Here is a 50,121-nt window from a genome sequence, read left to right on the forward strand (position 1 = left end):
GTACCACCTGCGGGTTGACCTGCCGGTCGAAGGCGATGCCGAACTTCCCCTCGCCCACCCAGACGACGCGGCCCGGAACCGGGCCGATGTTGCGCAGTTCGACTTCGATCGCCGCGCCTTCGGCGACGCGCACCGGCCCTTCGGCCAGCATTCCGCCCGGCGACAGGTTGCGCACGCGCACCAGCGCGGGCTGCCCGCCGTTCGTCACATAGAGATTGGCCTGCATGAACAGGCTGTCGCGATCGGCACTGCGTGACAGCGCGGCGACTTCCTCATCCAGCGTTCGCGACCCTTGCGATTCCATGCGACCCGTCCCTCGCTTCTGCCTCGAATATTCCAAGGCGGAGAATCTAGGGATGAGCCCTTGCCGAAATGTAAATGAAAGCCGGGGAATAGCCCGGCCCGCGATCAATCCTCGCGCGAGACGCGTTCGTTGCGCTCGTGACGCTCCTGCGCCTCCAGCGTCATCGTCGCGATCGGACGCGCCTGGAGCCGCGCGAACGAGATCGGCTCGCCGGTGACCGCGCAATAGCCATATTCGCCCTCGTCGATGCGGCGGATCGCCGAATCGATCTTGGCGATCAGCTTGCGCTGGCGGTCGCGGGTCCTCAGCTCGATCGCCCAGTCGGTCTCGCTCGACGCGCGATCGGCAAGGTCGGGTTCGCGCAGCGGCCCGTCCTGCAATTGCGCCAGCGTCGATTCGGCTTCGGAGAGGATCGACTTCTTCCAGGCGATCAGGAGTCCCCGAAAATACTCCTGCTGCCGTTCGTTCATGAACGGCTCGTCTTCGCTGGGACTATAGTCCGAATCGAGGTTCGATTTGGCTTCGCGGAGCGCGTCGGCGCCAACGTCGGCAATCTGGGTTGGCATAAGGGGCTTCTCGCGTCCTTTCCTGTCGCAGGACCGCCGCGGCTGGCGATCCGGGGATTGCGCCGCGCCTATACCGGGCCCTCGGGAGCGATACAAGCGCCGAAGCAACCAATGCGGCCGGGTGAGTGAAGCGGCGCTGAACCGGGGCCGCGGCGCGGGGGATAAATCTCTCTCCGCTGTCTGGTTACAACCCAGCCGCTCGTTAGGAATTCGGATCAAATTTCCATTTTTCTGTTCCGATACGGGACAGAAATGGTCGGAATGCTTGATTTTGCCGCTCTAATCCCGTCTTCGGACACTCTATCGCGGTTAACGCGATGGACGCATTCACAAAGCTTTGGCCTTTTGGGTCTAGCCGAACAGCGAGCGGGGTGCCGGGGGTCGGGGCCTTTTTCGCCAAACAGCCGGAAAAGAAAGAATATCCATGTCTGTCCGAATGGCTCTAGCCAAGCTTGGCGCTTATACATGCGGCGGTGCGCTTCTGGGGGGCGGCGCGATGCAGGTCGCCGAGCCGCCCGCCGCGACCTGTTGCTGCTGCCAGACCTCCTGTTGCGGCAAGCCCGCGCCCAAGAAGGTCGTGCGCCAACGGCACGCGCCAAAGAAGGTGAAGCGCGTCCGCCGTGTCGTCACCACCAAAAAAACGGTGCGCACCGAAACCCCGCAGGTCGTCACCCAGACGATCCCCCTGCCGCCGATCCCCTATGCCCCCTTCCCGCAGCAGAGCGGCTTCGAAGGCGGCGGTGGCGGCAGCGGCGTGACGGTGATCGGCGGCGGCTTTGGCGGCGGCTTCGGCGGCGGTTTCTTCGGGGGCTTCTTCGGCGGATCGAGCGGCGGCAGCAGCGGCAGCATCGTCGTCACCTCGACCACGACCGGCGGATTGAGCTCGACCACAAGCAGCACCTCGGGCGGCGTCTCGACCTCGACCGGCGGTGTGTCGACGTCGACTTCCACCGGGGGCGTATCGACCTCGACCGGCGGCATCAGCTCGACCACCTCGACCGGAGGCGTTTCGACCTCGACCGGCGGTGTCAGCACCTCGACGGGCGGCGTGAGCACGTCGACCGGCGGCGTCTCGACGTCCACCGGCGGCGTCTCTACCTCCTCGGGCAACGTCAGCTCCTCTTCGTCGAGCAGCAGTTCGTCGTCCAGTTCCTCGTCGTCCTCATCCTCCTCGAGTTCCTCCTCGTCGGGCGGCAGCGGGTCGAGCGGCAGCTCGGGCGGCAGTTCGTCGTCGAGCAGCAGCTCCTCTTCCTCTTCGTCGAGCGGTTCCTCCTCGACCTCGTCGGGCGCGACCGGCGGCAGCAGCAGTTTCGGGGCGTCGAGTTCGTCCTCCTCTTCTTCGTCGAGCAGCAGCTCGTCGAGTTCGTCCTCCTCGTCGAGTTCGGGCGGCAGCAGCGGCAACCCGCCGGGCGATCCGACTCCGGTTCCCGCGCCGCCGATGATGCTGCTGTTCGGCGCCGCTGCCGCAGCGCTCGTCGCGCGCCGCCGCGCCGCGAATCAGGCGGACGAGGCCGACGCGGCCTGAAATCCACTGGAGGCCGGCCCGTCCGGCCGCCGATCGAGGGCCGCCCCGGGGCGGCCCTTTTTTCGTGCCGGTGGCACGCCGGTCGCGAAAGCCGGAACGACGGTCGCGCATTGCAACGCGCCTCCGGCCGGGTTAGCCCATGCGCGATCAAGGGAGGCCGCAATGCGCCGAAGCGCGATGCTTTTGTTTTTCCCGCTGCTGCTCGGGGGATGCGCGACGAGTGACCACGGCTGGACCGGCTCGGGCGCCGAGCCCTTCAATCAGGCGATGGCCGACTGCAAGGGCCGCACCGCCGCGCTCGGCGGCAAACCCGAACGCCGGTTCGCGATTGACACCTGCATGGCGGGCAAGGGCTGGACGCCGCCCGATCGCTGAGCGGCGACGCGCGGGGTTGCGCCGCGCGGGCCGCGACGCCATAGCGCGGCCATGCACGACATTCGCCTGATCCGGGACGACCCGCAAGCCTTCGACGCCGGCCTCGCGCGCCGCGGCGTCGCACCGCAATCCGCGGCGATCCTCGCCGCCGATGCCAGCTTGCGCGCCTTGCAGACCGAAATGCAGGCCGCGCAGGCGCGCCGCAACGAAGCATCGAAGGCGATTGGCCAGGCGATGGCGAAAGGCGACAAGGAGACCGCCGAGGCGCTGAAGGCTGAGGTCGCGGCGTTCAAGGACAAGCTGCCCGAACAGGAAGCCGCCGAGCGCGAGCAGCTCGCGGCGCTGCACGACATCCTCGCCGCCCTCCCCAACCTTCCCGCCGCCGATGTCCCCGAGGGCGAGGATGAGGAAGGCAATGTCGAAATCGCGCGCTGGGGCACCCCGCGCAGCTTCGACTTCAAGCCGCGGGAACATGCCGATTTCGCCCCCGCGCTCGGGCTCGATTTCGAGACCGCGGCGAAGATGTCGGGCGCGCGCTTCGCCTTCCTCAAGGGCCCGATGGCGCGCCTCGAACGCGCGCTCGGCCAGTTCATGCTCGACAAGCAGACGACCGAAGCGGGCTATACCGAATGCGCGACGCCGCTGCTCGTCCGCGACGAAGCGGCGTTCGGCACGACCCAGCTGCCCAAATTCCGCGAGGATCTGTTCCAGACCACCGACGGCATGTGGCTGATCTCGACCTCCGAAATGAGCCTGACCAATGCGGTGCGCGAGGAAATCCTGACCGAAGCCGAGCTGCCGCTACGCATGACCGCGCTCACCCCCTGCTTCCGGTCCGAGGCGGGGTCGGCGGGGCGCGACACGCGCGGCTATATCCGCCAGCACCAGTTCTGGAAGGTCGAGCTGGTCTCGATCGTCCGCCCCGAGGATTCGGACGCCGAACTCGAGCGCAAGACGCGCGCCGCGGAGGGCATCCTCGAAGCGCTCGGCCTCCCCTACCGCAAAATGCTGCTCTGCGCCGGCGACATGGGCTTTGCCGCACGCAAGACCTATGATCTCGAAGTCTGGCTGCCCGGACAGGGCGCATATCGCGAGATTTCGAGCTGCTCGAACTGCGGCGATTTCCAGGCACGGCGCATGAACACGCGCTTCCGCCGCGAGGGCGCGAAGGGCAACGAGTTCGTCCACACGCTCAACGGCTCGGGCCTCGCGGTCGGGCGCACGCTCGTCGCAATCCTCGAAAATTATCAGCAGGCCGACGGCAGCGTCGACATCCCCGAAGCGCTCCATTCCTATATGGGCGGGATCACGCGGCTGGAGCCGAACCTGACTTAACACCCCGTTCGTGCTGAGGAGGGACTGAGCCCCGGCGAAGGCCCGTCTCGAAGCATGGGTCCTTCGAGACGCCATTTCGACGGGGCTCAATGGCTCCTCAGGACGAACGGATAAAAGAAGGATTGAAAGCGTGCGCATCCTCCTCACCAACGACGACGGCTATCACGCCCCCGGCTTCGCGGTGCTCGAGGCGATCGCGCGGCAGCTTTCGGACGACATCTGGGTCTGCGCGCCGTCGGAGGAACAGTCGGGCGCCGGCCATTCGCTCACCCTCTCGCGCCCGGTGCGCGTGCGCCAGCATGGCGAGCGGCGCTGGTCCTGCACCGGCACCCCGACCGATTCGGTGATGATCGCGATCGGCAAGCTGATGCCCGAAAAGCCCGATCTGATCCTCTCGGGCGTCAACCGCGGCGCCAATCTCGGCGACGACATCACCTATTCGGGCACCGTCTCGGCGGCGATCGAAGGGGCGCTCGCCGGCATCCCCGCTATCGCGCTCAGCCAGGTCTATGCGCGCGAGGGCATGGGCGACACCGTGCCCTTCGAGGCGGCCGAGGCGTGGGGCGCGAAGGCGCTCGCGCCGCTGCTGAAAACCCCGATGCCGCCGCGCACGCTGGTCAATATCAACTTCCCCGCGCTGCCCGCCGCCGCGGTCAAGGGCATCCGCGTCGTCCGCCAGGGCTTTCACGATTACAGCCGCGGCTCGATCGTCGAGGGCACCGACCCGCGCGGCTATACCTATTATTGGTTCGGACTGCACGGCATCGAACATTCGCTCGCGCACGACAGCGACCTCGAAGCGATCGACGACGGCTATATTTCGGTCACCCCGCTCCAGCTCGACCTGACCCACGACGCCTCGCTCGCCGCGCTGCGGAGCGCCTATGAGGGGGATCGGTAGCGGGCGGAGGCGGTCATTCCAGTTCCTCCCCGGAACGGGGAGGTGGCAGCCCCCCCCTCGACTGCCTTGCAGGCGCTCAGGATAAACTGCGCCGTAGGCGCAGGGCTGACGGAGGGGTCGGAGCCTCTCGTCATGGCGCAGCGTTTCGGCCCCTCCACCACCGTTTCGCGGCGGTCCCCCTCCCCGTTCCGGCGAGGAAATTGAAACTCCACGCCCCACGCCGGAACCGCCACGCGCTCGCAAAGGCAACGCCTAGAGCATCGTGCCGGAAATCTGCACCGTTTCCCCGAGCGAAGACGAGGGGCATTGCCGAGCGAAGTCGAGGCGGCGACGCTGCGGTTCTCGCTCCGCTCGAACGAGCCCCTCGTCTTCGCTCGGGGATGCGGATGATTCAGATTTCGCGCAATTTGCTCTAGAAGGAGGACGCCATGGCAGGGCAGCCCAGGGCCGGCGGGCCTATGTTCCTCGCCTGCGACGACAGCAGCTATATGTCGGGCCAGGTGTTGCATCCCAACGGCGGGATGATCGTTAACGGATAGAGGGGGCAGACAGGAGATATGTCATGCCAGCCAAATCCAAAGCCCAGCAAAAGGCCGCGGGCGCGGCGCTGAGCGCCAAGCGCGGCGATACGCCGAAATCCGAACTCAAAGGCGCCTCGCGCGAAATGTACGACAGCATGAGCGAAAAGCAGCTCGAGGATTTCGCCGAAGGCTCGCGCAAGGGCAAACCCGAACACGTCGACTGACCCCGCTGGCCAGTTGCGCCGCGATCCGGCATAATCCCCCCGCCAGGGGAGGATCGCGATGCGTATGTGGCGGCGGATTTTCGCGGGCGGAGCGCTGCTGGGTGTCGCGCTTGCGGGCTGCAGCTTTCAGGCGGCGCTCGACCGGATGGTGCCGCGCGAACGTCAGGACGAGATCATCGCCCTGGCGCGCGACTTCTGCACCGACCCGGCAGCGGTCCTGCCCGCCCTCCATTCCGAACTTGTCGGCAGCGTCCGCAGCGCCGCGGCGAAATTGCCCGGCGAATGTCCCGGCCGCGGCGCGACATGGCGGATCGCCTCCTATGAATGGGGCGCCGACCTCGCCGATGGCGCCTCGCGGCGGCGCGAGGACGCCGTGGTCGTCGGCACCGGCACGGGCAAATGGACGACGGTTTCGCTCCGCTTCCATGCCGAGAACGGCAAGCCGATGCAGATCGTCGCATGGAACGTGCTCGGCAGCACGACCAAGCCCGAGGCGCTGAGCTTCGCCGAAAGCTATGACGATATGGCGCGGCTGATGGCGATCGCGGTGCCGGTGACGCTGCTGTTGCTGGCGGCGCTCGCGGGCTGGCTGGTCTGGCGGTGGCGCCAGCGGCGCCGCGCGGCTTGAGCCGCCGTCAATGCACCGTATCGAGCGGCGCATCGACCGACAAATAGGTGATCAGCCGTTCGATCTGCCGCCAGCGCGCGAAATGGATATGGTTGCCGAGCACCCGAAACTGCTCGGCGCGCGCCGCCGCCGCAAAGCCCGCTTCCTCGCCATGTTCGCGGATCAACGCTTCGGCGTCGTCGACCGCGGCGCGATCGGACAGATAGGGGGCGGGAAGCTGCATCGGATCTCCGGCGGGCTGCGGGACGCCTTCCCTATCGCGCCAGCCTCACCGCGCCGTTCCCGAGCGTGATGAACATCGGGGTAAGGTTAATCGAACCGCACCCCCGCTTAACCATGGCGCCGCGCCGCGTTTCGCCCCTTTGCCGCCACGGCTCGCCGGTGTAAGCAGAGCGTCATGCGCAAGATCCTGAAATATGTCGCCATCGCCCTGCTGCTGATCCTCGTGATCGGCGGCATCGTCTTCTACGCGATGTCGCGCCCCGACGTTGCGCGCTTCTCGACCGCCGAGACGAGCGGCCGCGTCCCGGTGATGGCCTCGCAGCATCCGCAAACCCTGCCGACGATGAATGTCCCCGAGGCGACGAGCTGGCCCGCCGATGCGGCCCCGGCCCCGGCGCAGGGGCTGTCCGTTGCGCGCTTCGCCGAGGGACTCGACCATCCGCGCTCGATGCTCGTGCTCCCGAACGGCGACGTTCTCGTGGCAGAGGCCGAAAGCCCGCCGCGCCAGGACAGCGGCATCGAAGGCGCGGTGATGAAGCGGATGATGAGCAAGGCCGGCGCGGGCGGTGCCTCGGCGAACCGCATCACCCTGCTCCGCGACGCCGACGGCGACGGCAGGGCCGAGGTGAAGAGCGCCTATATCACGGGGCTCAACTCGCCCTATGGCATGGCGCTCGTCGGCGACACGCTCTACGTCGCGAACACCGACGCGCTGCTCGCCTTCCCCTATGTCGAGGGCGCGACGAAGATGGCGGGCAAGCCGAAGAAGATCGCCGACCTGCCCGCGGCGGGCACCAACCGCCACTGGACCAAGAGCCTCGCCGCCGCGCCCAACGGCTGGCTCTATGTCGGCGTCGGTGCCGACAGCAATATCGGCGAAAAGGGCATGGCGAACGAAGCGCGCCGCGCCCGCGTGCTCGAGGTGCGGCCCGAGAATGGCTATGTGCGCACCTGGGCCGCCGGGCTGCGCAACCCCGTCGGCCTCGCCTTCTATCCGGGCAGCGACGAGCTATGGGGCGTGGTCAACGAGCGCGACATGCTCGGCAGCGACCTCGTCCCCGATTATCTGACCGACATCGACGAAGGCGATACCTTCGGCTGGCCCTGGTATTATTGGGGCGGCTTCGTCGATCCGCGCGTCGACCCGCCCGAAGAGGATAATCGCCAATATGTGAAGCGGCCCGCCTATGCGCTCGGCGCGCACACCGCGCCGCTCGGCATGACCTTCACCCAGGGGCTCGATCTCGGCGACCGCTGGGCGAACGGCGCGCTGATCGCGCGGCACGGATCGTGGAACCGCGAGCCGGTGTCGGGCTATGACGTGGTGTTCGTGAAGTTCGGCGCCAACGGCAAGCCGGTCGACGCGCTCCCCATCCCCTTCCTCACCGGCTTCCTCGCGAAAGACGCCGAAACGACGCGCGGCCGGCCCGCCGACGTCAAGGTCGCGAGGGACGGAACCGCGCTCGTCGCCGACGACACCGGCGGCGTGATCTGGCGGGTGGCGAAGGCGGGATAACGCCAAGCCCCCTCGTCGTCATTGCGGGCGCAGCGAAGCAATCCAGAGCGGTTTACGCTACTCTGGATTGCTTCGCTGCGCTCGCAATGACGAATGCCTGCCGGCGGATAGCTACGCGGGCGCTACACCCGCATCGGCATCAGCACGTAAAGCGCCGGGCTCTTCTCGGTCTCGCGGATCAGGGTCGGCGCGTTCGCGTCGGCGAGGTGCAGCTCGACATTGTCGCCGTCGACCTGCGCCAAAATGTCCGAAAGATAGCGCGCGTTGAAGCCGATCTCGAGCGGCTCGCTGTCGTATCCCGCGGGCAGTTCCTCGGCCGCGGTGCCGTTCTCGGGGCTGGTGACGCTCAAGGTGATGCGGTCCTTGTCGAGCCCGACCTTCACCGCGCGCGTCTTTTCGCTGGCGATCGTCGAGACGCGGTCGACGCCCTGGAACAGGCTCTTCGGATCGACCTTCAACAGCTTGTCGTTCGCGGTCGGGATGACGCGGCTGTAATCGGGGAAGGTGCCGTCGATCAGCTTCGAGGTCAGCACGGCATGGCCGAGCTGAAAGCGGATTTTCGACGCCGACAGGCTGATCTCGACATTGCCCTCGGCCTCGTCGAGCAGCTTGCGAATCTCGCCGACGCATTTGCGCGGCACGATCACGTCGGGCATCCCCGTCGCGCCCTCGGGGCGCGTCACCGTGTAGCGCGCGAGGCGGTGGCCGTCGGTCGCCGCGGCCTTGAGCACCGGCCCCGACGCATCCTCGGCGACGTGGAAGAAGATGCCGTTCAGATAATAGCGCGTTTCCTCGGTCGAGATGGCGAAGCGCGTCTTGTCGATGATCTGGATCAGCTCGGCGACGGGCAGCTCGAAGCTCGTCGGCAGTTCGCCCTCGGCGATCACCGGGAAATCGTCGCGCGGCAGGGTCGGCAGGTTGAAGTTCGAACGGCCGGCCTTGACCTGCATCTTGCCCTCGGCGGCCGACAGGCTGACTTCCGACCCTTCGGGCAGCTTGCGCGCGATCTCGAACAAGGTGTGCGCCGAAACGGTGGTGGTGCCCGGCGTCTCGACCTTTGCCGCGACGGTTTCGACGACCTGCAGGTCGAGGTCGGTCGCCATCAGCTTCAATTGGCCCGAGGCATCGGCCTCGATCAGCACGTTCGACAGGATCGGAATGGTGTTACGCCGCTCGACCACCGACTGGACGTGGCCAAGGCTTTTCAGGAGCACTGCGCGTTCGATCGTCGCTTTCATTCTGATTCTTTATCCCTGTCTTGCGGGCCCGTCCGGTGGAGAGAAGTCCCTGAAAGGCAGGGCGCCGCGGACGATTCGGCGTCCGACTCCCTACCCCCGAAAATGTCCACCTTCCTTAACGAACGCACCGCACGGTGCAAGCCATGCTTGCAATGCACCGCCAATCGCGCGAACGCAGGCGGCGATGCGGCGCGCGCTTTTCCCGGTTTCGATCCTGCTGGCCCTTCCGGCCGCCGCCATCGCCGCGGCGCCCACCGCGCTCGGCGTGTTCGAAGGCTGGGGCGCTTTCCGCGACCCCGCGACCCCGCGCTGCTATGCGATCGCCGCGCCCTCGGCGACGATCGGCCGGCCCGAAGCAAAGGGCTATGCGAGCATCGGCTATTGGCCGAAGTCGGGGATTCGCGGTCAATTTTACGTCCGCCTGTCGCGCCCGCGCCGCGACGGCGCCGAGCTGCGGCTGACGATCGGGTCGCGGCGCTTCATCCTGACCGGAAACGGCGTCCACGGCTGGGCGAGCGACGCGCGCATGGACGCGGGCATCATCGCCGCGATGCGCGCGGCGCCGAGCATGAGCGTCGAAAGCACCTCGACAACCGGCCGCGCGATCGCCGACACCTACAAGCTGCGCGGCGCCGCGACCGCCATCGACGCCGCGGCCCTCGGCTGCGCACGCATCCGCTGAGGCGGGTAACAACCGATTGCGGCCAAAGGATCCTCCCCGGCACGGGGAGGACCGTCCGCCCCCCACCCCTAAACCGCGATCGGGTTCGAGGGCGGCAACGGCATTTCCAGTCGCACGCAAATCGGGTAGCGATGGGGCGATGAAGCAGTTGCCGCCGCGATGAGCGATCGCAGACAGACCAGGGTGAAAAGCCAGCGCCGGTTCCAGCCGCTTCGCCGTGCGAGCCGCTGGCCGGTCTGGGCCGACGTCGCGGCGCGGCTCGGGCTCGCCTTCCTGCTCATCTTCTTCGTGATCATGGTCCACTGGATCGACCGCGAAGGGCTGGTCGACCATCACGACGGTCACGTCAGCTTCCTCGACGTCGTCTATTTCACGATGATTTCGGTCACGACGACCGGTTTCGGCGACATCGCGCCGATCTCCGACCGCTCGCGGCTGATCGAATCGGTGATCGTGACGCCGATCCGCATCGCGGTGCTCTTCATCTTCGTCGGCACCGCCTATAGCTTCGTCATCAAACGCACATGGGAAAAATGGCGCATGGCCCGCATCCAGGCAAAGCTCACCAACCATATCGTCGTCCTCGGCTTTGGCATCAGCGGCTCCGAAGCGGTGAAGGAGCTGATCGCGCGCGGCACCGATCCCGCGGACATCGTCGTCATCGACCCGTCGAACTCGCGGATCGCGGCGGCGGAGGAGATGGGCTGCAACGTGCTGCAGGGCGATGCGTCGAGCGACGAGACGCTGCTCGACGTCCGCATCGCGGCGGCGCAGACCGTCCTCGTTTCGGCGGGGCGCGACGACACCTCGATCCTGATCGTCCTCACCGTCCGCCACCTCGCGCCGCAGGTGCCGATCAGCGTCGTCATCCGCGCGCAGGACAATGAGCTGCTCGCGCGGCAGGCGGGCGCAAACAATGTCATCAACCCGGTCAATTTCACCGGCCTGCTGCTCGCGGGATCGGCGCAAGGGGCGCATGTCGCCGACTATATGGCCGACCTCGCCTCGGTGACGGGCAAGGTGCAGCTCAATGAACGGCCGGTGCATCCCGAAGAGGTCGGCAAGAGCCTCGACGCGCTCGCGAGCGGCGGCCGCGGCCTGCGCATCTATCGCGGCGGCCGGCCTTATGGCTTCTGGGAAGCGGAGGCACAGAATCTCAAGCTCGGCGACCTCGTCGTCGAGGTGATACCGTGCGAGGCGGGATAATCCCTCACCCCCGCCAATAGAGCCACGCCGCCCACAGCCAGCCGATGATCAGCAGGGCGCCGCCGAGCGGCGTCACCGCGCCGAGCCAGCGCGGCGCGCCGAGCGCCATCGCATAGAGGGTGGCCGCAAAGATCGCCGCGCCGACGAGCAGCAGGATCGCAGGGCCCCGCGCAAAGTCCATGATCGCGAGCGCGGCGACCGCATGCACCAGCTGATAGATTCCGCCCGTCCGCAGCCAGTCGGCTTCCTGCACCCCCGCGGCGCCATGCGCCCCGAACGCGCCCGCCGCGACGGCAAGTGCCGCCGAGATTGCCGCCCACACTCCGATCATTGCGTTTCCTTTCGTCCTGCGCAGCTTTTCCATGCCCAAACGCGCCGCGCGTGACAAAGCCGCAAAAATCGCCTATGGGCGCGCCCGATCATGATAACCAGGACCCTCCCCGCCCAGCCGAAAGTCGGCATGGTTTCGCTCGGCTGTCCGAAAGCGCTCGTCGACAGCGAACGGATTCTAACCAGGCTCCGCGCCGACGGCTATGGTTTGTCGCCCGACTATGCGGGCGCCGACGTCGTGCTCGTCAACACCTGCGGCTTCCTCGATTCGGCGAAGGAGGAAAGCCTCGAGGCGATCGGCGAGGCGATGGCCGAGAATGGCCGCGTCATCGTCACCGGCTGCATGGGCAATGAGGCCGAGGCGATCCGCGCGCGCTTCCCCAAGGTGCTCGCGGTCACCGGCGCGCATCAATATGAGCAGGTCGTCGATGCCGTCCACGACGCCGCACCGCCGACGCAGGGGCCGTTCGTCGATCTCGTCCCCGAGGGCGGGCTGAAGCTGACGCCGCGCCACTACAGCTATCTGAAGATCTCCGAGGGCTGCAACCATAGCTGCTCCTTCTGCATCATCCCCGACCTGCGCGGCAAGCTCGTCAGCCGCCGCATCGACGCGGTGCTGCGCGAAGCCGAAAAACTCGTCGCGGCGGGGACGAAGGAGTTGCTGGTCATCAGCCAGGATACCTCGGCCTATGGCGTCGATATCCGCCACAACCCGCGCCAGTGGCACGGTCGCGAGGTGCGCGCGCACATGACCGACCTCGCGCGCGAACTCGGCCAGCTCCGCACCGGCGAGGGCCACGCGCCGTGGGTGCGCCTCCACTATGTCTATCCCTATCCGCACGTCGATGCGGTGATCCCGTTGATGGCCGAGGGGCTGCTCACCCCCTATCTCGACATTCCCTTCCAGCACGCGAGCCCGAGCGTGCTCAAGCGCATGAAGCGCCCCGCGAACGAAGCGAAGGTGCTCGAGCGGCTCAAGGCATGGCGCGCCATCGCCCCCGACATCGCGATCCGGTCGAGCTTCGTCGTCGGCTTCCCCGGCGAGACCGAGGCGGACTTTCAATATCTCCTCGACTGGCTCGACGAAGCGCAGCTCGACCGCGTCGGCGCCTTCCGCTTCGAACCCGTCGCGGGCGCGCAGGCGAATGCGCTCGACAATCCGGTGCCCGAAGAGGTCAAGGAAGAACGCTATCAGCGGATCATGGCCAAGACCGCCGCGATCAGCGCCGCCAAGCTGGAAGCCAAAATCGGCCGCACCCTCCCCGTCATCATCGACGAGGTCGGCGAGGCCGACGAAGAGGGCAGCATCGGCGCGACCGGCCGCAGCCAGGCCGACGCGCCCGAAATCGACGGCCATGTCTATCTGCGCGACGTCGCCGCGAGCCTGAAGGCCGGCGATATCATCGATGTCGTCGTCGAGGACGCCGACGAGCATGATCTTTACGGGGTGGTCGCGGCCTGACTTTGGTTCGGCACGGCATTCCCGCCGTGCGCCGCCAGTTCTTCGCGCCTTGTTCCAAAGGCGGGAGCATATTCGAGCGGAATATCGCGCGCGACCCTTTCGAAAACGGGAGCCACATCGGCGCGCGGTCGAACCCGCAGCGCGAGCGAGGGCGTCACCGACGACGTGCCGTACAGATCGAAACTCTGCTTTTGCAGCGCTCTTATCATGGGCATCGCGCGGTATCGGTCGTTCAGTTCATTGCGGACGATCTCTGCGGCGCGATCCTCGGCGCCGCCACACAGCATGGCGGCCGCCGCCACGGGCGCCGAATCGGCCAGATGTTGCTCGACATCCATCATGACGGCCTTGGCCTCGCCCTCGCGCCCGAGCGCCGTCAACGCGCACAGCTTGGCGCGCCGCACAAGCATGCGAGCATAGCCGTTCCCACCCTCCTCGGCGATGCGTCCCGCCAATTCGGCCGCTTCCAATCCCCGCTCATATTGCCCGAGATCGACCAGCCGCTCGCCGCGATTGATCGCGAAATTGACCATCCACGCGCTTGTGGAGGGGTCGTCTGCCTGAGCGACGATGCGGTCGAAGATGTCGCCGGCCGCGTCGTGACGGCCCAGCGCATCGAGCGCATAGACTTTGGCGTTGAGCGCCCAGCCCATATCCTCCGACAAGCCGGTAAAATCAGAAGGTTGATGTTTGTCGAGAAGCGCAACGACCTCCTCGAAACGTCCGTTGCGCAGATAGGCCAGCGCCAGGCTCCTGATCGCGCCGGGCTTGTCGGGTTGACTCTGGTAATTCGCAACGGCTCGGCGGAGCTCGGCCTCGAGAAACACCTGCAGATGGAGGCCAGCCTTGGCCTCGAGCTGCGGCCAGTATTTTTCGAACCGTCGATCACCAAGCACGTCGATCACCGAATCGGCCAGCACGGTCTGATCCACCAGCTCGATGGCTCGGTCGGGGTGGCCCGCCTCGACCTCCGCGGTAAAATGATCCGACTTGATCGAGATCTGCATGTCCTCGGAAAAGCTGGCCAGATGGCCGGGCGTATCCAAGCCGCGCATCAGTGCGAGCAGTCCTTCGTAATCTTTGGCCTGGCGATGGGAGTGGAACAGGTTGCGCGCGGTTTGCGCCAGCGGCTCAGTCTGCCCTTCGGCTTCCGGAGAGTCGAGAAAGGCAATCAGGTCGGCGGAAGCGGCCGCGCGATCGCCCGCCAGCGCGGCGATGTTGATCGACGCAATCCTGTCCAGCTCGATCTTTCCCGAGCCGCGAACATATTTCAGCTTCTGATAGGCATCGGTCCAGCGCTCTTCCGAAACCGCACAACTCATCTCCGCAGCGGCGCGCATATATTTCACATTCGGATTGAAGCTGCCGCGCATCTCCATCTGCCAATAGAGCGGAACAAGGAAGCCGCAGAAGTCGGTTTCCTTGCGCTGGGCTGCGTCGGCGAAGGCGGACAACAGCTCGGCATCGGTCATGCGCGTGAAGTCGGGGCGCTCCGGCGCGGCGCCCGTCTGCGCCGCCATCGCCACGCCGAGCGAAAGCGACGCCCCCAGCAGCGCCATCAGCCGAACGACTGCGATCATTCCGGATTTCCCCTGCCTCTTACCTGCGGCCTTGCCTAGCGCGGACGCGCAGCGCGGCAAAGACCGAAGAAAAATTGCCGCCAGAATGGCACCGATCGCCGCGGAAGCGGGCTTAGAACAGCCGCGTCAGCGAATAGAAGATCGCGGCGACCACCGCGCTCGCGGGGATGGTGATGAACCAGGCGACGACGACGTTGCTCGCGACGCCCCAGCGCACCGCGCTCGCGCGGCGCGCGACGCCGGCGCCGATGATGCTGCCGGTGATCGTGTGCGTCGTCGACACCGGAATGCCGAGCAGGCTCGCGGCAAAGACCATGATCGAGCCGCCGGTCGAGGCGGCGAAGCCCTGATGGTGCGACAGCTTGGTGATCCGCCCGCCCATCGTCTCGATGATCTTCCACCCGCCCGACAAGGTCCCCAGCGCGATCGCGATATAGCAGGCGAAGGCGACCCAGTGCGGGACGTGGAAATCGCCGGTCATATAGCCGGTCGAATAGAGCAATACCGCGATCACCCCCATCGTCTTCTGCGCGTCGTTGAGCCCGTGGCTCAGCGAATAGGCTGCCGAGGAAAAGAGGTGCAGCGTGCGGAAGGTCCGCTCGGCGAATTTCGCGGTGGCACCGCGCAGCGCCCAGCTGCTCGCGAGCATCACGAGCATCGACAGCAGCATCCCGAGCAGCGGCGAGAGGAAGATCGCGATGACGGTCTTGTTGAGCCCAGACCATTCGATGCCCTCGAACCCCGCATGCGCGACCCCGGCGCCGACGATGCCGCCGACGAGCGCGTGGCTCGACGAGGAGGGAATGCCCTTGAGCCAGGTGACGACGTTCCAGAACATCGCCCCGACGAGCGCGCCGAACACCACCGCCGGCGTCACCAGATCCTTGTCGATCAGCCCCGCGCCGATCGTCTCGGCGACCTTGTGCAGCGCCGGAAAGACGAGGCTGAGGAAATAGGCCGCGAAATTGAAGAAGGCGGCGAACATCACCGCCTGCACCGGCCTGAGGAGCCGCGTCGCGACGACGGTCGCGATGCTGTTCGCGGCGTCGTGCAGGCCGTTCAGAAAATCGAACGCCAGCGCAAGGACGATCAGTCCGGCAAGGAAGGGAAAGGCGAGTTCATGCATGGCGGCGCCCCCGCTTACGCGTGGTCGATGACCAGGCCGTCGATCTCGTTCGCGACATCCTCGAATCGGTCGACGACGCGTTCGAGGTGGCTGTAAAGCTCACGCGCGATCATGAAGTGGATCGTGTTCTGCTCGCCATGTTCGCGGAACAGCCGCTTGAGCCCCGCCGCGTGGATCTCGTCGGCATGGCCTTCCATGCGCACCAGCCGCTCGGTCAGCTCGTGCAGCCGCGGGCCGTTCGCCGAAATATTGCGCAGGAGCGGCAGCGCCTCGACCGTCAGCCGCGCCGAATCGACGATGATGCCCGCGATGTCGCGCATTTCGGGATCGAATTCGCGGACGTCGTAAAGGTCGACCGCCCCCGCGGTCTTCTGCATCTCGTCGATCGCATCGTCCATCGAGGCGATCAGGTCGGTGATCGCGCTGCGGTCGAAGGGGGTCAGGAAGGTGCGGCGCACCGTCTGCAGCACTTCGCGGGTGATCGCGTCGGCGTCGTGCTCGCGCTCGACGATTTCCTGAATATGGTCCGCCATGCCGTCGCCGCCCTGGAGCAGCCGCGCGAGCGCCTCCGATCCTGCGGCGAGCGTCGCCGCATGGCGTTCGAACAGCTCGAAGAAATTGCCCTGCCGCGGCAGCAGGCGCTGGAACCAGGCGAACATGCGGCTAACCCCCGTCTTGTCTGCAATCGTATCGACGACGCCGCTCGTGCGCGCAGCCGCGCGAAAGCCGCTGTCGCCGAAGGAGCGGATCATCGCCTGCAGGTCGGGCTCATCGACGACCTCGGCGGCCTTGTCGAGCGCGAACCAGCGCCGCTCGCGCTCGTCCTGCTCCTTCCATTCGCCGAGTTCCTTGGTCACCGCGAGCGGAAACACCTCGACGTTGAGCATCACCGACGCGCCATTGGCGCGGCGCTTGCGATAATGATAGCTGCCGATCGCGGTCGGGCAGACCGCGCCGAGCACTCCGGCTTCCTCCTCGGCCTCGATCGCCGCCGAGGCGTGGCGCGACAGGCCGGTGAGCGGATTGCCCTTGGGAATCACCCAGCGCCCGGTGCCGCGCGAGGTGATGAGCAATATCTCGGTCGGGCCGTCGCGCCCGGGGCCGCCGAAGCGATAGGGGAGAACCGCGATCTGTCGCATGACGCCTCCTCCTTTCCTGACCGGCGGCCGGGGGCAGCGGCCGTTGATGACAATTGGGTGACGCCCCTATGACAATATCGTGACAGCGGCAATGGGCTGCGTTCCAGGCCTCGCAGTTTCCGTAAACGTCAATTCGATTGCAAAATGCAACGCTATGCGTAAGCTGCTGCTCGAAGCGAGCCAGGGCACCGACCCGCTCGATAGTAAAAACGGGAGACATGATGATGGCAGGCACGGCGACGGAGGAACGCCCCGCGCAGGCAAAGGCTGCCCCGGTCGATCAGGATGTGCTGATCGTCGGCGCCGGCATCTCGGGCATCGGCATGGCAGTGCATCTGCAACTGCATTCGCCTGACCGCAGTTTCGCGCTGGTCGAGCGCCGCGCCAATCTGGGCGGCACCTGGGACCTGTTCCGCTATCCCGGCATCCGCTCGGACAGCGACATGCACACGCTGGGCTTCGTCTTCGAGCCGTGGAAGCATGAAAAGTCGATCGCCGACGGCCCCGCCATCCTCGATTATCTCAATCGCATCGTCGACGAGCGCCGCATCCGCGAGCGCATCCGCTTCAACCGCAAGGTCGTCAGCGCCGACTGGAGCAGCGCCGACGCGCGCTGGACGGTGACGCTCGAGGACGAAAGCGGCGCAACCTCGACCACCACCGCGCGCTGGCTCTATCTCGGCTCGGGCTATTACGACTATGACGAACCCTATGACGCCAACTTCGCGGGGCGCGAGGATTTCGAGGGTCAGATCGTCCACCCGCAATTCTGGCCCGAAAATCTCGACTATGCCGGCAAGCGCGTCGTGGTGATCGGATCGGGGGCGACCGCGGTCACCATCGTCCCGTCGATCGCCGGCAAGGCGGCGCATGTGACGATGCTGCAGCGCACCCCGACCTGGTATGCGATCCGCCCCGCCAAGGACGCGCTCGCCAATTTCCTGCGCAAGATCCTGCCCGAAAAGCTCGCCTATCGGATCACCCGCTTCAAGAATATCCGGCTGCAGGACATCGTCTTCCGCCGCGCGCGCGAAAAGCCCGAAAAGGTCGCCGATTTCCTGACCAAAAAGCTGAAGGAAGCGCTCGGCGACCGCTATGACCCGGTCGCCTTCACCCCGCCCTATAATCCGTGGGAACAAAGGCTGTGTCTCGTCCCCGACGCCGATTTCTTCGAAGCGATGAAGGCCGACAAGGCATCGGTCGTCACCGACCATATCGAGCGCTTCGACAAGAGCGGCATTCAGCTCAAGTCGGGCCGCCACCTCGACGCCGACATCATCATCACGGCAACCGGCCTGAAGCTGGCGGTGGCGGGCAAGATTCCGGTGCGCGTCGACGGCGACCTCATCGACTGGAGCGAGCATTTCTATTACAAGGCGTGCATGTTCTCGAACGTGCCGAATTTCTCGGCGGTGTTCGGCTATCTCAACGCGAGCTGGACGCTGCGCGCCGATATCGTGTCCGAATATGTCTGCCGCGTCCTCAACCACATGCGCGACACCCGCACCGAGGTCGCAACGCCGCTCCTCGCCGATCCGTCGAGCCTGACCGAAGAGAATATCTTCGATTTCTCGTCGGGCTATATCCAGCGCGCGCTGCACATCATGCCGAAGAGCGCGGTCGATCTGCCGTGGCGGCTCAGCCAGAATTATGTGCAGGACCGGATCGACATGAAGAGCGGGCCGGTCGACGACGGTGTGCTGCGCTTCGGCCATGCGCGCACCTCCGCCGCCGCAGCCGCGCCGGCCGAACTCGAAGCGGCCGAATAAGCCTAGCGCCGGCGGGAAGCGAGACCTGCGCTAGAGCAAGATCAGCTTTGACTGAATAAGCCGTGTGCTCCCGCGCAGGCGGGAGCCCATCTCCCGACCCTTCTGCCTTGAACCCGCCGGAGATGGGTCCCCGCCTTCAGCCTCTGGCTGAAGTTTATCCTGAGCGCCTGCCAAGGCAGACGAAGGGCGGGGACACACGCGCTTTCTCAAGCGCTTCATTCAAAGATGATCGGGATCTAAAGCCGCAGCCCCGCGGTTTCGGGCAGGCCCGCCATGATGTTCAGATTCTGGACGCAGGCGCCGCTCGCGCCCTTGCCCAGATTGTCGAGCCGCGCGACGAGGCGCGCCTGGCTGCCGTCGCCATTGGCAAAGACGAACAGGTCGAGCCGGTCGCTGCCGCCGTCCGAGGCGCGCAGCAGCATCTCGCCGTCGGCGGGCGCTTCGCCCATCCCCACGATCGGGCTGCCGGCATAATATTCGGCGAGCGCGGCGCGCAGCGCATCGGGCGTCGCCGCGCCGGGCATCGCGCCGAGCGGCAGCGGCACCTCGACCACCATGCCGCGATGCGCGGGGATCACCGCGGGCGAAAAGAGCGGCGCGACGGCAAGCCCGCAGCGCGCCTGCATCTCGGGGACATGCTTGTGCCCGAGCGCCAGCGCATAACCGCGCCACGCGATGTCGCGATCGGCCTCGAAGCGCTCGATCAGCGCCTTGCCGCCGCCCGAATAGCCGCTGACCGCGTTGCAGCTATAGGGCCAGTCGGCGGGAAGCAGCCCGGCGCGGACCAGCGGCGCGACGAGCGCGATGAAGCCCGTCGAATAGCAGCCGGGGTTCGACACGCGCATCGCCGCGGCGACCGCGTCGTGGCCGCTGACTTCGGGCAGGCCATAGACCCAGCCCGGCGCGACGCGGTGCGCGGTCGAGGCGTCGATGACGCGAGTCCGATCATTGTCGATCATCGCGGCCGCCTCGCGCGCGGCATCGTCGGGCAGGCAGAGGATAACGAAATCGGCCTCGTTCAGCGCCTCGCGCCGCGCGGCGGCCTCCTTGCGCCGCGCTTCGTCCAGGCGCAGCAGCGTAAACTCGCTCCGTCCCGCGAGCCGCTCGGCGATTTCCAGCCCCGTGGTTCCGGCCGCGCCGTCGATGAAGACCGTCTGCGTCATCGCCTCAACGCACCCGCTTCATGCCGCTGACCGCGGGGTCGTGCCCCTCGGCCGCGAAGCGCGCAATGACGTCGGCGAGCGGTTCGGCGGCGACCGACATGCTGTGCTTGCTCGCATGTATCAGCGTGTCGCGGTCGGCCATGATCCCGACATGGCCGGGAAAGAAGACCAGGTCGCCGCGCGCCAGGCCGGCGGGCGCGACATCCTTGTCGCTGCCGAGCGCCGCGAGTTGCAGGTCGCTGTCGCGCGGCAGATGGATGCCCGCCGCGCTCCATGCGAGCTGGACGAGCCCCGAACAGTCGATCCCCTGCGCGGTGCGCCCGCCCCAATGATAGGGCGTCCCGATCATCGCTTCGGCGACCGCGGCGGGATCGGCGTCGAATGCGTCGATCTCCGCGAGCGCGTCCATCTCGATATAGCCGTGGACCGTGCGCAGCCAGTCGCCCTGCACCTCGCCCATCACCAGCGCACCATAGGGCAGGATCGCCGACCCGCCGCTTGCCGCGTCGGGGGCGGAATGAAGGCGCGCCTCGGCGGCCGCGACGCGGTGCGTCGGCGCGATCGGGTTGCCGAGCGCATTGGCGGCCAGATAGCCGACATAATGGTCGGCAAGGCCATAGCCCCACGCCCAGCCGCCGGTGACGTCGAGCAACGCGAAGCCTTCGCCGAACAGCAGCTCGCTCGTCTGCTCGGCATCGAGCGATGGTGCGGCGCGTATCGCGGCCGAGGGCAGGACGCAGCTCGTCATCTTGGGCGCGGCATAATGCGGCGCGAAATGGGTCCCCGCGACCGCGATGTCGGCGAGGTCGGGGCGGATCGCGACGATGCGCGGGTCGAAATCCTGCGCGACGCCGGCGAGCCCGAAGCGGTCGCGGCCCGCGCCGGCAGCGCCGGGGCGCCCCATGCGCACCCGGTTCAATGCTGAATTATCGCCCTTGTTCGCGGTCACATCTCGTCCTGTGCAAAGCCAAAGATCCGCGGGATCGCGGACAATCGCGCGGCATTAGACCAGCGCGCCGCGCTTGATCAAGCGGGTTCAGCCGCGGCCGCGGCGGTCGTAGCGCGCCTGCAGCATCGCCCACGCCGCGCGCAGACCCAGTGCCGCGCCGCCCTTCGGGCGCCCGGGTTTCGCCGTCGGACGCCAGGCGAAAGTATCGAAATGCGCCCAGCGCGTATCGTCGGGGACGAAGCGTTTCAGGAACAGCGCTGCGGTGATCGACCCCGCAAAGGCCGAGCTGCCCGCATTGCCGAGGTCGGCGATGTCGGTTTCGAGGAGGTCGGCATAGCCGTCCCACAGCGGCATCCGCCAGACGGGATCGTCGCGGTCGGTGCCGCCCGCGATCAGGTCGGCAGCAAGCGCATCGTCATTGGCATAGAGCGCGGGCAGGTCGGGACCGAGCGCGACGCGCGCGGCGCCGGTCAGCGTCGCGAAATCGACGATCAGTTCGGGCTTGTCCTCGCCCGCTTTGGCGAGCGCGTCGCCGAGCACCAGCCGGCCTTCGGCATCGGTGTTGCCGATCTCGACCGTCAGTCCCTTGCGGCTCTTGAGCACGTCGCCGGGGCGGAAGGCATCCGACGAAATCGCATTTTCGGCCGCGGCGACAAGGCAGTGAAGGCGGATCGGCAACCCGGTCGCCATCACCAGCTCGGCAAGCGCAAGGACGTGCGCGGCGCCGCCCATATCCTTCTTCATCAGCCGCATTCCCGCCGCGGGCTTGATGTCGAGCCCGCCGCTGTCGAAGGCGATCCCCTTGCCGACGAGCGCGACGCGCGGATGATCCTCCTTGCCCCAGACGATCTCGATCAGCCGCGGCGCATGATGCTTGGCGGCGGCACGGCCCACCGCGTGGATCATCGGATAGCCCTGTTCGAGCGCCTCGCCCTTGGTGACGGCCAGCGTCGCGCCATGCGCCTTCGCGATCCGCGCGGCCTCCTTTTCGAGCGCCGCCGGTCCCATGTCGGCGGCGGGGGTGTTGACGAGGTCGCGGACGAGCGCGGTCGCGCGCGCTTCGGCGACCATCGGCGCGATCGCACCGACGTCGGCGGTCAGCAGCACGCGCGGACCGCGCGCCTCCTCCCTGGTGCGATAGCTGTCGAAGCGATATTGCCCGCTCATCCAGCCGAACAGCGCCTTGCCCGGCTGCCGCCCCTCGATGCGATAGCGCCCTTCGGGAAGCACCTGCCCCAGCTTGGCGAGACACCAGGCCGACAGATTCTCGACATCGGCGACGGTCGTGACGACCGACCAGCTTTCGGCATCGTCGCCCGGCAGGATCGCATGGGCGTAAGCGTCGGGCTTGTAGGCGGCGGCGGCGAGCGCGGCGCGTTCGCGCGCGCTGCGGCCGGTCAGCCACGCATCATAGCTCTTCTTGTCGACGAGATGGATGGCGCGCGCATCCTGCCCCTTGTCGGGCTGGATCAGGTCGGAATAGTCGATCATGCTCCATCTGCCTAAGCCGATAGGGAAACTTTGTCGATTCCCGGCGTTGTTCGGCCATGACGATGTTCTCCCGCTCCTCCGCCGCGCTCGTCCTGACCGGCGCGCTGTTCGCCGCCGGCTGCTCGGAAAAGCCGCAGTCCCCCGCCGAAAAAATGGCAGCCGCTTCGGTGCCGGGCGCCCCGCCCGACGGCGCGAAGGACATTGCCGCGAAGGAAGCCACTGAGTCCGAGGTCAAGCTGTCGAACGACCTCATCGAATTCGCCTATGCCTATCCGCGCGAGGCGGCGCGCATCCCCGATCTCGCGGCGTGGCTCGACAATGATCGCGAAAAGCAGCGCGAAGCGCTGATCGAAACGGCGAAGCGCGACAAGGACGACGCCGAAAAGAACGGCTTTCCCTATCATCCGCACAGCCATCTTCAGACGTGGAAGCGCGTCGCGAGCACCCCGCGCTTCCTCAGCCTGTCGGCCGAGATCGACACCTATATGGGCGGCGCGCACGGGATGCACAGCTTCGACTCGCTCGTCTGGGATCGCAATCATGCCAAGCGGCTGAAGCCGCTCGACCTGTTCGAAAGCGGCGAAGCGTTCGACCGGGCGGTCAACGACGATCTGTGCGCCGGCGTCGAGCGCGCCAAGGCGGCGAAGGGCATCGACTGGTCGCGCGACCCCGACAGCAGCTTCGGCCAATGCCCCTCCGCATCGGCGCAGACGATCCGGCTCGGCTCGACCGACAGCAAATATCTCGACCGCATGACGATCGCCATCGCCCCCTATGAAGTCGGCCCCTATGCCGAGGGCAGCTACACGATCAACCTGCCGGTGACCGCGGCGGTCGTCCACGCGCTGAAGGACGAATATCAGCGCGATTTCCTGCCGATTAATTGACGGAAGGAGGCGATTGTCCCGCTCGTGGATACGGCGACTTTCGGGCGATACCAGTCGTAGGGACGAGGAAGCCCCTCCCCTGAAGGGGAGGGGCTTAATAGGATCGCTATGTCCCCTCCCAACCCCAAAGCCGCCACCGCTTTTGCGATCCGAGCTTTCCCCTTTCGGTCGGACCGCCGCCGCCCTATAGCGCGCTCCATGCTCCTATCCGACCGCGTCCTGTTCCTCGACGGCGAGGCCCTCGTCATCGACAAACCCGAAGGGTTGCCGGTCGACCCGCCGCGCGACGGCAGCCTCAGCCTCGAAAATCATCTCGACAGCCTGCGCTTCGGCTTCAAGCGCTGGCCGCTTCCTGTCCACCGGCTCGACCGCGATACCTCGGGCTGCCTGCTTCTCGCGCGCAACCCCAAGGCGCACGGCCGCTTCACCCGCGCCTTCGAGGGGCGCGCGGTCGAGAAGCAATATCTCGCGATCCTCGACGGCATCCCCGACGGCGAGCGCGGCACGATCGACCTGCCGCTCGCCAAGGTTTCGACCGCGGAGGCGGGCTGGCGGATGGTCGGCGACGCGAAAGGCAAGCCCTCGGTGTCGCATTGGGAAAAGCTCGCCGTCGCGGACGGCCGCGCGCTGCTTCGTTTCCGTCCCGAGACGGGGCGCACGCACCAGCTGCGCGTCCACGCGCTCGAAGGCCTCGGCTTCGCGATTGCGGGCGATCCGGTCTATGGCGCCGGCACGGGGCGCGATCGCACCCTGCTGCACGCCGAGCGGCTGGTCGTGGACCGTGACGTCAAGCCGCCGATTATCGCCGAGGCGCCCTTCCCCGATCGCTTCGCCGCGCTGGGCTTTGCCGCGCCCGAGGGAGCCGCGCCGACCCGTGGCTGAGATTCCCGAAAGCGCGATCAGCGAACGCTTCCTCGCCGGCTCGGGACCCGGCGGGCAGAATGTCAACAAGGTCGCGACCGCATGCCAGCTGCGCGTCGACGTCTATGCGCTCGGCCTCGCGCCCGATGCCTGGCGGCGGCTGAAGGCGCTTGCGGGAAGCCGGATGACCGCCGACGGCGAACTGATCATCCTCGCGCGGCGTTTCCGCACGCAGGAGGCGAACCGCGCCGATGCGCGCGCGCGCCTTTCCGACCTGATCGACGCTGCGCTCAAGCGCCCCGAGCGGCGCATCAAGACCAGGCCGAGCAAGGCCGCCAAGGCGCGCCGCATCGAGGGCAAGAAGGCGCGCGGATCGGTGAAGGCGATGCGCGGCCGCGTGCGCCCGTCGGACTGATACCAAGCTGCAGAGATCGCAACCTATGAGGACGGCCTTCTGGCGGTTCTCGGCGAGGAGCGCCCGAAGGAGCGATGCGGTGCATCGTGCCGAGGGCGTGACGAAGTCCGGGGGGGCGCCAGAAGACCGCCCGCAGGGTTGCCAGTCCCGTCCGCTGGACGTCGTCGCAGCGTCACGACGATGAACCACATCGCCGCCTCCGCCGCTCCTCGCCAGCAAACGGGACTGACAATCCTCATAGGTTGCGATCTCTGCAGCTTGGTATGACCCCTTGATCCTCTATCGCCTCGACGCCTACGCCGCCGAAATCGCGGCGGTGCTAGGCGCCAAGGCGGGAAAAGACCCATGGCAAGGCGGCTATGTGACGCCCGGCCGCCCGGCGCCGGTCGTCGTCGGCGACGGCCGCCCCGGGTCGCGTCCCGTGCTGCGACCGAAGCTGTGGGGCGTCCCGCCGCCGCCGCGCGGGGATCGGCCGGTAACGAGCGTGCGCAACCTGCAAAGCCCCTTCTGGACCGGCACGCTGCGCCATCCCGAATTGCGCTGCCTGATCCCCGCGACCGCCTTTGCCGGCTGGTCGGGGACTGCCGGCGCCAAGCGGCAGCTTTGGTATTCGCTCGCCGGCGAACATGTCTTCGCCTTCGCCGGCATCCACCGCCAGACCGAGGACTGGCCGAGCTTCGCGGTGCTGACGACCGAGCCCAATTCGCTGGTCGAGCGCCATCAGGGAGCGACGATGCCGGTGATCCTGCACCGCGAGGACCATATCCGCTGGCTCACCGCCGACTGGCGCGACGCGGCGAGCCTCGTCACCCCCTTTCCGAGCCATTTGATGGAAACAGGACCAACGCCGCCTTAACCGGCTTCCTTCACGCTCTGCGTTGATCTTGCGCTAACCACCCGGGCGCTAGTTTCGACCCGAATCGAAACAATATGAAGGCGACCGACCGTGCCGAGCACCGCCCCCACGCTCAATCCCCCCGCCAATGCCCGCCGCGCCCGGCGCGCTTCGGTCGATGGCCGCGTACGCTTTCGCGAAGCCGGGCAGAATCCGTTCGACGCCGAACTTTACGACCTGTCATCGACGGGCTTTCGCATGTTCACCTATTCGCGTCAGGCGATCGGCAAGCGCATCTGGGTCAGCCTGCCGGGGCTGGAACCGCGCGAGGCGATCGTGCGCCGCGCCGAAGGCTGCAGCTATGGCTGCGAATTCGTCGAACCGCTCCACCCGTCGGTGGCGAGCCATTTGCAGGCAAAGCTCGGCGCCTGATCAGTCTTCGGGCTGTTCGGACCTTTTCAGGATATGCTGCCATTCGGCGGCACGCACCGGCGCGACCGACAGGCGCGACTGGCGGATGAGTTCCATATCAGCGAGCCTGGGATCGGCCTTGATCGCCTTCAATGACACCGGATGCGCGAGCGGGCGCACCGGTTCGACGCGCACCACGACCCACGGCGAACCCGCGTCGGCGGTCGGGTCGGGAAAGGCGGTCTCGACGATCCGCATGATGCCGACGCATTCCTTGCCGATATTGCTGTGATAGAAAAGCGCCTCGTCGCCGACCTTCATCGCCTGCATATTCTGCTTGGCGGTGTGGTTGCGCACGCCGTCCCAGATGCCGCTGCCGTCGCGGACGAGGTCGTCCCAGCTATAGGCGTCGGGTTCGGATTTCATCAGCCAATATTGCTTGCCCATGGCGCGGGGCTTAGCCGAGGCAAACGGGTGGGGGAACCGCCTTTTTTCCTTTCGCATGGCCGCCCGAGCGCCTAAATCCCCGTTCATGTCAAAGACGCGCCGCCGGTCCGCCGGCAAGCCGCGCCACAGCCTCAACATTATGGATTAACAGCATGACCGCCGCCGTTCCCGTCATTTCCCTATCGCTGCCCGCCGATCGCTTCGCGCAGGATTTCGGCGCCTCGTTCGAGCGCTTCGGCTTCGCGATGATCACCGACCATGGCATCGACCCGGCGCTGATCGACCGCGCCTGGACGAAGGCGAAGGAATTTTTCGCGCTGCCCGAAGCGGTCAAGCGCGCCTATTTCATCCCCGGCGGCGGCGGCGCGCGCGGCTATACGCCGTTCGGCACCGAGATCGCAAAGGGCGCCAAGGAAGTCGACCTCAAGGAATTCTGGCACGTCGGCCGCGACCTTCCCGCGGGACACCGCCTCGCCGCGCAGCAGCCGAACAATGTCTGGCCGGGCGAAGTCGAGAGCTTTCGCACGACCTTCGAGGCGTTGTTCGCCGAGTTCGACCGCGTCGGCGGCCGGCTGCTTTCGGGTATCGCGCGCTACCTCGGCCTTGCGCCCGATTTCTTCGACGACACGGTGAAGGACGGCAACAGCGTGATGCGCCTGCTCCACTATCCGCCGGTCGAGGCGCCCGCGAAGGGCATTCGCGCCGAAGCGCATGAGGATATCAATACGATCACCCTGCTGCTCGGTGCCGAGGAAGCGGGACTCGAGATTCTCGACAAGGACGGCAGCTGGCTTCCCGTTTCGCCGCCGCCGGGCGCGATGGCGGTCAATGTCGGCGACATGCTGCAACGGCTGACCAACAACCGCCTGCCCTCGACGACGCACCGCGTGCGCAATCCCGACGAGGGCCGCGCCGGCGTCGCGCGCTATTCGATGCCCTTCTTCCTGCATTTCCGCTCGGATTACCGGATCGAGACGCTGGATAGCTGCATCGACGCCGAGCATCCGGACCTTTATCCGGTGCCGATCACCGCCGACGACTATCTGCAGGAGCGGCTGCGCGAGATCGGCCTCAAAAAATAGCCTTCAGGACAGGCGCGCGCGCATCGGTCACGCGTTCCCATGGCCCGCGCATCTCGATGATCGAGCCGAAGACGCCGCTGATCTTGCCGCCGCGACCGCCATCGACGCCGCGGCCCTCGGCTGCGCACGCATCCGCTGAGGCGGTTGCGGAGGCTGGCGCGACACGAACGGGTGGAAGGGTGCCGGCTCGACCGGCAGGGGGCATTCGGCGCCTTATAATGTCGTCATTCCCGCGAAAGCGGGAATCCAGGGCGTGCGTCGGCTAACCCCGCACTGGATTCCCGCTTTCGCGGGAATAACGAAGACGGGAAACGACAACTTTCTCCCCCAAAACCGCCTTCTCTCCCCCGTGCCATCCCTAAGCCCGCGCCAGCCGCGTCAGCGCATTCGCAAGGAAATCGAGCACCGCCCGCACGCGCGGCACGTGGCGCAGGCGTTCGTGGGTGAGCAGCCAGACGCCGGTGGTGTCCTCATTCTTCGGCGGGATGCAGCGGATGAGGTCGCTTTCGCGGTCGGCGATGAAGGCGGGCAGGACCGACAGTCCCATCCCCGCGCGCACGCCCGATAGCAGGCCCGACGCCGTGTCATATTGCATCACCACCGCATCCTCGAGCGCATATTGGCGCAGCCACGCCCGATAGGGTTCCCAGACGTGGCCGCCGCCGCCGATGAAGGGATGCGCGGCGAGTTCCTCGCGGCTGTGCGGGATGCCGTGCAGATCGGCGTAGTCGCGGCTGCAATAGAGCGTCCAGCCATTGTCGGCGATGCGCCGCCCGACCAGGCCGGCGCCCGACGGCTGCTTGCTGCTGCGGATCGCGATGTCGGCGGCGCCCGCGGCGAGGTCGCGCGACTCGTCCGACGTGTCGAGCTGGATATGGATTTCGGGATGCGCGGCGCGCAGGTCGCGCAGAATCGGCGGCAGGATGGTGACCGCGAAGATTTCCATCGTCGTGACGCTGACCGTGCCGCCGGTATCGCGCGAGCGCGCGCCCGCGGCCTCGCCGAAGCGGTCGGCGGCCTCGCGCACCGCGAGCGCATGGCCGAGCATCGCCTCCCCCACCGGGGTCAGCGCATAGCCCGCCTGCCGCCGCTCGAACAGGGCGAGCCCGGTCGCCTCTTCAAGCGCCGCGATGCGCCGCGCGACCGTCGTCTGGCTGACGCGCAGCGCCTGCGCCGCCGCAAGCGTGCTGCCGCTTTCGGCTACGGCAAGAAAGGATCTGAGGTCGTTCCAGTCGAACATGGCGCCCCCTGCTTGTGCGCGATAACCGCTGCCGCCGCATTCTGCAATTTCGCAGAATGAGTGCGCAACATCGTTGCTCCCGCCGGCGCGCGCGAACGCCTAATTTGCTCCTGCCGGCTTCCTCCCCTCCTCAACCAGCCGGACGAAGGAGATTTGAGATGCAAAAGCTTCCGATCCTCGCCGCCCTGACCGCCCTTGCGCTGGGCCAGCCTGCCCTCGCCCAGGATGCGCCCCCCACCCGAACGGCGGTCGTCGACCATCGCGACCTCGACCTTTCTACCGACAAGGGCGCGCGCGCACTCGACCGCCGGATCTGGCGCGCGGTCGTCGAGGTCTGCGGCACTGCGCCCGACTACGACCTCGAAGGCAAGAATCAGGTTCGCGAATGTCGCCGCGACACCCGCCGCCTCGCGGCGGCCGACGCCGAACTGGCGATCGCCGAGGCGAAGCAGGGCCAGCCGATCCGGGTGACGACGCGCGCGAAGTGACGCGGCAACACTTCGGCCTGCTCCTTGTCGAACAAGGCGCTCAGAAAATCCGTGTGTCCCCGCGAAGGCGGGGACCCATCTCCGGCCGGTTCTAGATGAAACGAACGGGAGATGGGCTCCCGCCTCCGCGGGAGCACACGGCTTATTAAATCACCGATGATGACTTGCTACCCTCCCCCCGCGCGTCGAACGCGGCGCGCGCGCCCTCGACCTCGCACAGATGCGCCTCGGCCCAGTGCCACACCCCGCAAAAGGCTTCGCCGAGGCTGCGGCCGAGGTCGGTCAGGCAATATTCGACCTTGGGCGGCACGACCGCGAACACCTGTCGGTGGACGAGCCCGTCGCGTTCCATCGCGCGCAAAGTCTGGGTCAGCATCTTCTGGCTGATACCGGGAACGAGCCGCGCGAGCTCGGTGAAGCGGCACGTCCCATGATCTTCCAGTTCCTCGAGCACGAGCAGCGTCCATTTGTCGGCGACGCGGCCGATCAGTTCGTTCACCAGCATCTCGACGCGCGGATCGACGGGCGGGTGCGGATCGAACGATATTTTTTCGGCTTGCGGCATGGCGGATTATCCAATTCTCACTTTTCGGTAACTATGGCACTTTCGGGTGCCTTCTTTCCTTTGGAGAGTATAGGCATAAATAGGCGTCCTCCCCAACCCCGAAACGGAGGAACCACCATGAAAACCACAGGCAACACCATCCTCGTCTCCGGCGGCGGCTCGGGCATCGGGCTCGCGCTCGCGCAGCGCTGGCACGACGCGGGCAATGCCGTGATCGTCACCGGCCGCAACGCCGCGAAGCTCGAGGCCGCGGTCGCGGGCCGCGAGAATATGCACGCGATGACGCTCGACGTCACCGACGCGGACGCCATCGCCGCCTTCGCCAAGGACATCGTGGCGCGCTTCCCGGCGCTTAACATCCTCGTCAACAACGCCGGGGTGATGATGTATGAGGCGGTCGGCAGCGAGCGCGACCTTTCCGACGCCGAGGCGACCGTGATCACCAACCTGCTCGGCCCGATCCGGCTGACCGATGCGCTGATCGACCATCTCGCGACGCAGGATGACAGCGCGATCGTCAACGTCACTTCGGGCCTCGCCTTCGTGCCGCTGCCCAAGGCGCCGACCTATTCGGCGACCAAGGCGGCGCTGCACAGCTATACGCAGGCGCTGCGCGTCCAATTGGAAGGCAGGGTCGAGGTGATCGAACTCGCCCCGCCCGCGGTGCGCACCGAACTGACCCCGGGGCAGTCGACGCGCGAGGGCTATATGCCGCTCGACGATTATGCCGACGAGGTGATGGACCTGTTCGCGCAGGAGCCGACGCCGCCCGAGATCCTCGTGCAGAATGTGCTGCCGCTGCGCAACGCCGAGGCCGAGGGCATGGTGGCCGAACGGCTGGCGTTCCTGAACAATCTATAACCCCCGCTGATCGTCATTGCGAACGGAGTGAAGCAATCCAGAGTCACCCGCGCCGCCCTGGATTGCTTCGTCGCTACGCTCCTCGCAATGACGACAGCAGCGAGAATTGCGCTTTCCCTCCAACCTCCCTATATGGCCGCCCATCATGCAGATCCCCGGCCATATCGACCCGGTCACGACGGGCACCGTCCCCTTGCGCGGGGGCAATCGCGTCGACCTCGTCGGCCTGACGCGCGAGGGCGTGCGCGCCGCGCTCGAGGAAGCCGGGCTCGACGCGAAGGCGGCGAAGCTGCGCGCGAAGCAGATCTGGCACTGGATCTATCATCGCGGGGTCACCGATTTCGACGCGATGACCGACATTGCAAAGGCGATGCGCCCCTGGCTCACCGAGCGCTTCATCGTCGGCCGCCCGACGGTGCGCGAGGCGCAGCTGTCGAACGACGGCACGCGCAAATGGCTGCTCGCCGCCGCCGACGGCCAGGAATATGAGATGGTGTTCATCCCCGACGCCGACCGCGGCACGCTCTGCGTGTCGAGCCAGGTCGGCTGCACCTTGAACTGCCGTTTCTGCCACACCGGCACGATGCGGCTCGTGCGCAACCTGACCGCGGGCGAGATCGTCGGGCAGGTGCTGCTCGCGCGCGACGCGCTCGGCGAATGGCCGAAAGGCAATATGGCGGGCGGCGATCAGGACGACGACGAGGCAGGCCACTACACCGCCGACGGCCGGATGCTCACCAACATCGTGATGATGGGCATGGGCGAGCCGCTGTATAATTTCGACGAGGTCAAGGGCGCGCTGAAGATCGTGATGGACGGCGACGGCCTGGCGCTGTCGAAACGCCGCATCACCCTGTCGACGAGCGGCGTCGTGCCGATGATGGCGCGCGCGGGCGAGGAGATCGGGGTCAACCTCGCGGTCTCGCTCCATGCGGTCAGCAAGGAAATTCGCGACGAGATCGTGCCGCTCAACCGCAAATATGGCATCGAGGAACTGCTCGAGGCCTGCGCCGCCTATCCCGGCGCGAACAATGCGCGGCGCATCACCTTCGAATATGTGATGCTGAAGGACAAGAATGACAGCGACGCTGACGCGCGCGAACTGGTGCGGCTGATCAAGCAGTATCGCCTCCCTGCGAAGGTCAATCTGATCCCCTTCAACCCCTGGCCCGGCGCGCCCTATGAATGCTCGTCGCCCGAGCGGGTGCGCGCGTTCAGCAATCTGATTTTCGAGGCCGGGATCTCCGCCCCCGTCCGCACCCCGCGCGGCCGCGACATCATGGCCGCCTGCGGCCAGCTCAAGAGCGCCGCGACGAGGCCGAGCCGCGCCGAACTCGACCGCATCGCCGCCGAAAAACAGGCCGCGCTCGGCTGAGTTCCCTTCCTGTTGGCTTCCTTTTCTCGCTGAAAAGCGGGCCGAAGAGGCATGTCCATTCTGTACCGTGTTGTAAAAATAACACAGGTAAGAAAATTGTCATAATCTGAACGATGCGTTCATTGCAGCGACAGCCGCGAAGCCCATCTAGGGCGCGGGCCACGACCCAAAGGGCGCGGTCCTGACTAGAATGAAGGAACATACAATGAAAAAATTCGCAGTTGCAGCCGCTCTCCTCTCGGCCGTCGTTGCCGTCCCCGCCATGGCCGCCGACGGCGGCGAGGTTCGCGCCGAAGTGCGCGGCGGGTACATCACCGGCTCGGGCCTCGACGACGCCACCATCGGTGCCGCCGCCGGCTATGACTTCGACCTCGGTTCGACCGCCTTTGCGGGCGCCGAAATCGCGGGCGACAAGGTGCTGAAGGACGGCTTCGACGTCCAGTTCTCGGCCGGCGGCCGCGTCGGCGCCAAGGTCGGCACCGCGGGCAAGGCCTATGTCACCGGCGGTTACACCTTTACCGACATCGACGATCCCTATGCCGGCGTCGGCTATCAGCACAAGCTGGGCCAGAACATGTACGCCAAGGCCGAATATCGCCACCAGTTCATCGGCAACTTCAGCGATTTCGACACCTTTGCGGTCGGCCTGGGCGTTGCTTTCTGATCCGTTCGGAAAGCCACGAAACGAGGAAGGGGCGGCCCCGCGGGGTCGCCCCTTTTCTTTTGGGGCGACGCACGGCACGACAGCGGGCATGACCTACCGCATCGACTCGGTCCTCACCGGCAAGGCGCACGTCTTCGGCGCGCGTGGCGAGCCGAGCGCGATCGCCAAGACGCCCGCGACCGGCCCGCGCGCCGTCACCTTCCTCGGCATTGCGGGGGACGAGCAGGCCGACCTGTCGGTCCACGGCGGCCCCGACAAGGCGATCCACCATTATCCGCGCGACCATTATGCCTTCTGGGACGACGCGCTCGGCGGCCATGCGCTGCTCGCATCGCCGGGCGCCTTCGGCGAGAATATCTCGACCTCGGGCCTCGTCGAGGATGCGGCGTGCATCGGCGACCGCTACCGGCTCGGCAGCGCGCTCGTCGAGGTCAGCCAGGGGCGCCAGCCGTGCTGGAAGCTCGGCCACCGCTTCGGCATCGCGACCGTCCCCGCAACCGTCGTCAGGACGCGGCGCAGCGGCTGGTATTACCGTGTCCTCGAAGAGGGTGCGGTCGCGGCGGGCGACGCTCTGGCACTCGTCGAACGCCCGCTCCCCGGCTGGCCGGTCGAGCGCGCCTTTCGCCTGCTGATCGCGGGCGGCGGCAAGCGCGAGCCCGCGGCGCTCGCCGAGCTGGCCGCGATGGAGGTGCTGGCGACGAGCTGGCGCGAGCGCGCGACGAAGCTGCTCGGTTAGTATCTATCCTGATTCTCCGGATCGGAACCCGTTCGTCCTGAGGAGGGGCTGAGCTTGTCGAAGCCCCGTCTCGAAGGACCAGATGCCACGCATGGTCCTTCGAGACGCCATTTCGACGGGGCTCAATGGCTCCTCAGGACGAACGGGGCTTTGAATCGGCATGAACAGGACAGACCCTACCCAAGCACCCGCCACGCCAGCTCTGCAAACTCGCACAGCAATGGCCGCGTATCGCGCGGGTCGATGATGTCCTCGACCCCGAATTTCTCCGCGGTGCGAAAGGGCGAGCGGACGCGGTTCAGCCGCTCGCGGATCGCCTCCAGATGCGCCGCCGGATCCTCGGCGGCTTCGAGCTCGCTCTTGTAGGCGACCTCGACCCCGCCCTCGATCGGCAGGCTGCCCCAGTCGCCCGACGGCCAGGCGAAGCGATACTGGAAGCGTTCGGCGTTCGACATCGCGCTGCCCGCGATGCCATAGGCGCGGCGCACGACGACCGACGCCAGCGGCACGCTCGCGCGGTAGATCGCGTTCATCGCCTGCACGCCATAGCGGATCGTCCCCGTCCGCTCGGCCTCGCCGCCGATCATGAAGCCGGGATTGTCGACGAGGTGGACGATCGGCAGGCGGAACTGGTCGGCGAGCTTGACGAAGCGTTCGGCCTTCTCGCTCGTCTTCGCGTCCCACGACCCGCCGAGATAGGAGGGGTCGCTCGCGAGCACCGCGACCGGCCAGCCGTCGAGCCGGGCAAAGGCGGTGATCACTGCGCGGCCCCAGCGCGCGCCCATTTCGAAGACGCTGCCCTGGTCGAACACCGCCTCGGCAATGCGCCGCATCGAATAGACCCGCTTCGCCTCGCGCGGGACGATGGACAACAAGGCCTCTTCGCGCCGGCCGACGGGATCGTCGGACGCGATGCGCGCGGCGCGCTCATGGATCGACGAGGGCAGATAGGACAGGAAGCGCCGCGCCGCCGCGAACGCCTCGGCCTCGCTCGCCACCTCGTCGTCGACGACGCCGTTGCGCGTATGCACGTCGGTGCCGCCGAGTTCCTCGCGGTCCAATGTATCGCCGATCGCCGCGGCGACCGCCGGCCCCGCCGCGAAAAGCTGCGACAGCCCGCGCACCATTACGCTGTAATGGCTCGCGACGACGCGCGCCGCGCCGAGCCCCGCGGTCGGGCCGAGCGCGAGCGCGACCACCGGCACCGTGTCGAGATTGGCGATGATCTGGTCCCAGCCCGGAACGTGCGGGATATAGGTATAGCCCATATCCTCGAGTGTCTTGACCGACCCGCCGCCGCCGGTGCCGTCGATCATGCGGATCAGCGGCAGGCGATATTCGTGCGCCATCGCTTCGCACTGGATGAATTTGCGGTGCAGCGCCGCATCGGCCGCACCGCCGCGCACGGTGAAATCGTCGGCCGAGGCGACCACCGGCCGCCCGTCGATATTCGCGCGCCCGAAGATGAAATTGCTTGGCGCAAGGTCTTCCAGCTCGCCATCGGGGCCGTAGGTGCCCCGCCCCGCGATCTTGCCGATCTCGCGAAAACTCCCCGGATCGACGATCGCCGCGAGCCGCGCCCGCGCGTCCATCTTGCCGCGCCCATGCTGGCGCGCGACCTTTTCCGCACCGCCCATCTTCTCGGCCATCGCCCGCCGTGCGGCGAGTTCGTCCACTTCCTTTTTCCAGCTCATGGCGGTGAAGCTAGCTTACGTTGACGGAAACGTCATGCCATAATCGCCGAAACCGAAGGGAGAGAGACACATGGTCGAAATGAACCTTGCGGGCCGCACGGCGCTCGTCACCGGCGCCTCGCGCGGGATCGGGCGCGGCATCGCGCTCGCGCTGGCAAAGGCGGGCGCCGACGTCGCGGTCAACTATACGCGCGACGAGGCGGCGGCGGGCGAGACCGTCGCCGCGATCCGGGCGCTCGGCCGCAAGGCCAAAGCCTATCGCGCGTCGGTCGCCGACGAGGAAGCGAGCGCCGCGATGGTCGCCGGAATCGAGGCCGATTTGGGTCCGCTGTCGATCCTGGTCAACAATGCCGGCATCGCGAGCCGCGGCACGCCGGTCGCCGATACCGACGCCGCCGAAGTCGAGAAATTGCTCGGCGTTCACGCGGTCGGCGCGCACCGCCTGTCGCGCCTCTGCCTGCCCCAGCTCCGCCGGCACGACCGCAGCGACATCGTCATCATCTCCAGCGTCGCGACGCTGCACAATGCCGCGAACGGCGCGCCCTATAATATGGCGAAAGCGGCCGCCGAAGCGCTCGCGCTCACGCTGGCCAAGGAAGAGCTGAAGCATGGCGTCCGGGTCAACATCGTCTCGCCGTCGCTCACCGTCAGCGACATGGGCGAGCGGCTCGCGCGGGCGGTGACGGGCAACGACGATATCCACCACCTCGACGCCAAATTCCCCTTCGGCCGCGTGCCCGACCCCGACGACGTCGCCGCGGCGGTGCTGTGGTTCGTGTCGGACGCCAACCCCTATTGCTCGGGGCAGAAACTCAATATCGACGGTGCGGGAATGGCATCGTTCCGATAGTCCATCACGTCATTGCGAGGAGCCGAAGGCGACGCGGCAATCCCCAGTCATCGGCCTTGCGCAAGGTCGATAGCGTGAGATTGCTTCGTCACTGCGTTCCTCGCAATGACGCAATTCAAACGACCGGCCACTAAGGATTCGACATGAAAGCCATTACCGCCGCCGCCCTCGCGCTCGCCCTCGCCGGCTGTGCGACGGCGCAGTCGCACGAGCCGCAAGGCGCCGCCGACACCGCCGCTCCCAGCGGCCCGATGTTCACCCCCACCGCGATCGAAAGCCGCGGTTCGGTGACCGTCGGCGGGGTCGCGATCCCCTATCGCGCGGTCGCGGGAACGCTGGTCGTCCATCCCGCGGGCTGGGACGACAGCGTGCCCATCGACCGCAAGCGCGACGAAGATGCGGCGGACGATGTCCCCGACAGCGAAGCCTCGATGTTCTACACCGCCTATTTCAAGGAGGGGGCGCCCGCCGCCAGCCGGCCGATCACCTTCCTGTTCAACGGCGGCCCCGGTTCGCCGACCTTGTGGCTCCACATGGGCGCCTTTGGCCCGGTGCGCGTCGAGACCCCCGACCTCGCGCACGGCAGCGCGCCCTATCGCACCGTCGCCAACGATCAGAGCCTGCTCGACGTCTCCGACCTCGTCTTCGTCGATGCGCCGGGCACCGGCTTCAGCCGCGTCGCGGGCGAGGACAAGGCGAAGGCGTGGTATGGCGTCGATCAGGATATTCACGCCTTCACCGTCTTCGTGCGCGACTTCCTGTCGAAATACGGCCGCTGGACCTCGCCCAAATATCTCTATGGCGAAAGCTATGGGACGATGCGCGCCGCCGGGATGACGCTCGCGCTGCAACGGCAGGACATCGACCTCAATGGCGTGATCCTGCTCTCCGACATCTTGAACTGGGACCTGATCCCCGACGATCCCCAGGTCAATCCGGGGGTCGACCTGCCTTATATCGTGTCGCTGCCGAGCTATGCCGCGACCGCCTGGTATCACAAGCGCGCGGGCGCCGGGCGCGAGCTCGAACCCTTTCTGAAAGAGGTCGAGGCTTTCGCGACCGGCGACTATGCGCTCGCGCTGCTCAAGGGAAATAATCTATCCGATAAAGAGCGACAGGCGATCGCGGCGAAGCTCCACGGCTACACCGGCCTTCCGGTCGACTATCTGCTCAAGACGAACCTGCGTATCGAATATGGCGCGCTGCAAAAGGAACTGCTCGCGGACCAAGGGCTCACCACCGGCACGCTCGACACGCGCTTCACCGGCGCGACGCTCGACCCGCTCTCGAAGATCGCGTCGAACGACCCGCAGGGCAGCGCGATCGGCGCCGCCTATACCGCGGCGTTCAACGATTATGTCCGCACCGCGCTCGGCTATGGCGCGGGCACGCATTATGAAGGCGGGCTCGATGTCTATGGCAGCTGGGATTACAAGCACCAACCACCCGGCGCCGCCCGTCCGCTGATCGCCCTCCCCAACGTCCTCCCCGACCTCGCGGTCGCGATGAAGCAGAATCCGAAGATGAAATTGCTCGTCACCGGCGGCTATTTCGACATCTCGACCCCCTATTTCGCCGGCTGGTACGAACTCCAGCACCTGCCCGTGCCCAAGGAGCTGCAGGCGAACATCGCCTACAAATATTATCCCGCCGGCCATATGATCTATGTCAACCCGGCCCTCCTGACCGAGATGCACAGCGACGTTGCAGATTTCATCCGGCGTACGGATGGGATTGATTGATCGCGTTCGCGCTCCCCGTCCCATCGGCAGCATTGGGGTGGGGAGCGGCCGCTTGTGAACCCCGGCGAAAGCCGGGGCCCAGCGCTGAAATACGCAAGGTCGGCCTTGGAACTCTGGACCCCGGCTTTCGCCGGGGATCATCCAAGATGCGCGAATAATCTTTTCGTCATCCCGGACTTGATCCGGGATCCCGCTTTTCCTCAATCACCGCCGCACGCTCCGAATGTCTCGTCCATGCTCTTGCGATAGTCGGCCAGCGGACCCAGCTCCATTTCGGTGCGTGCCGCGTCGATCAGTACCGGATCGTCCTGCGCCATCGGGAGGAGCGGCCGCACGGCATGTCCCGCTTCGCACGCGCCGAACTGTGTCGCATAGCGCTGTTTCCCCGTCAGCTTCAGCATGACGCGGTCGTAGAGATAGGCATAGTCGGACTTGCTTGCCTCGCCGGTCTTGGCGAGCGGTTCCATCAACCGTAGCGCCTCGACCTGCAAAGCCGGGTCCTCGTCGGCATGCTGCGCGAGCAGCCACGCGGCATGCGACGCCTCCTTCCCGACCGCCGAGATCGTCGGCCAGCCCTTTTCGGCGATATAGCCACGCAACATTTTCCTATTCCTGCGGTCCTCGGTCGCGATCATCGCCCAGGTCAAATAGTCGAAAAGCGGCCTCAGTTCCGCCGGCAGGCGCGGATCGCCTTCTTCGGCGCCCCACGACAGCATATGCCGGGCCAACTGCTCGCGGAAGGTTGCGCCGATCAGCGTCCGTGCATCCTCGGATTTGGGCGGCTCCACCGCGGAAACGGCGATGCTCAATCCCATCCGCCCTCCCCGCACGGCAAAATTCCACAGTTGGCGCGCTTCCGCGAGCCGCGCCGGAAGCGCCGCTCGCTCGATTTCGGACGCGACATCAAGGTTGGCGGCCGCAGACACTGCGCGGCACAATGCGTCGCCATAAGGACCCGGCGGCAGCATCTCCGCCTCGGCGTCGATCGCCGCAAGTGCCGCTTTCGCCTTCACTGTCGCCGCCGCAAAACAAGCCTTGTCATAAGCCTTGATCGAATCCCACGCCGCGCGCGCGGTACTTCCCTCGTCTGCGAAGCGGCCCGCCATCCAGCCGAAATCGCCCGGATCGAATGCCCCATCCGTCACATAGGGTTTCAGCGCATCGGGCGGCGGCGTCTGCGCCGATGCTGCAGCCGGAATCGAAGCGCCGATGAATAGTGCCAGCCAAAGTCCCCGCAGCGCCATAAAAGCCAAGCTAGCAGCTTCACCCCGCACGGCAAGCGGGGCGCTGTCAGCCCCCTGAATCTCGGCTAAAGCCCTCCCCATGCGCCCCGATTCGGCTTCCCCCGTCATCCCCTTTCTCGTCGCGTGCGGCGGGATTGCGACCTTTTCGATGATGGACGTGCTGATGAAGGGGCTGTCGATCGAGATCGGCGCCTATAACGCCGTGCTCTGGCGCACCGGAGCGGGCGCGCTGCTCAGCGGGGCGATTTATGCCTGCGCGCGGCCGCGCTGGCCCGACCGCGCGGCGATGCGTATCCATGCGGTGCGGTCGCTGTTCGTCGCGGGGATGGCGATCGCCTTTTTCTGGGCGCTCGCGCGGCTGCCGATGGCGGAGGCGATCGCGCTCGCCTTCGTCGCGCCGCTGATGACGCTCTATATGGCCGCGCTGTTTTTGGGCGAGAAGATCGGACCGCGCTCGGTCGCCGCCTCGCTACTCGGGCTGCTCGGCGTGGTCGTGATCGTCGCGGGCAAGCTCGGACGCGGCACCTATGCGCCCGAGGCGCTGTGGGCGGTCGGCGCGGTGTTCCTTTCGGCGGTCTTCTACGCCATCAACCTGATCCTCGCGCGGCGGCAGGCGAAGATGGCCGAACCGCTCGAGATCGCCTTTTATCAGAACGCCTTCGTCGCCGCGATCCTCGCGCTCGGCGCGCCGTGGTTTCTCGCGGTTCCCGATGCCGCCCACGCGCCGCACATCGCGGGCGCCGCCGCGCTCGCGACGCTGTCGCTGCTGCTTTTGAGCTGGGCCTATGCCCGCGCCGAGGCGCAGATCCTCGCGACCACCGAATATACCGGCTTTCTGTGGGCGATGATGTTCGGGTGGTATTTCTATGCCGAGCCGGTGACGCTGCCGACGATCGCCGGCGCGCTGCTGATCGTCGCGGCGTGCCTGATCGTCGCGCGCAAGACCCCGCAGCTCGACCCGGTCGAGCCGGCGGCGGCCTGAAAGATTATCTCACACAAAGGCACAAAGGCACGAAGATAAATCCTATCTTCGTTCGTGCTGAGCTTGTCGAAGCACCGTATTTTTGCGACGTCGAAAGACAGAACGGCCCTTCGACAAGCTCAGGGCGAACGGAGGAAAACCACTTTTTCTTCGTGCCTTAGTGCCTTTGTGTGAGCCAAAAATTCACACCGCCGCGCGCGCCAGCCGGTCGTTGATCGCCGCGCCCAGCCCCGCGGCAGGAATCGCCGCCACCGCGATCCGCGGCTTCGCGCTCGCCGCCCCCGCGTGGAGCGCGTCGAACAGATGCGCCGCGGCTTCGGTCAGATCGCCCGCCGCGCTCAGATTATAGTCGCCCGCCAATCCGCCAAAGCCGATCCCGAACTCGTCGTCCGCGAAGTCCGCCGCGCCGAGCCGCACCGGCTTGCCCGGCGCATAGTGGCTCGCGAGCATCCCCGGCGCCACGACTCCCGCCCCCGCGACCCCCGCCACCGGCAGCCCCGACGCCGCGCCCAGCATCGCCGCGGTGACCGGCCCCGGCCGCAGCACCTCGACCGCGCCGTCCGTCACGCGCGCGATCGTCGATTCGACCCCCGCGCTCGTCGCACCGTCGTCGATCACCAGCGCGATCCGGCCGGCGAGGCTCGCAAGCACATGCGCCGCCTTCGTCGGGCTCACCCGCCCGCTCGCATTGGCGCTCGGCGCGGCGAGCGGCGCGCCGCTCGCGGCGAGCAGCGCCTGCATCGCGCGGTGCCCCGGCACCCTGAGGGCAATCGTGCCCAGCCCCGCGGTCGCGACGCTCGCCACCGGACAATCCGCGCGGCGCGGCACCACCAGCGTCAGCGGCCCCGGCCAGAAACGCGCCGCAAGCGCCCGCTCCGCCGCCCCGAACACGCCAAGCGCCTCGGCCGCCGCAAGGTCCGGCACATGCACGATCAGCGGGTTGAAATCGGGCCGCCCCTTCGCGGCATAGATGCGCGCGACCGCTTCGGCACTCCGCGCATCGGCGGCGAGGCCATAGACCGTCTCGGTCGGCACCGCGACCGGCTGGCCCGCCGCGACCAATTCCGCAGCGCGCGCGATCGCCGCGTCCGCAAAAGGGACCACCTCGGTTGTCGCAGTCTCGTTTTGACGCTCGGCCATGCCGCGCTATAGCGCCGGGCGCAACGGAATCACCCCCAAAAGCGGGAAACCCCATGACCTATACGGCGCCCACCACCGAACAGCTCTTCGTTCTTCAGCATATCGCGCGCATCGACGCGATGGCAGAGCATGAGCGCTTTGCCGCCGCGACCCCCGACATGGTCGAGGCGATCGTCACCGGCATCGGCGATTTCGCCGCCGAGGTCTATGCGCCGCTGAACCGCGTCGGCGACACGAACAATCCGAAATGGGACGACGGCAAGGTCATCATGCCCCCCGGCTTCAAGGAGGCTTACCGGCAGTTCGTCGAGGCGGGCTGGGGCAGCATCGACGGCCCCGGCGCCTATGGCGGGCAGGACCTGCCCTTCACCCTCGCGACCGTGGTGATCGAAGCACTCGGCAGCGCCAATATGGGCTTTTCGCTCTGCAACATCCTGACCCCCGGCGCGATCCACGCGCTGATGGCCTATGGCACCGAGCAGCAACGCGCGACCTGGTTGCCCAAGCTGACCACCGGCGAATGGAACGGCACGATGAACCTGACCGAGCCCGCCGCGGGCAGCGACGTCGGCGCGCTGCGCTCGACCGCCGAAAAGGTGACCGAAGGCGAGCACGCGGGCCTCTACCGGATCAAGGGGCAAAAGATCTTCATCACTTTCGGCGAGCATGACCTCACCGACAATATCGTCCACCTCGTCCTCGCGCGCACCCCCGGCGCGCCCGAAGGGACGCGCGGCATCTCGCTGTTCCTCGTCCCCAAATACCGCCTCGATGCGGACGGGCGGCCGACGATTTCCAACGGCGTGCGCTGCGCCTCGATCGAGCATAAGCTCGGAATCCACGGCTCGCCGACCGCGGTGATGATCTATGGCGAGGAAGAGGAGTGCCTCGGCGAGATCGTCGGCGAGGAAATGGGCGGGATGCGCGCGATGTTCGTGATGATGAACAACGCCCGCCTGATGATCGGCTGTCAGGGCATCCAGATCGGCGAGCGCGCGACACAGCAGGCGCAGCGCTTCGCCGCCGAGCGCCTCCAGTCGGCGCTCGCCGGATCGCCCGATCGCACTCCGGTGACGATCGACAAGCATCCCGACGTGCGCCGGATGCTGTGGCGGATGCGCGCGCAGACCGAGGCGGCGCGCGCGCTCGTCTATTATGCCGCGGCGCAGGTCGATTTCGGCAAGCTGGGCGACGAGGCCGCGGCGATGCGCGCCGAAATCCTGACCCCGCTGGCGAAGGCGCACGCGACCGACATCGGCTGCGAGGTCGCGAGCCTGGGCATCCAGGTCCATGGCGGCATGGGCTTCATCGAGGAAACCGGCGCCGCGCAGCATTATCGCGACGCGCGCATCGCGCCGATCTACGAAGGCACCAACGGCATCCAGGCCGCCGACCTGGTGGGCCGCAAGCTCGGCATGGCGGGCGGCGACCTGATCCGCGGGCTGATCGACGACATCGCTTATGGTGCCGGCGACGATTTCCCCGAACTGTCGCAGCTCGCCGAGGCGTGCCGCGCGGTCACCGACTGGATGGCAAAGGCGCCGCTGCCCGACCGGCTCGCGGGCAGCTACCCCTATCTCACCATGCTCGCGACCGCGACGTGCGGCTGGCTGATGGCGCTCCAGCATCGCGGCGCAAAGGCGGCGCTCGAGGAAGGCGCGGGCGACACCGCCTTCCTCGAGGCGAAGATCGCCTCGACGCGCTTCTATCTGCAACAGATCGTCCCGGCGGCGGCGGGCCTCGCTCCAGCGGCGCTCGCAGGCAACGCGGCGCTCCCCGAAATCGCCTGAATCGCGCGGAAAAGCGCGCGGTCCGCGCCACGCATCGCACGCATAATTAACGCGATGCTAACCATCGGCAACTAATCCGATCCGGCAATTGCTGGAGAAGCGCGCGTGCCGCTTGTGAACAACCGGATGATCATCAGCTGGCGCACCTTCCTGTTGTCGCTGCTGCTCGGCATCGCCGCGGCGACATCGTCCATCGCCGAGCCGATCGACCGCATCATCGAATCGGCGATCGGCTGGACCGCGTGGCGGCCGGTATCGGGCGATATTGTCATGGTCGGACTCGACGACCAGACGCTCGCCAGCGTTCGCGACGGACGCTTCTCACGCGCTGACCACGCCCGCGTGATCAATGCAATCAACAAAGCCGGCGCACGCCGCTTGGTGGTCGATTTCTACTATCAAGAGCAAGAGGGCAATGAAGGGACCCCCGCACTCGCTTCCGCCGTTCGCGCCATGGGGAATCGCATCATTCTTGCCGTATCCACGAAGACGGTGCCCGGAACCGAACGTCTGCTCTCGATTTTTCCGGACCCGAAGGTCAAAGGCCCCAAGTCCCGGCTTGCCAGCATAGCCTGGCAATATCAGATCTGGCAGGTCTGGAATGTCCCGGTGATGTTCGAGGCCAACGGACGCCTGCTGCCGAGCGTTGCCGCGGTATTGGCAAACAAGCGCGCGGATCGGCCGTCCCAGTTCCGCCTCGATTTTACCTATAAGCTTTCCTCGATCACCGAATATAGCGCGCTCGACGTCATCAATGGCAAGATCGGAGCGAGGGAACTAGCGGGCAAGGATGTCATTTTCGGCGGCACCGCTTCGACGCTTCCCGATCAGCATTATCTGCCCGGGCATGATCTCGTACCCGGCGCGTTCATCCATCTGATCGCTGCGGAGGCCCTCAAACGCGGCGATCCGGTGAACGTCGGCTGGGTTCCGGCGATGGCGATCGCCGTGATCGCCATGTTGCTCGCCTTGCTCACGCCCGTGAAACGATACTTCAACTGGTTCGCACTCGGCTTCGCGACGGTGCTTGTCGCCGCGAAAATCTTGCTCAGCGCGTCGCTGGTGACCACCTCGATCGGCGCCGCCCTGATGTTCGTCGCCGCCATCGGTGCGAACGTTTCGCGCAAGCGTCGCCGCTTTTCGGCCCAGCGTGAAAACCCTGTCTCGGGCCTTCCCAATTTCGAGGCTTTGCGCGGTCAGGCTCCCTTCGGCAGCGCGACGGTCATCGCCGCGAAGCTCGTCAATTTCGAAGATCTTGCCGCCTTCCTGCCCGGCGAGGGCAGTCAGCAGCTGATCGACCAGGTCGCGCGCCGCCTGACGCTCGCGTGCCACGGGACGCAGCTCCATCACGATCTCGACGGTACGTTCGCCTGGCTCGTTCCCTATTATCAGCACAGCCAGATCGAGGGGCATCTCGCCGGCCTCGCGGCGCTGTTCAACGCCCCGCTGACGATCGGCGAGCTCAAGATCGACGTCGCGATCGCCTTCGGTGTCAACGACGAGTTCGAAGGATCGAATGCGCAGCGGCTTGCCGCCGCGCTGGTTGCCGCCGAAAAGTCGATCCGCACGCGCGCGCTGTGGACCAAATATACGCCGCGGCAAAAGGACGATGCCGGCTGGCAGCTCAGCTTTCACTCGCAGCTCGAGGATGCGCTCGCCGGCGGCGACATCTGGGTCGCCTTCCAGCCGCAATATCAGATCGCGACCGGCCGCCTCGTCGGCGTCGAGGCGCTTGCGCGCTGGACGCACCCGACGCGCGGGCCGATCCCGCCCGACGAATTCATCGTCCAGGCCGAAAAGAGCCAGGACATCTATCGCCTGACCCTGTTCGTGATGGATCAGGCGATCCGCTCGGCGGCGCAGCTGCGCGACCGCGGCCTCGCGATCAACATGTCGGTCAACCTGTCGGCGGCGCTGCTCGATCACAATGATCTCGTCGGCACGATCCGCGTGATGCTCACCGCGCATCATCTGCCGGCCGAATGGCTGACGATCGAAATCACCGAAACCGCGCAGATCGAAAACAGCCGTCAAGCGCGCCAGACGCTCGCGCAGCTCCGCCGCGCCGGTATCCGCCTGTCGATCGACGATTATGGCACCGGCCAGTCGAACCTCGAATATCTGACCGAGGTCGAGGCCGACGAGATCAAGATCGACAAGCGCTTCGTGATGACGATGCGCGATTCGCAGCGCAACTTCGAAGTGGTTAAATCGACGATCGATCTGGCCCACCGCCTCGGTGCCGTCGCGGTCGCCGAAGGCATCGAAGATGCCCCGACGATGGCGCTGCTCGAGCAGCTCGGCTGCGACGTCGGCCAAGGTTATCACCTTGGGAAACCGCAGCTTTTCTCCGACCTCGCGGCCAGCCTCCTGACCTCCTCGCATAGCCGCAGCGCATAACTGCCATTTTGGTAGCGTCTTGTTAAGGTTAAGACTCGCTTTACCTTAATTATTAAGGTATATGCGCCGTTAACTGTCCTCCTTCGACAGTGCGCATCAGGAGACAAGCAATGGGCTGGTTTTGGAAGTTTCTGGGCGGCGGCGGCACCGGTGGCGGTGGGCTTCCGGCCTAAGTCCCTCAAGGGTTAGATGAAGGGCCTCGGCATCGCCGGGGCCCTTTTTCGTTGCGCGGCTCAAGACGCGCCCTCCCCACACAAGATATGGGGATCGCCACCCCGCGCGATCACGCGCACCCGAAAATTTTTTGCATGGCGGACGGCTCCGCGCCTCCCCCGCCGACAGCCGCGGAAAGCCTTGCGTCCGTCCGGCGAAGCGCCCTTCATGCGCGACGAAACGAATCGGAATAGCGACGAGTCGAGTCCCCGATCTGTCATTTACCGTCTTGCATCGACGCGCCGACGTGGCACTATAGGTGGTGGGTCAGCCGAAGGGGGCACCCCAAGCATTAGTATTTGGCCGGAAATGGCGGAATTCCGTCGCCCATCGCATATGGGCTGCGGAAAGACCCTTTCGCGCCCAAAAAAAGTCCCACGCGGGGGGCGGAAAATGTTAGGTTGGGGCTTCGCCCTACGAGTCGAACAAGACGGGAACATCTCGCGCGGCGGCGCGCGGCAGGAAACGGGGTGAAGCAATGGATTTTCGGGAAACGGACCGGGTGGAGACGAACGACGTGGCGACGATGGAACTGGCGAAGAACGACGCGCCCGAAGCGACCGAATCGAAAAGCGATTCGAGCCGCGACGCGGCCAAGCCGAACGACGGCGGCGAGCCGAAGGTTCACGCGCGCCGGTTCGCGGTCGAAACCGACGAAAGCCGCGACGCGCTGCTTACCGATTTCGGCAAGGAAACGCTGAAGGATCGCTATCTCCTCCCCGGCGAATCCTATCAGGATCTCTTCGCGCGCGTCGCCTCGGCCTATGCCGACGATGCCGAACATGCGCAGCGGCTCTACGACTATATCTCGAAGCTCTGGTTCATGCCCGCGACCCCCGTGCTGTCGAACGGCGGCACCGGGCGCGGCCTGCCGATCAGCTGCTATCTCAACAGCGTCGACGACAGCCTCGAGGGCATCGTCGGCACCTGGAACGAGAATGTCTGGCTCGCGAGCCGCGGCGGCGGCATCGGCACCTATTGGGGCGCGGTGCGCGGCATCGGCGAGCCCGTCGGCCTCAACGGCAAGACGAGCGGCATCATCCCCTTCGTCCGCGTGATGGACAGCCTGACCCTCGCGATCAGCCAGGGCTCGCTGCGCCGCGGCTCGGCCGCCTGCTACCTCGACATCTCGCACCCCGAGATCGAGGAGTTTCTCGAGGTGCGCAAGCCGTCGGGCGACTTCAACCGCAAGGCGCTCAACCTCCACCACGGCGTGCTGCTCACCGACGAGTTCATGGAGGCCGTCCGCGACGGCGCCGAGTTCAACCTGCGCAGCCCCAAGGACCAGAGCGTGCGCGGCACCGTCGACGCGCGCAGCCTGTTCCAGAAGCTCGTCGAGACGCGCCTCGCGACCGGCGAGCCCTATATCATCTTCATCGACCAGGTGAACCGCATGATGCCCAAGCATCACCGCGACCTGGGGCTCAAGGTCACGACCTCGAACCTGTGCAGCGAAATCACCCTCCCCACCGGCCGCGACCATCTCGGCAATGATCGCACCGCGGTCTGCTGTCTCTCCTCGCTCAACCTCGAAACCTGGGACGAATGGAACGGCGACAAGCGGTTCATCGAGGACGTCATGCGCATGCTCGACAATGTGCTTCAGGACTATATCGACCGCGCCCCGCCCGAAATGGCGCGCGCCAAATATTCGGCGAGCCGCGAGCGCAGCGTCGGCCTCGGCGTGATGGGCTTCCACAGCTTCTTGCAGGCGCGCGGCCTGCCGTTCGAGGGCGCGATGGCGAAATCGTCGAACCTGCGCGTCTTCAAGCATATCCGCAGCCAGGTCGATCAGGCGTCGATGCTGCTCGCCAAGGAGCGCGGCCCCTGCCCCGACGCCGCCGATCAGGGGGTGATGGAGCGCTTCAGCTGCAAGATGGCGATCGCCCCCACCGCGTCGATCAGCATCATCTGCGGCGGCACCAGCGCGTGCATCGAGCCGATCCCGGCGAATATCTATACCCACAAGACGCTGTCGGGCAGCTTCGTGGTCAAGAACCCGCACCTCGAGGCGCTGCTCGTCGACAAGGCGAAGAACAGCGACAGCATCTGGAACTCGATCCTCGAAAAGGGCGGCAGCGTCCAGCACCTCGACTTTCTGACGCAGGACGAAAAGGACTGCTTCAAGACGAGCTTCGAGATCGACCAGCGCTGGCTGCTCGAACTCGCCGCCGACCGCACCCCCTATATCGACCAGGCCGCGTCGCTGAACCTGTTCATCCCGGCCGATGTCGAGAAGTGGGACCTGCTCATGCTCCACTATCGCGCGTGGGAACTCGGCATCAAATCGCTCTATTATCTCCGCTCGAAATCGGTCCAGCGCGCCGGCTTCGCGGGCGGGGTCGAGGCCGACAACACGCCCGAGGCGGCAAAGTTCGAACTCGCCGCGGGGAGCACCGACTATGACGAGTGTCTGGCCTGCCAGTGACCCGTCGCCACTCCCTCGTCACCCCGGACTTGATCCGGGGTCCACGCGAAGGAGCGCAACCCATCGATGGATTCCGGCTTTCGCCGGAATGACGAACAAGATTTGACCCGAGGATAGACCGATGCCTTTGTTGGAAGCCCGCAAGACCTACAAGCCCTTCGAATATCCCTGGGCCTATGATTTCTGGAAGCGCCAGCAGCAGATCCACTGGATGCCCGAGGAAGTGCCGCTGGGCGAGGATTGCCGCGACTGGGCGCAGAAGATCAGCGACCACGAGCGCAACCTCCTGACGCAGATTTTCCGCTTCTTCACCCAGGCCGACGTCGAGGTGCAGGATTGCTACCACGACAAATATGGCCGCGTGTTCAAGCCGACCGAGATCAAGATGATGCTGACCGCGTTCAGCAACATGGAAACCGTCCACATCGCCGCTTACTCGCACCTGCTCGACACGATCGGCATGCCCGAGAGCGAATATGGCATGTTCCTCGAATATGACGAGATGCGCGCGAAGCACGACTATCTCGGCACCTTCGGCGTCGACAGCGACGAGGATATCGCGCGCACGCTCGCGATGTTCGGCGGCTTTACCGAGGGGCTTCAGCTGTTCGCCAGCTTCGCGATGCTGATGAACTTCCCGCGCTTCAACAAGATGAAGGGCATGGGCCAGATCGTCAGCTGGTCGGTGCGCGACGAAAGCCTGCACTGCGAAGGCATCACGCGCCTCTTCCACGCCTTCGTCAAGGAACGCGACTGCCTGACCAAGGCGGTGAAGGAAGACATCATCGACTGCTGCCAGAAAACCGTGCGGCTCGAGGATGCGTTCATCGACCTCGCCTTCGAGCAAGGCCCGGTCCCCGGCATGACGCCCAAGGAGATCAAGCGCTACATCCGCTACATCGCCGACTGGCGCCTCGGGCAATTGGGCTTCCAGCCGATCTACATGATCGACGAGCACCCCCTCCCCTGGCTCGCCCCGCTCCTCAACGGCGTCGAGCACGCCAACTTCTTCGAAACGCGCGCGACCGAATATTCGAAGGCCGCGACGCGCGGCGACTGGAACAGCGTGTGGACCAGCTTCGACAACCGCAAGAAGGCCAAAGCCAACGACGACCCGGCCGCCGCCCCCGAAGGCGACGAGGGCGAAGACATGTTCGCCAAGGCAGGGATTGCCGCGGAGTAACAACCCAAACCCCCTCCCCTTCAGGGGAGGGGCAGCGAAGCTTGCCAGCTTGCTGGCTTAGCGAAGCGGGGTGGGCCACACGGCCCGAAACGATGATCGAAAAGAGAAGTCGCAAATGACCGAAAAGAAAAAGCTAAAACTCCTGATCCTCAGCCAGCCGCAACGCGCCTGCCTCGAAGGCCTGTCAAACCGCCGCCCCCAACTCCCCACCGACCCCATCCGCGACGACCTCGTCGAACTCGGCCTGGTCGCGCAACAGGGCGCGAAATGGACGCTGACCCCGACGGGCAAGAAAGTGCTTGCGGCGGGGTCGAACCGGCGGAACAAGGGCGGGTTTTCGGTTTAGAGTGAACTGTCGCGCTAGACGCAATAATGTTCCTCATTGACTCACTTTTTGATCCATATATGTTCCTGTTATTGGATCATGGGAGTCGAGTCGATGCCGGACTACTATGTTAACAATCGAGCGCAAGGGAATGGGGACCACGAGGTGCACATTCCTAGCTGCACCTATTTCCCGAGCGACAAAACTTATCTCGGAAATTTCTCTTCATGCCACCCTGCCATCGTGATCGCGAAAGCTTATTATTCGCAATCCAATGGGTGCGCCTTTTGTTGCCCGGCTTGTCATACTTCTTAGAAAAGGAAACGAACAAGCTACGGTGACAGGTGCAACAATACCCAATTCCTCTTGGTCACCCGGTCGCCTGGATGCCGGATCAAGTCCGGCATGACGAATGGTGCGAGGCGGTTTGGCATGACGAGGCGGGGAGACGCATCCGCTTTGGCACCTATCCTCGTCACCCCGGACTTGATCCGGGGTCCATCGCCGCCTTAGCCTCCAGCCCATGCACCGCGACTTTCAGCCATGCGCCTATATCATGGCGAGCGCGCGGCACGGGACGCTCTATACCGGCGTCACCTCGCATCTGATCCAGCGGGTCGTCCAGCATCGCGAGGGCACATTCGACGGTTTCACCAAGCGCTACGGCGTCAAAGGCCTCGTCTGGTTCGAACTCTCCGGGACGATGGAACTCGCCATCGCGCGCGAAAAGCAGCTCAAGAACTGGCAGCGCCGGTGGAAGATCGAGTTGATCGAGGCAGCGAACCCGGAGTGGCGCGATCTGGCGGAGGAATTGGGGTTGCCGCCGCTGGGCGGGTGACGCCTGCCCTCCGCACCTCCCCCTCATTCGTCATGCCGGACTTGATCCGGCATCCATCGCAGCGTCGGTGTCGTGGACCCCCCTGAGTTCACAAACGAAGTGCAACACCTCAAGCAGGTGGTGCCATGTCGAGATACCGTCATTTATCGCTTGAGGAGCGCTGTTCGATTGCC

48 protein-coding genes (1 of these 48 only partly in view) are annotated in these 50,121 nt (G+C 66.3%); 30 read left to right on the forward strand and 18 right to left on the reverse strand.

The window, feature by feature from the left end; translation table 11 throughout:
- The 3 genes from CHB69_RS09070 to CHB69_RS09080 all read right to left on the reverse strand — a co-directional run.
- A protein-coding gene (locus CHB69_RS09070) for a PilZ domain-containing protein (RefSeq protein ID WP_089215686.1) crosses the window boundary here: on the reverse strand, nucleotides 1-304 show its 5' portion. Its footprint begins 86 nt before the window's first position; only the first 304 of its 390 coding nucleotides appear in the window; the start codon lies at nucleotides 302-304; its stop codon lies beyond the left edge, outside the window.
- 104 nt (nucleotides 305-408) lie between these two features.
- Entirely contained in the window at nucleotides 409-870 is a 462-nt protein-coding gene (gene dksA / locus CHB69_RS09075; RefSeq protein WP_089215687.1) for an RNA polymerase-binding protein DksA, read from the reverse strand.
- A gap of 699 nt (nucleotides 871-1,569) precedes the next feature.
- Nucleotides 1,570-2,271 carry a hypothetical protein gene (locus CHB69_RS09080; RefSeq protein ID WP_245836661.1) on the reverse strand — a complete coding sequence of 234 codons (702 nt, stop codon included), beginning with the start codon at nucleotides 2,269-2,271 and terminating at the stop codon, nucleotides 1,570-1,572.
- A 286-nt stretch (nucleotides 2,272-2,557) separates the two neighbouring features.
- On the opposite strand from CHB69_RS09080, the gene CHB69_RS09085 reads away from it, so the two are divergent.
- The 5 genes from CHB69_RS09085 (at nucleotide 2,558) to CHB69_RS09110 (ending at nucleotide 6,379) form a co-directional block, all read left to right on the forward strand.
- Nucleotides 2,558-2,770: a hypothetical protein gene (locus CHB69_RS09085; protein ID WP_089215688.1), complete on the forward strand. Its 213-nt coding sequence runs from the start codon at nucleotides 2,558-2,560 to the stop codon at nucleotides 2,768-2,770.
- Nucleotides 2,771-2,821: 51 nt separating this feature from the next.
- Nucleotides 2,822-4,105 (forward strand): serine--tRNA ligase, encoded by a 1,284-nt coding sequence (serS, locus tag CHB69_RS09090; protein WP_089215689.1) that lies wholly within the window; start codon nucleotides 2,822-2,824, stop codon nucleotides 4,103-4,105.
- 130 nt (nucleotides 4,106-4,235) lie between these two features.
- Nucleotides 4,236-5,006, forward strand: coding sequence for a 5'/3'-nucleotidase SurE (gene surE / locus CHB69_RS09095; RefSeq protein WP_089215690.1), 771 nt, complete (start codon nucleotides 4,236-4,238; stop codon nucleotides 5,004-5,006).
- A gap of 562 nt (nucleotides 5,007-5,568) precedes the next feature.
- Nucleotides 5,569-5,751 (forward strand): DUF3008 family protein, encoded by a 183-nt coding sequence (locus CHB69_RS09105; RefSeq protein WP_089215692.1) that lies wholly within the window; start codon nucleotides 5,569-5,571, stop codon nucleotides 5,749-5,751.
- Nucleotides 5,752-5,809: 58 nt separating this feature from the next.
- Nucleotides 5,810-6,379 (forward strand): hypothetical protein, encoded by a 570-nt coding sequence (locus tag CHB69_RS09110; RefSeq protein ID WP_141133954.1) that lies wholly within the window; start codon nucleotides 5,810-5,812, stop codon nucleotides 6,377-6,379.
- Between the two features lie 7 nt (nucleotides 6,380-6,386).
- Here CHB69_RS09110 and CHB69_RS09115 read toward each other — a convergent pair whose 3' ends face one another.
- The gene (locus CHB69_RS09115) at nucleotides 6,387-6,602 is read right to left on the reverse strand and encodes a hypothetical protein (RefSeq protein ID WP_089215694.1); all 216 of its coding nucleotides are present in this window, start codon (nucleotides 6,600-6,602) and stop codon (nucleotides 6,387-6,389) included.
- Between the two features lie 174 nt (nucleotides 6,603-6,776).
- Between CHB69_RS09115 and CHB69_RS09120 the strand changes: the two genes are divergently transcribed.
- Nucleotides 6,777-8,117, forward strand: coding sequence for a PQQ-dependent sugar dehydrogenase (locus CHB69_RS09120; RefSeq protein ID WP_089215695.1), 1,341 nt, complete (start codon nucleotides 6,777-6,779; stop codon nucleotides 8,115-8,117).
- A 122-nt stretch (nucleotides 8,118-8,239) separates the two neighbouring features.
- Here the strand turns inward: CHB69_RS09120 and dnaN are convergent, their stop codons facing one another.
- A complete protein-coding gene (dnaN, locus tag CHB69_RS09125) occupies nucleotides 8,240-9,355 on the reverse strand; it encodes a DNA polymerase III subunit beta (RefSeq protein WP_089215696.1) in 1,116 nt (371 codons plus the stop codon).
- A 184-nt stretch (nucleotides 9,356-9,539) separates the two neighbouring features.
- Between dnaN and CHB69_RS09130 the strand changes: the two genes are divergently transcribed.
- Nucleotides 9,540-10,037, forward strand: coding sequence for a hypothetical protein (locus CHB69_RS09130; RefSeq protein WP_089215697.1), 498 nt, complete (start codon nucleotides 9,540-9,542; stop codon nucleotides 10,035-10,037).
- A gap of 159 nt (nucleotides 10,038-10,196) precedes the next feature.
- Entirely contained in the window at nucleotides 10,197-11,243 is a 1,047-nt protein-coding gene (locus CHB69_RS09135; RefSeq protein ID WP_089215698.1) for a potassium channel family protein, read from the forward strand.
- A 4-nt stretch (nucleotides 11,244-11,247) separates the two neighbouring features.
- Here the strand turns inward: CHB69_RS09135 and CHB69_RS09140 are convergent, their stop codons facing one another.
- Nucleotides 11,248-11,574 (reverse strand): DUF423 domain-containing protein, encoded by a 327-nt coding sequence (locus CHB69_RS09140; RefSeq protein WP_089215746.1) that lies wholly within the window; start codon nucleotides 11,572-11,574, stop codon nucleotides 11,248-11,250.
- 90 nt (nucleotides 11,575-11,664) lie between these two features.
- Here CHB69_RS09140 and rimO point away from each other — a divergent pair, with 90 nt between their 5' ends.
- Nucleotides 11,665-13,035: a 30S ribosomal protein S12 methylthiotransferase RimO gene (gene rimO / locus CHB69_RS09145; protein WP_089215699.1), complete on the forward strand. Its 1,371-nt coding sequence runs from the start codon at nucleotides 11,665-11,667 to the stop codon at nucleotides 13,033-13,035.
- On the opposite strand, the gene CHB69_RS09150 is transcribed toward rimO, so the two are convergent.
- The 3 genes from CHB69_RS09150 to CHB69_RS09160 form a co-directional block, all read right to left on the reverse strand.
- Nucleotides 13,014-14,594, reverse strand: a complete 1,581-nt coding sequence (locus CHB69_RS09150; RefSeq protein ID WP_089215700.1) for a tetratricopeptide repeat protein — start codon at nucleotides 14,592-14,594, stop codon at nucleotides 13,014-13,016. The two genes, rimO and CHB69_RS09150, sit on opposite strands and share 22 nt — an antisense overlap.
- 133 nt (nucleotides 14,595-14,727) lie before the next feature.
- Nucleotides 14,728-15,741: an inorganic phosphate transporter gene (locus CHB69_RS09155; RefSeq protein ID WP_089215701.1), complete on the reverse strand. Its 1,014-nt coding sequence runs from the start codon at nucleotides 15,739-15,741 to the stop codon at nucleotides 14,728-14,730.
- A gap of 14 nt (nucleotides 15,742-15,755) precedes the next feature.
- Nucleotides 15,756-16,880 carry a DUF47 family protein gene (locus CHB69_RS09160; protein ID WP_170935499.1) on the reverse strand — a complete coding sequence of 375 codons (1,125 nt, stop codon included), beginning with the start codon at nucleotides 16,878-16,880 and terminating at the stop codon, nucleotides 15,756-15,758.
- 224 nt (nucleotides 16,881-17,104) lie between these two features.
- On the opposite strand from CHB69_RS09160, the gene CHB69_RS09165 reads away from it, so the two are divergent.
- On the forward strand, nucleotides 17,105-18,649 hold the full coding sequence (locus CHB69_RS09165; protein ID WP_089215748.1) for a flavin-containing monooxygenase: 1,545 nt from the start codon (nucleotides 17,105-17,107) through the stop codon (nucleotides 18,647-18,649).
- A gap of 236 nt (nucleotides 18,650-18,885) precedes the next feature.
- Here the strand turns inward: CHB69_RS09165 and argC are convergent, their stop codons facing one another.
- From argC to CHB69_RS09180, 3 genes are all read right to left on the reverse strand, one after another.
- Entirely contained in the window at nucleotides 18,886-19,812 is a 927-nt protein-coding gene (argC, locus tag CHB69_RS09170; RefSeq protein ID WP_089215702.1) for an N-acetyl-gamma-glutamyl-phosphate reductase, read from the reverse strand.
- Nucleotides 19,813-19,816: 4 nt separating this feature from the next.
- Nucleotides 19,817-20,761, reverse strand: a complete 945-nt coding sequence (locus tag CHB69_RS09175) for a C40 family peptidase (protein WP_245836662.1) — start codon at nucleotides 20,759-20,761, stop codon at nucleotides 19,817-19,819.
- A gap of 87 nt (nucleotides 20,762-20,848) precedes the next feature.
- Complete coding sequence (locus CHB69_RS09180; protein WP_089215704.1) at nucleotides 20,849-22,252, reverse strand: leucyl aminopeptidase family protein; 1,404 nt, start codon at nucleotides 22,250-22,252, stop codon at nucleotides 20,849-20,851.
- Nucleotides 22,253-22,308: 56 nt separating this feature from the next.
- Between CHB69_RS09180 and CHB69_RS09185 the strand changes: the two genes are divergently transcribed.
- From CHB69_RS09185 to CHB69_RS09205, 5 genes are all read left to right on the forward strand, one after another.
- The gene (locus CHB69_RS09185; RefSeq protein ID WP_245836663.1) at nucleotides 22,309-23,139 is read left to right on the forward strand and encodes a DUF4163 domain-containing protein; all 831 of its coding nucleotides are present in this window, start codon (nucleotides 22,309-22,311) and stop codon (nucleotides 23,137-23,139) included.
- A 198-nt stretch (nucleotides 23,140-23,337) separates the two neighbouring features.
- Nucleotides 23,338-24,021 (forward strand): RluA family pseudouridine synthase, encoded by a 684-nt coding sequence (locus tag CHB69_RS09190; protein ID WP_089215705.1) that lies wholly within the window; start codon nucleotides 23,338-23,340, stop codon nucleotides 24,019-24,021.
- Nucleotides 24,014-24,415, forward strand: a complete 402-nt coding sequence (arfB, locus tag CHB69_RS09195; protein ID WP_089215706.1) for an alternative ribosome rescue aminoacyl-tRNA hydrolase ArfB — start codon at nucleotides 24,014-24,016, stop codon at nucleotides 24,413-24,415. The genes CHB69_RS09190 and arfB overlap by 8 nt, the downstream gene beginning before the upstream one ends.
- 271 nt (nucleotides 24,416-24,686) lie before the next feature.
- Nucleotides 24,687-25,271 (forward strand): SOS response-associated peptidase family protein, encoded by a 585-nt coding sequence (locus CHB69_RS09200; protein ID WP_170935500.1) that lies wholly within the window; start codon nucleotides 24,687-24,689, stop codon nucleotides 25,269-25,271.
- Nucleotides 25,272-25,361: 90 nt separating this feature from the next.
- A complete protein-coding gene (locus CHB69_RS09205; protein ID WP_089215708.1) occupies nucleotides 25,362-25,682 on the forward strand; it encodes a PilZ domain-containing protein in 321 nt (106 codons plus the stop codon).
- Here CHB69_RS09205 and CHB69_RS09210 read toward each other — a convergent pair whose 3' ends face one another.
- A complete protein-coding gene (locus tag CHB69_RS09210) occupies nucleotides 25,683-26,108 on the reverse strand; it encodes an EVE domain-containing protein (protein WP_089215709.1) in 426 nt (141 codons plus the stop codon). It lies immediately after the preceding gene.
- A 152-nt stretch (nucleotides 26,109-26,260) separates the two neighbouring features.
- Here CHB69_RS09210 and CHB69_RS09215 point away from each other — a divergent pair, with 152 nt between their 5' ends.
- The gene (locus CHB69_RS09215; RefSeq protein WP_089215710.1) at nucleotides 26,261-27,190 is read left to right on the forward strand and encodes an isopenicillin N synthase family dioxygenase; all 930 of its coding nucleotides are present in this window, start codon (nucleotides 26,261-26,263) and stop codon (nucleotides 27,188-27,190) included.
- A gap of 358 nt (nucleotides 27,191-27,548) precedes the next feature.
- Here the strand turns inward: CHB69_RS09215 and CHB69_RS09220 are convergent, their stop codons facing one another.
- Nucleotides 27,549-28,430 carry a LysR family transcriptional regulator gene (locus tag CHB69_RS09220; protein ID WP_089215711.1) on the reverse strand — a complete coding sequence of 294 codons (882 nt, stop codon included), beginning with the start codon at nucleotides 28,428-28,430 and terminating at the stop codon, nucleotides 27,549-27,551.
- 158 nt (nucleotides 28,431-28,588) lie between these two features.
- Between CHB69_RS09220 and CHB69_RS09225 the strand changes: the two genes are divergently transcribed.
- Nucleotides 28,589-28,918: a UrcA family protein gene (locus tag CHB69_RS09225; RefSeq protein WP_089215712.1), complete on the forward strand. Its 330-nt coding sequence runs from the start codon at nucleotides 28,589-28,591 to the stop codon at nucleotides 28,916-28,918.
- 145 nt (nucleotides 28,919-29,063) lie between these two features.
- On the opposite strand, the gene CHB69_RS09230 is transcribed toward CHB69_RS09225, so the two are convergent.
- Nucleotides 29,064-29,483, reverse strand: a complete 420-nt coding sequence (locus CHB69_RS09230) for a winged helix-turn-helix transcriptional regulator (protein WP_089215713.1) — start codon at nucleotides 29,481-29,483, stop codon at nucleotides 29,064-29,066.
- Nucleotides 29,484-29,600: 117 nt separating this feature from the next.
- Here CHB69_RS09230 and CHB69_RS09235 point away from each other — a divergent pair, with 117 nt between their 5' ends.
- The 4 genes from CHB69_RS09235 (at nucleotide 29,601) to CHB69_RS09250 (ending at nucleotide 33,119) form a co-directional block, all read left to right on the forward strand.
- Nucleotides 29,601-30,344 (forward strand): SDR family oxidoreductase, encoded by a 744-nt coding sequence (locus CHB69_RS09235; protein ID WP_089215714.1) that lies wholly within the window; start codon nucleotides 29,601-29,603, stop codon nucleotides 30,342-30,344.
- A 145-nt stretch (nucleotides 30,345-30,489) separates the two neighbouring features.
- Nucleotides 30,490-31,719: a dual-specificity RNA methyltransferase RlmN gene (gene rlmN / locus CHB69_RS09240; protein ID WP_089215715.1), complete on the forward strand. Its 1,230-nt coding sequence runs from the start codon at nucleotides 30,490-30,492 to the stop codon at nucleotides 31,717-31,719.
- A gap of 205 nt (nucleotides 31,720-31,924) precedes the next feature.
- On the forward strand, nucleotides 31,925-32,383 hold the full coding sequence (locus tag CHB69_RS09245) for a hypothetical protein (protein WP_089215716.1): 459 nt from the start codon (nucleotides 31,925-31,927) through the stop codon (nucleotides 32,381-32,383).
- Nucleotides 32,384-32,471: 88 nt separating this feature from the next.
- Nucleotides 32,472-33,119: an MOSC domain-containing protein gene (locus CHB69_RS09250; protein ID WP_089215717.1), complete on the forward strand. Its 648-nt coding sequence runs from the start codon at nucleotides 32,472-32,474 to the stop codon at nucleotides 33,117-33,119.
- Between the two features lie 176 nt (nucleotides 33,120-33,295).
- Here CHB69_RS09250 and CHB69_RS09255 read toward each other — a convergent pair whose 3' ends face one another.
- Complete coding sequence (locus tag CHB69_RS09255; RefSeq protein WP_089215718.1) at nucleotides 33,296-34,813, reverse strand: acyl-CoA carboxylase subunit beta; 1,518 nt, start codon at nucleotides 34,811-34,813, stop codon at nucleotides 33,296-33,298.
- Between the two features lie 70 nt (nucleotides 34,814-34,883).
- Here CHB69_RS09255 and CHB69_RS09260 point away from each other — a divergent pair, with 70 nt between their 5' ends.
- Both CHB69_RS09260 and CHB69_RS09265 read left to right on the forward strand, forming a co-directional pair.
- Nucleotides 34,884-35,663 (forward strand): SDR family NAD(P)-dependent oxidoreductase, encoded by a 780-nt coding sequence (locus CHB69_RS09260; protein WP_089215719.1) that lies wholly within the window; start codon nucleotides 34,884-34,886, stop codon nucleotides 35,661-35,663.
- Nucleotides 35,664-35,806: 143 nt separating this feature from the next.
- On the forward strand, nucleotides 35,807-37,405 hold the full coding sequence (locus tag CHB69_RS09265; protein WP_089215720.1) for a S10 family peptidase: 1,599 nt from the start codon (nucleotides 35,807-35,809) through the stop codon (nucleotides 37,403-37,405).
- A gap of 200 nt (nucleotides 37,406-37,605) precedes the next feature.
- On the opposite strand, the gene CHB69_RS09270 is transcribed toward CHB69_RS09265, so the two are convergent.
- Entirely contained in the window at nucleotides 37,606-38,649 is a 1,044-nt protein-coding gene (locus tag CHB69_RS09270) for a DUF6624 domain-containing protein (protein ID WP_089215721.1), read from the reverse strand.
- A 79-nt stretch (nucleotides 38,650-38,728) separates the two neighbouring features.
- On the opposite strand from CHB69_RS09270, the gene CHB69_RS09275 reads away from it, so the two are divergent.
- The gene (locus tag CHB69_RS09275; RefSeq protein WP_089215722.1) at nucleotides 38,729-39,631 is read left to right on the forward strand and encodes a DMT family transporter; all 903 of its coding nucleotides are present in this window, start codon (nucleotides 38,729-38,731) and stop codon (nucleotides 39,629-39,631) included.
- Nucleotides 39,632-39,814: 183 nt separating this feature from the next.
- Here CHB69_RS09275 and CHB69_RS09280 read toward each other — a convergent pair whose 3' ends face one another.
- Entirely contained in the window at nucleotides 39,815-40,771 is a 957-nt protein-coding gene (locus CHB69_RS09280; protein WP_089215723.1) for an L-threonylcarbamoyladenylate synthase, read from the reverse strand.
- A 53-nt stretch (nucleotides 40,772-40,824) separates the two neighbouring features.
- Here CHB69_RS09280 and CHB69_RS09285 point away from each other — a divergent pair, with 53 nt between their 5' ends.
- The 6 genes from CHB69_RS09285 (at nucleotide 40,825) to CHB69_RS09315 (ending at nucleotide 49,948) form a co-directional block, all read left to right on the forward strand.
- Nucleotides 40,825-42,561, forward strand: coding sequence for an acyl-CoA dehydrogenase (locus tag CHB69_RS09285; protein ID WP_089215724.1), 1,737 nt, complete (start codon nucleotides 40,825-40,827; stop codon nucleotides 42,559-42,561).
- A gap of 105 nt (nucleotides 42,562-42,666) precedes the next feature.
- Nucleotides 42,667-44,961, forward strand: a complete 2,295-nt coding sequence (locus CHB69_RS09290) for an EAL domain-containing protein (protein ID WP_245836664.1) — start codon at nucleotides 42,667-42,669, stop codon at nucleotides 44,959-44,961.
- 691 nt (nucleotides 44,962-45,652) lie between these two features.
- Nucleotides 45,653-47,602, forward strand: coding sequence for a ribonucleoside-diphosphate reductase subunit alpha (locus CHB69_RS09295; protein ID WP_089215726.1), 1,950 nt, complete (start codon nucleotides 45,653-45,655; stop codon nucleotides 47,600-47,602).
- Nucleotides 47,603-47,723: 121 nt separating this feature from the next.
- Nucleotides 47,724-48,785 (forward strand): ribonucleotide-diphosphate reductase subunit beta, encoded by a 1,062-nt coding sequence (locus CHB69_RS09300; protein WP_089215727.1) that lies wholly within the window; start codon nucleotides 47,724-47,726, stop codon nucleotides 48,783-48,785.
- Between the two features lie 115 nt (nucleotides 48,786-48,900).
- Entirely contained in the window at nucleotides 48,901-49,131 is a 231-nt protein-coding gene (locus CHB69_RS09305) for a hypothetical protein (protein ID WP_089215728.1), read from the forward strand.
- Nucleotides 49,132-49,633: 502 nt separating this feature from the next.
- Nucleotides 49,634-49,948 (forward strand): GIY-YIG nuclease family protein, encoded by a 315-nt coding sequence (locus CHB69_RS09315; protein WP_089215730.1) that lies wholly within the window; start codon nucleotides 49,634-49,636, stop codon nucleotides 49,946-49,948.
- The last annotated feature ends 173 nt before the right edge of the window (nucleotides 49,949-50,121 follow it).

Source organism: Sphingopyxis indica (assembly GCF_900188185.1).
Classification (GTDB): Bacteria; Pseudomonadota; Alphaproteobacteria; order Sphingomonadales; family Sphingomonadaceae; genus Sphingopyxis; species Sphingopyxis indica.

Bases quoted from the DNA above. Each gene is read 5' to 3' on its own strand.
- dksA (WP_089215687.1), bottom strand. From the start codon at position 870: ATGCCAACCCAGATTGCCGACGTTGGCGCCGACGCGCTCCGCGAAGCC.
- CHB69_RS09085 (WP_089215688.1), top strand. From the start codon at position 2,558: ATGCGCCGAAGCGCGATGCTTTTGTTTTTCCCGCTGCTGCTCGGGGGA.
- serS (WP_089215689.1), top strand. From the start codon at position 2,822: ATGCACGACATTCGCCTGATCCGGGACGACCCGCAAGCCTTCGACGCC.
- CHB69_RS09105 (WP_089215692.1), top strand. From the start codon at position 5,569: ATGCCAGCCAAATCCAAAGCCCAGCAAAAGGCCGCGGGCGCGGCGCTG.
- CHB69_RS09110 (WP_141133954.1), top strand. From the start codon at position 5,810: ATGCGTATGTGGCGGCGGATTTTCGCGGGCGGAGCGCTGCTGGGTGTC.
- CHB69_RS09115 (WP_089215694.1), bottom strand. From the start codon at position 6,602: ATGCAGCTTCCCGCCCCCTATCTGTCCGATCGCGCCGCGGTCGACGAC.
- CHB69_RS09120 (WP_089215695.1), top strand. From the start codon at position 6,777: ATGCGCAAGATCCTGAAATATGTCGCCATCGCCCTGCTGCTGATCCTC.
- dnaN (WP_089215696.1), bottom strand. From the start codon at position 9,355: ATGAAAGCGACGATCGAACGCGCAGTGCTCCTGAAAAGCCTTGGCCAC.
- CHB69_RS09130 (WP_089215697.1), top strand. From the start codon at position 9,540: ATGCGGCGCGCGCTTTTCCCGGTTTCGATCCTGCTGGCCCTTCCGGCC.
- CHB69_RS09135 (WP_089215698.1), top strand. From the start codon at position 10,197: ATGAGCGATCGCAGACAGACCAGGGTGAAAAGCCAGCGCCGGTTCCAG.
- CHB69_RS09140 (WP_089215746.1), bottom strand. From the start codon at position 11,574: ATGATCGGAGTGTGGGCGGCAATCTCGGCGGCACTTGCCGTCGCGGCG.
- rimO (WP_089215699.1), top strand. From the start codon at position 11,665: ATGATAACCAGGACCCTCCCCGCCCAGCCGAAAGTCGGCATGGTTTCG.
- CHB69_RS09150 (WP_089215700.1), bottom strand. From the start codon at position 14,594: ATGGCGCTGCTGGGGGCGTCGCTTTCGCTCGGCGTGGCGATGGCGGCG.
- CHB69_RS09155 (WP_089215701.1), bottom strand. From the start codon at position 15,741: ATGCATGAACTCGCCTTTCCCTTCCTTGCCGGACTGATCGTCCTTGCG.
- CHB69_RS09160 (WP_170935499.1), bottom strand. From the start codon at position 16,880: ATGCGACAGATCGCGGTTCTCCCCTATCGCTTCGGCGGCCCCGGGCGC.
- CHB69_RS09165 (WP_089215748.1), top strand. From the start codon at position 17,105: ATGGCAGGCACGGCGACGGAGGAACGCCCCGCGCAGGCAAAGGCTGCC.
- argC (WP_089215702.1), bottom strand. From the start codon at position 19,812: ATGACGCAGACGGTCTTCATCGACGGCGCGGCCGGAACCACGGGGCTG.
- CHB69_RS09180 (WP_089215704.1), bottom strand. From the start codon at position 22,252: ATGATCGACTATTCCGACCTGATCCAGCCCGACAAGGGGCAGGATGCG.
- CHB69_RS09185 (WP_245836663.1), top strand. From the start codon at position 22,309: ATGACGATGTTCTCCCGCTCCTCCGCCGCGCTCGTCCTGACCGGCGCG.
- CHB69_RS09190 (WP_089215705.1), top strand. From the start codon at position 23,338: ATGCTCCTATCCGACCGCGTCCTGTTCCTCGACGGCGAGGCCCTCGTC.
- CHB69_RS09210 (WP_089215709.1), bottom strand. From the start codon at position 26,108: ATGGGCAAGCAATATTGGCTGATGAAATCCGAACCCGACGCCTATAGC.
- CHB69_RS09215 (WP_089215710.1), top strand. From the start codon at position 26,261: ATGACCGCCGCCGTTCCCGTCATTTCCCTATCGCTGCCCGCCGATCGC.
- CHB69_RS09220 (WP_089215711.1), bottom strand. From the start codon at position 28,430: ATGTTCGACTGGAACGACCTCAGATCCTTTCTTGCCGTAGCCGAAAGC.
- CHB69_RS09225 (WP_089215712.1), top strand. From the start codon at position 28,589: ATGCAAAAGCTTCCGATCCTCGCCGCCCTGACCGCCCTTGCGCTGGGC.
- CHB69_RS09230 (WP_089215713.1), bottom strand. From the start codon at position 29,483: ATGCCGCAAGCCGAAAAAATATCGTTCGATCCGCACCCGCCCGTCGAT.
- CHB69_RS09235 (WP_089215714.1), top strand. From the start codon at position 29,601: ATGAAAACCACAGGCAACACCATCCTCGTCTCCGGCGGCGGCTCGGGC.
- rlmN (WP_089215715.1), top strand. From the start codon at position 30,490: ATGCAGATCCCCGGCCATATCGACCCGGTCACGACGGGCACCGTCCCC.
- CHB69_RS09245 (WP_089215716.1), top strand. From the start codon at position 31,925: ATGAAAAAATTCGCAGTTGCAGCCGCTCTCCTCTCGGCCGTCGTTGCC.
- CHB69_RS09250 (WP_089215717.1), top strand. From the start codon at position 32,472: ATGACCTACCGCATCGACTCGGTCCTCACCGGCAAGGCGCACGTCTTC.
- CHB69_RS09255 (WP_089215718.1), bottom strand. From the start codon at position 34,813: ATGAGCTGGAAAAAGGAAGTGGACGAACTCGCCGCACGGCGGGCGATG.
- CHB69_RS09260 (WP_089215719.1), top strand. From the start codon at position 34,884: ATGGTCGAAATGAACCTTGCGGGCCGCACGGCGCTCGTCACCGGCGCC.
- CHB69_RS09265 (WP_089215720.1), top strand. From the start codon at position 35,807: ATGAAAGCCATTACCGCCGCCGCCCTCGCGCTCGCCCTCGCCGGCTGT.
- CHB69_RS09270 (WP_089215721.1), bottom strand. From the start codon at position 38,649: ATGGCGCTGCGGGGACTTTGGCTGGCACTATTCATCGGCGCTTCGATT.
- CHB69_RS09275 (WP_089215722.1), top strand. From the start codon at position 38,729: ATGCGCCCCGATTCGGCTTCCCCCGTCATCCCCTTTCTCGTCGCGTGC.
- CHB69_RS09280 (WP_089215723.1), bottom strand. From the start codon at position 40,771: ATGGCCGAGCGTCAAAACGAGACTGCGACAACCGAGGTGGTCCCTTTT.
- CHB69_RS09285 (WP_089215724.1), top strand. From the start codon at position 40,825: ATGACCTATACGGCGCCCACCACCGAACAGCTCTTCGTTCTTCAGCAT.
- CHB69_RS09295 (WP_089215726.1), top strand. From the start codon at position 45,653: ATGGATTTTCGGGAAACGGACCGGGTGGAGACGAACGACGTGGCGACG.
- CHB69_RS09300 (WP_089215727.1), top strand. From the start codon at position 47,724: ATGCCTTTGTTGGAAGCCCGCAAGACCTACAAGCCCTTCGAATATCCC.
- CHB69_RS09305 (WP_089215728.1), top strand. From the start codon at position 48,901: ATGACCGAAAAGAAAAAGCTAAAACTCCTGATCCTCAGCCAGCCGCAA.
- CHB69_RS09315 (WP_089215730.1), top strand. From the start codon at position 49,634: ATGCACCGCGACTTTCAGCCATGCGCCTATATCATGGCGAGCGCGCGG.